This window comes from Pseudomonas koreensis (genome assembly GCF_036668835.1).
Taxonomy (GTDB): domain Bacteria; phylum Pseudomonadota; class Gammaproteobacteria; order Pseudomonadales; family Pseudomonadaceae; genus Aquipseudomonas; species Aquipseudomonas koreensis_I.
In genome coordinates this window covers 115,344-171,299 of the sequence record NZ_JAZEVW010000004.1, presented here as the reverse complement: position 1 = coordinate 171,299, position 55,956 = coordinate 115,344, and the positions used below count along the sequence as shown (strand labels likewise).

The 55,956-nt window shown below is 59.8% G+C and carries 54 protein-coding genes (2 of these 54 running past the window's edge); 23 read left to right on the top strand and 31 right to left on the bottom strand.

What is annotated here, in order from left to right:
* A protein-coding gene (locus tag V6F91_RS13570; protein ID WP_332765196.1) for a TIGR00730 family Rossman fold protein crosses the window boundary here: on the bottom strand, positions 1 to 469 show its 5' portion. It extends 119 nt beyond the left edge of the window; only the first 469 of its 588 coding nucleotides appear in the window; its start codon is at positions 467 to 469; the stop codon falls past the left edge of the window.
* Positions 470 to 808: 339 nt separating this feature from the next.
* Between V6F91_RS13570 and azu the strand changes: the two genes are divergently transcribed.
* Positions 809 to 1,252: an azurin gene (azu, locus tag V6F91_RS13565; RefSeq protein WP_332765194.1), complete on the top strand. Its 444-nt coding sequence runs from the start codon at positions 809 to 811 to the stop codon at positions 1,250 to 1,252.
* Between the two features lie 192 nt (positions 1,253 to 1,444).
* Here the strand turns inward: azu and nadE are convergent, their stop codons facing one another.
* Genes nadE through V6F91_RS13545 form a run of 4 tightly spaced genes read right to left on the bottom strand, consistent with a single transcriptional unit; the run spans position 1,445 to position 4,067 of the window.
* Entirely contained in the window at positions 1,445 to 2,272 is an 828-nt protein-coding gene (gene nadE, locus V6F91_RS13560; protein ID WP_332765192.1) for an ammonia-dependent NAD(+) synthetase, read from the bottom strand.
* A 4-nt stretch (positions 2,273 to 2,276) separates the two neighbouring features.
* Positions 2,277 to 3,500 carry a nicotinate phosphoribosyltransferase gene (gene pncB / locus V6F91_RS13555; protein WP_203420521.1) on the bottom strand — a complete coding sequence of 408 codons (1,224 nt, stop codon included), beginning with the start codon at positions 3,498 to 3,500 and terminating at the stop codon, positions 2,277 to 2,279.
* Positions 3,501 to 3,550: 50 nt separating this feature from the next.
* Positions 3,551 to 3,805 carry a hypothetical protein gene (locus tag V6F91_RS13550; RefSeq protein WP_332765189.1) on the bottom strand — a complete coding sequence of 85 codons (255 nt, stop codon included), beginning with the start codon at positions 3,803 to 3,805 and terminating at the stop codon, positions 3,551 to 3,553.
* Positions 3,798 to 4,067: a hypothetical protein gene (locus tag V6F91_RS13545; protein WP_332765187.1), complete on the bottom strand. Its 270-nt coding sequence runs from the start codon at positions 4,065 to 4,067 to the stop codon at positions 3,798 to 3,800. The genes V6F91_RS13550 and V6F91_RS13545 overlap by 8 nt, the downstream gene beginning before the upstream one ends.
* Before the next feature lie 27 nt (positions 4,068 to 4,094).
* Between V6F91_RS13545 and V6F91_RS13540 the strand changes: the two genes are divergently transcribed.
* Complete coding sequence (locus V6F91_RS13540; protein WP_332765185.1) at positions 4,095 to 4,253, top strand: hypothetical protein; 159 nt, start codon at positions 4,095 to 4,097, stop codon at positions 4,251 to 4,253.
* Here the strand turns inward: V6F91_RS13540 and V6F91_RS13535 are convergent, their stop codons facing one another.
* On the bottom strand, positions 4,254 to 5,660 hold the full coding sequence (locus V6F91_RS13535) for an alanine/glycine:cation symporter family protein (RefSeq protein WP_332765183.1): 1,407 nt from the start codon (positions 5,658 to 5,660) through the stop codon (positions 4,254 to 4,256).
* 360 nt (positions 5,661 to 6,020) lie between these two features.
* Here V6F91_RS13535 and V6F91_RS13530 point away from each other — a divergent pair, with 360 nt between their 5' ends.
* Positions 6,021 to 6,647, top strand: a complete 627-nt coding sequence (locus tag V6F91_RS13530; RefSeq protein ID WP_332765181.1) for an XRE family transcriptional regulator — start codon at positions 6,021 to 6,023, stop codon at positions 6,645 to 6,647.
* A 109-nt stretch (positions 6,648 to 6,756) separates the two neighbouring features.
* On the opposite strand, the gene V6F91_RS13525 is transcribed toward V6F91_RS13530, so the two are convergent.
* Positions 6,757 to 7,653, bottom strand: coding sequence for a LysR family transcriptional regulator (locus V6F91_RS13525; protein WP_332765179.1), 897 nt, complete (start codon positions 7,651 to 7,653; stop codon positions 6,757 to 6,759).
* Positions 7,654 to 7,818: 165 nt separating this feature from the next.
* Between V6F91_RS13525 and V6F91_RS13520 the strand changes: the two genes are divergently transcribed.
* The 8 genes from V6F91_RS13520 (at position 7,819) to V6F91_RS13485 (ending at position 17,742) form a co-directional block, all read left to right on the top strand.
* Positions 7,819 to 9,309 carry an aldehyde dehydrogenase family protein gene (locus V6F91_RS13520; RefSeq protein WP_332765177.1) on the top strand — a complete coding sequence of 497 codons (1,491 nt, stop codon included), beginning with the start codon at positions 7,819 to 7,821 and terminating at the stop codon, positions 9,307 to 9,309.
* Between the two features lie 90 nt (positions 9,310 to 9,399).
* Complete coding sequence (locus V6F91_RS13515; RefSeq protein WP_332765175.1) at positions 9,400 to 10,683, top strand: FAD-binding oxidoreductase; 1,284 nt, start codon at positions 9,400 to 9,402, stop codon at positions 10,681 to 10,683.
* Between the two features lie 368 nt (positions 10,684 to 11,051).
* Positions 11,052 to 12,185, top strand: a complete 1,134-nt coding sequence (locus V6F91_RS13510) for a branched-chain amino acid ABC transporter substrate-binding protein (protein WP_090280841.1) — start codon at positions 11,052 to 11,054, stop codon at positions 12,183 to 12,185.
* Between the two features lie 241 nt (positions 12,186 to 12,426).
* Complete coding sequence (locus V6F91_RS13505; protein ID WP_208938941.1) at positions 12,427 to 13,341, top strand: ABC transporter permease subunit; 915 nt, start codon at positions 12,427 to 12,429, stop codon at positions 13,339 to 13,341.
* 3 nt (positions 13,342 to 13,344) lie between these two features.
* The gene (gene livM, locus V6F91_RS13500) at positions 13,345 to 14,649 is read left to right on the top strand and encodes a high-affinity branched-chain amino acid ABC transporter permease LivM (protein ID WP_332765171.1); all 1,305 of its coding nucleotides are present in this window, start codon (positions 13,345 to 13,347) and stop codon (positions 14,647 to 14,649) included.
* Entirely contained in the window at positions 14,646 to 15,518 is an 873-nt protein-coding gene (locus V6F91_RS13495) for an ABC transporter ATP-binding protein (protein WP_208938939.1), read from the top strand. The genes livM and V6F91_RS13495 overlap by 4 nt, the downstream gene beginning before the upstream one ends.
* A complete protein-coding gene (locus V6F91_RS13490) occupies positions 15,515 to 16,231 on the top strand; it encodes an ABC transporter ATP-binding protein (RefSeq protein ID WP_332765167.1) in 717 nt (238 codons plus the stop codon). The genes V6F91_RS13495 and V6F91_RS13490 overlap by 4 nt, the downstream gene beginning before the upstream one ends.
* 746 nt (positions 16,232 to 16,977) lie before the next feature.
* Entirely contained in the window at positions 16,978 to 17,742 is a 765-nt protein-coding gene (locus V6F91_RS13485; RefSeq protein WP_332765165.1) for an SDR family oxidoreductase, read from the top strand.
* A gap of 93 nt (positions 17,743 to 17,835) precedes the next feature.
* Here V6F91_RS13485 and V6F91_RS13480 read toward each other — a convergent pair whose 3' ends face one another.
* From V6F91_RS13480 to V6F91_RS13450, 7 genes are all read right to left on the bottom strand, one after another.
* The gene (locus tag V6F91_RS13480) at positions 17,836 to 18,969 is read right to left on the bottom strand and encodes an AGE family epimerase/isomerase (protein ID WP_332765163.1); all 1,134 of its coding nucleotides are present in this window, start codon (positions 18,967 to 18,969) and stop codon (positions 17,836 to 17,838) included.
* A gap of 197 nt (positions 18,970 to 19,166) precedes the next feature.
* The gene (locus V6F91_RS13475) at positions 19,167 to 19,739 is read right to left on the bottom strand and encodes a HupE/UreJ family protein (protein ID WP_332765161.1); all 573 of its coding nucleotides are present in this window, start codon (positions 19,737 to 19,739) and stop codon (positions 19,167 to 19,169) included.
* 27 nt (positions 19,740 to 19,766) lie between these two features.
* Complete coding sequence (ureG, locus tag V6F91_RS13470) at positions 19,767 to 20,381, bottom strand: urease accessory protein UreG (protein ID WP_095188302.1); 615 nt, start codon at positions 20,379 to 20,381, stop codon at positions 19,767 to 19,769.
* Positions 20,382 to 20,393: 12 nt separating this feature from the next.
* A complete protein-coding gene (locus V6F91_RS13465) occupies positions 20,394 to 21,068 on the bottom strand; it encodes an urease accessory protein UreF (protein WP_332765158.1) in 675 nt (224 codons plus the stop codon).
* On the bottom strand, positions 21,065 to 21,565 hold the full coding sequence (gene ureE, locus V6F91_RS13460; protein ID WP_332765156.1) for an urease accessory protein UreE: 501 nt from the start codon (positions 21,563 to 21,565) through the stop codon (positions 21,065 to 21,067). Before ureE ends, V6F91_RS13465 begins: the two co-directional genes overlap by 4 nt.
* A gap of 289 nt (positions 21,566 to 21,854) precedes the next feature.
* On the bottom strand, positions 21,855 to 22,487 hold the full coding sequence (locus tag V6F91_RS13455; protein ID WP_332765154.1) for a TetR family transcriptional regulator: 633 nt from the start codon (positions 22,485 to 22,487) through the stop codon (positions 21,855 to 21,857).
* Between the two features lie 154 nt (positions 22,488 to 22,641).
* Positions 22,642 to 23,109 (bottom strand): hypothetical protein, encoded by a 468-nt coding sequence (locus V6F91_RS13450; protein WP_332765152.1) that lies wholly within the window; start codon positions 23,107 to 23,109, stop codon positions 22,642 to 22,644.
* A gap of 384 nt (positions 23,110 to 23,493) precedes the next feature.
* Here V6F91_RS13450 and V6F91_RS13445 point away from each other — a divergent pair, with 384 nt between their 5' ends.
* Entirely contained in the window at positions 23,494 to 25,569 is a 2,076-nt protein-coding gene (locus V6F91_RS13445; RefSeq protein ID WP_332765150.1) for an AsmA family protein, read from the top strand.
* 120 nt (positions 25,570 to 25,689) lie between these two features.
* Here the strand turns inward: V6F91_RS13445 and V6F91_RS13440 are convergent, their stop codons facing one another.
* Positions 25,690 to 26,223, bottom strand: a complete 534-nt coding sequence (locus tag V6F91_RS13440) for a ferritin-like domain-containing protein (protein ID WP_332765148.1) — start codon at positions 26,221 to 26,223, stop codon at positions 25,690 to 25,692.
* A gap of 92 nt (positions 26,224 to 26,315) precedes the next feature.
* Positions 26,316 to 27,245 carry a LysR substrate-binding domain-containing protein gene (locus tag V6F91_RS13435; RefSeq protein WP_332765146.1) on the bottom strand — a complete coding sequence of 310 codons (930 nt, stop codon included), beginning with the start codon at positions 27,243 to 27,245 and terminating at the stop codon, positions 26,316 to 26,318.
* A 108-nt stretch (positions 27,246 to 27,353) separates the two neighbouring features.
* On the opposite strand from V6F91_RS13435, the gene V6F91_RS13430 reads away from it, so the two are divergent.
* From V6F91_RS13430 to V6F91_RS13420, 3 genes are all read left to right on the top strand, one after another.
* Complete coding sequence (locus V6F91_RS13430; protein WP_332765144.1) at positions 27,354 to 27,992, top strand: FMN-dependent NADH-azoreductase; 639 nt, start codon at positions 27,354 to 27,356, stop codon at positions 27,990 to 27,992.
* Positions 27,992 to 28,297, top strand: a complete 306-nt coding sequence (locus tag V6F91_RS13425) for a multidrug efflux SMR transporter (RefSeq protein ID WP_332765142.1) — start codon at positions 27,992 to 27,994, stop codon at positions 28,295 to 28,297. The genes V6F91_RS13430 and V6F91_RS13425 overlap by 1 nt, the downstream gene beginning before the upstream one ends.
* A gap of 91 nt (positions 28,298 to 28,388) precedes the next feature.
* Positions 28,389 to 29,267, top strand: coding sequence for a triacylglycerol lipase (locus V6F91_RS13420; RefSeq protein WP_332765140.1), 879 nt, complete (start codon positions 28,389 to 28,391; stop codon positions 29,265 to 29,267).
* Between the two features lie 96 nt (positions 29,268 to 29,363).
* Here V6F91_RS13420 and V6F91_RS13415 read toward each other — a convergent pair whose 3' ends face one another.
* The gene (locus V6F91_RS13415; protein ID WP_332765138.1) at positions 29,364 to 30,251 is read right to left on the bottom strand and encodes a DMT family transporter; all 888 of its coding nucleotides are present in this window, start codon (positions 30,249 to 30,251) and stop codon (positions 29,364 to 29,366) included.
* A 96-nt stretch (positions 30,252 to 30,347) separates the two neighbouring features.
* Between V6F91_RS13415 and V6F91_RS13410 the strand changes: the two genes are divergently transcribed.
* The 3 genes from V6F91_RS13410 (at position 30,348) to V6F91_RS13400 (ending at position 32,722) form a co-directional block, all read left to right on the top strand.
* On the top strand, positions 30,348 to 31,142 hold the full coding sequence (locus V6F91_RS13410) for a helix-turn-helix transcriptional regulator (protein ID WP_332765136.1): 795 nt from the start codon (positions 30,348 to 30,350) through the stop codon (positions 31,140 to 31,142).
* Positions 31,143 to 31,205: 63 nt separating this feature from the next.
* Positions 31,206 to 31,511, top strand: coding sequence for a PsiF family protein (locus V6F91_RS13405; protein ID WP_332765134.1), 306 nt, complete (start codon positions 31,206 to 31,208; stop codon positions 31,509 to 31,511).
* A 197-nt stretch (positions 31,512 to 31,708) separates the two neighbouring features.
* Positions 31,709 to 32,722, top strand: coding sequence for a hypothetical protein (locus tag V6F91_RS13400; RefSeq protein ID WP_332765132.1), 1,014 nt, complete (start codon positions 31,709 to 31,711; stop codon positions 32,720 to 32,722).
* Between the two features lie 123 nt (positions 32,723 to 32,845).
* Here V6F91_RS13400 and V6F91_RS13395 read toward each other — a convergent pair whose 3' ends face one another.
* Positions 32,846 to 34,114, bottom strand: a complete 1,269-nt coding sequence (locus V6F91_RS13395; RefSeq protein WP_332765130.1) for an Hsp70 family protein — start codon at positions 34,112 to 34,114, stop codon at positions 32,846 to 32,848.
* 292 nt (positions 34,115 to 34,406) lie between these two features.
* Here V6F91_RS13395 and V6F91_RS13390 point away from each other — a divergent pair, with 292 nt between their 5' ends.
* From V6F91_RS13390 to V6F91_RS13380, 3 genes are all read left to right on the top strand, one after another.
* The gene (locus V6F91_RS13390) at positions 34,407 to 35,351 is read left to right on the top strand and encodes a DnaJ C-terminal domain-containing protein (RefSeq protein WP_093105259.1); all 945 of its coding nucleotides are present in this window, start codon (positions 34,407 to 34,409) and stop codon (positions 35,349 to 35,351) included.
* A gap of 20 nt (positions 35,352 to 35,371) precedes the next feature.
* A complete protein-coding gene (locus tag V6F91_RS13385; RefSeq protein WP_093105256.1) occupies positions 35,372 to 35,677 on the top strand; it encodes a chaperone modulator CbpM in 306 nt (101 codons plus the stop codon).
* Positions 35,678 to 35,831: 154 nt separating this feature from the next.
* The gene (locus V6F91_RS13380) at positions 35,832 to 37,241 is read left to right on the top strand and encodes a hypothetical protein (protein WP_332765126.1); all 1,410 of its coding nucleotides are present in this window, start codon (positions 35,832 to 35,834) and stop codon (positions 37,239 to 37,241) included.
* A 56-nt stretch (positions 37,242 to 37,297) separates the two neighbouring features.
* Here the strand turns inward: V6F91_RS13380 and ureC are convergent, their stop codons facing one another.
* The 11 genes from ureC to urtA all read right to left on the bottom strand — a co-directional run bounded on the left by ureC (position 37,298) and on the right by urtA (position 47,740).
* Entirely contained in the window at positions 37,298 to 38,998 is a 1,701-nt protein-coding gene (gene ureC, locus V6F91_RS13375) for an urease subunit alpha (protein ID WP_332765124.1), read from the bottom strand.
* 120 nt (positions 38,999 to 39,118) lie between these two features.
* Positions 39,119 to 39,424 (bottom strand): urease subunit beta, encoded by a 306-nt coding sequence (locus V6F91_RS13370; RefSeq protein ID WP_332765122.1) that lies wholly within the window; start codon positions 39,422 to 39,424, stop codon positions 39,119 to 39,121.
* Positions 39,424 to 39,957 (bottom strand): GNAT family N-acetyltransferase, encoded by a 534-nt coding sequence (locus V6F91_RS13365; protein ID WP_332765120.1) that lies wholly within the window; start codon positions 39,955 to 39,957, stop codon positions 39,424 to 39,426. Before V6F91_RS13365 ends, V6F91_RS13370 begins: the two co-directional genes overlap by 1 nt.
* 5 nt (positions 39,958 to 39,962) lie before the next feature.
* Entirely contained in the window at positions 39,963 to 40,496 is a 534-nt protein-coding gene (locus tag V6F91_RS13360; protein WP_332765118.1) for an N-acetyltransferase family protein, read from the bottom strand.
* 8 nt (positions 40,497 to 40,504) lie between these two features.
* Positions 40,505 to 40,807: an urease subunit gamma gene (gene ureA, locus V6F91_RS13355; RefSeq protein ID WP_042608931.1), complete on the bottom strand. Its 303-nt coding sequence runs from the start codon at positions 40,805 to 40,807 to the stop codon at positions 40,505 to 40,507.
* Positions 40,808 to 41,034: 227 nt separating this feature from the next.
* The gene (locus tag V6F91_RS13350) at positions 41,035 to 41,874 is read right to left on the bottom strand and encodes an urease accessory protein UreD (protein WP_332765114.1); all 840 of its coding nucleotides are present in this window, start codon (positions 41,872 to 41,874) and stop codon (positions 41,035 to 41,037) included.
* 43 nt (positions 41,875 to 41,917) lie between these two features.
* On the bottom strand, positions 41,918 to 42,616 hold the full coding sequence (urtE, locus tag V6F91_RS13345; protein ID WP_093105238.1) for an urea ABC transporter ATP-binding subunit UrtE: 699 nt from the start codon (positions 42,614 to 42,616) through the stop codon (positions 41,918 to 41,920).
* 155 nt (positions 42,617 to 42,771) lie between these two features.
* The gene (gene urtD / locus V6F91_RS13340; RefSeq protein WP_423815329.1) at positions 42,772 to 43,641 is read right to left on the bottom strand and encodes an urea ABC transporter ATP-binding protein UrtD; all 870 of its coding nucleotides are present in this window, start codon (positions 43,639 to 43,641) and stop codon (positions 42,772 to 42,774) included.
* Entirely contained in the window at positions 43,638 to 44,717 is a 1,080-nt protein-coding gene (gene urtC / locus V6F91_RS13335) for an urea ABC transporter permease subunit UrtC (protein WP_332765112.1), read from the bottom strand. The genes urtD and urtC overlap by 4 nt, the downstream gene beginning before the upstream one ends.
* A complete protein-coding gene (gene urtB, locus V6F91_RS13330; RefSeq protein ID WP_332765110.1) occupies positions 44,717 to 46,219 on the bottom strand; it encodes an urea ABC transporter permease subunit UrtB in 1,503 nt (500 codons plus the stop codon). Before urtB ends, urtC begins: the two co-directional genes overlap by 1 nt.
* A 255-nt stretch (positions 46,220 to 46,474) precedes the next feature.
* Complete coding sequence (urtA, locus tag V6F91_RS13325) at positions 46,475 to 47,740, bottom strand: urea ABC transporter substrate-binding protein (RefSeq protein ID WP_090280971.1); 1,266 nt, start codon at positions 47,738 to 47,740, stop codon at positions 46,475 to 46,477.
* A 366-nt stretch (positions 47,741 to 48,106) separates the two neighbouring features.
* On the opposite strand from urtA, the gene V6F91_RS13320 reads away from it, so the two are divergent.
* Together V6F91_RS13320 and V6F91_RS13315 are read left to right on the top strand one after the other, a co-directional pair.
* The gene (locus tag V6F91_RS13320) at positions 48,107 to 52,849 is read left to right on the top strand and encodes a DUF4329 domain-containing protein (protein WP_332765108.1); all 4,743 of its coding nucleotides are present in this window, start codon (positions 48,107 to 48,109) and stop codon (positions 52,847 to 52,849) included.
* Between the two features lie 163 nt (positions 52,850 to 53,012).
* Positions 53,013 to 53,336 carry a hypothetical protein gene (locus V6F91_RS13315; RefSeq protein ID WP_332765106.1) on the top strand — a complete coding sequence of 108 codons (324 nt, stop codon included), beginning with the start codon at positions 53,013 to 53,015 and terminating at the stop codon, positions 53,334 to 53,336.
* Positions 53,337 to 53,378: 42 nt separating this feature from the next.
* On the opposite strand, the gene V6F91_RS13310 is transcribed toward V6F91_RS13315, so the two are convergent.
* Positions 53,379 to 54,752 carry a PepSY domain-containing protein gene (locus V6F91_RS13310; RefSeq protein ID WP_332765104.1) on the bottom strand — a complete coding sequence of 458 codons (1,374 nt, stop codon included), beginning with the start codon at positions 54,750 to 54,752 and terminating at the stop codon, positions 53,379 to 53,381.
* 171 nt (positions 54,753 to 54,923) lie between these two features.
* A protein-coding gene (locus V6F91_RS13305; RefSeq protein ID WP_332765102.1) for a TonB-dependent copper receptor crosses the window boundary here: on the bottom strand, positions 54,924 to 55,956 show its 3' end. It continues 1,088 nt past the right edge of the window; the window shows 1,033 of its 2,121 coding nt (coding positions 1,089-2,121); the start codon falls outside the window, past its right edge — the gene reads right to left on this strand; its stop codon occupies positions 54,924 to 54,926.

Genomic DNA, 55,956 nt, shown 5'->3' with positions numbered 1-55,956 from the left:
CGAAGCCTTCGCCGACGATATGGTCGAGAAAATCGGTAAGTTTGCTGTAGAAAGCGTTCACTTCCAGCAGGCCGAGCGGCTTGGGATGGTAGCCGAGCTGGCCCCAGGTCCAGACTTCGAACAGCTCTTCGAGCGTGCCGAGGCCACCGGGCAGGGCGATAAAGGCATCGCTGAGTTCGGCCATCCGGGCCTTTCGCGCATGCATGCCGTCGACGACTTCCAGACGCGTCAGGCCTTTGTGGCCGATTTCCTTGTCCATCAGGCTTTGCGGAATGATCCCGATCACTTCACCGCCAGCGGCCAGCGCGGCGTCGGCGACAATGCCCATCAAACCGACGGCACCGCCGCCGTAAACCAGCGTCAGCTGACGTTCGGCCAGTGCCCGGCCGAGGGCCACGGCCGCTTCGCTGTAAGCCGGATCAGCGCCCGCATTGGCACCGCAAAACACACAAACGGATTTCAGAGACATGCCTTACTCCTGAGTCGATCCGTCACAGGGTAATGGCTGGCACGCCTTGATCCAAGGGCTAGACTTCGCGCTCAGGTGATTCGAACGTACCGCTGGCGCCACAGGCGTAGGCGGCGAGCAAACTGCGTAACAGACCGTTGATGAACATGATCGTACTCCGTCTCGGTTGATGGGCCGATCATAAGTGCGGCCGCCTGAATTGGCCGTTAGATTGTTTCCATGAGTGTCATAGCCTGAAAGTTGTATACAATTTTTGACACAAGTCATAGGAACTTGCGAAGATTTCAGGCAGTCTTTCCACCACTAGTGCTTTTGTTAACCCTGCCTTGGAGATTCACCATGTTTTCCAAAGTTGTTGCGGTATCCGTGCTGGCGCTGGCCAGCAGCCAATTAATGGCCGCCGAGTGCAAAACCACCGTTGACTCCACCGATCAGATGTCCTTCAACACCAAGGAAATCGTGATCGACAAGAGCTGCAAGACGTTCATCGTCGAACTGACCCACTCCGGCAGTCTGCCGAAAAACGTCATGGGCCATAACCTGGTGATCAGCAAAGAAGCCGACATGCAGCCGATCGCGACCGACGGCCTGGCAGCCGGTATCGACAAAAACTACTTGAAGGAAGGCGATGCGCGCATCATCGCGCACACCAAGATCATCGGCGCCAAGGAAACCGACTCGCTGACTTTCGACGTATCGAAAGTGGCTGATGGCGGCTACGGTTTCTTCTGCTCGTTCCCGGGCCACATCTCGATGATGAAAGGCACCATCGTCGTCAAGTAATCCGAGTCATCGTTCTTCGCGAGCAAGCTCGCTCCCACAGGATGCTGTGTCGGTCACGCATTTTGTGAACAAACGGGTCATTGTGGGAGCGAGCTCGCTCGCGAAGGGGCCATCAGCATCGATAGATGATCTGGCCAAAAAAAAGCCCGCTGAGGATCACTCCCCAGCGGGCTTTTTCATGCCTTTGTAAAATCAAGGCGCAAACGGCATGACCCGTTTGTGATGGGTCTTGTTGTACGTATCGACAATGATTTTCGCCGCTTGGTCACGCACGGTTTTACCGTGCAGAAACGCATCGATCTCGGCGTAGGTCACGCCATGCGCCGCCTCGTCCGGTTTGCCCGGCGATAGATCTTCCAGATCCGCCGTCGGCACTTTTTCGACCAGCGACTCCGGTGCACCAAAGCTACGGGCAATTGCGCGAACCTGATTTTTCACCAGACCGCTGAGCGGGGCGAGGTCACAAGCGCCATCACCGAACTTGGTGAAAAAGCCCATCACTGCTTCCGCCGCGTGGTCGGTACCAATCACCAGACCGCCCGCCACGCCGGCAATCGTGTACTGCGCAACCATGCGCATGCGTGCCTTGGTGTTGCCCAGCACAAAATCCACCGACGCCGCCGGCTTGCCTTCAAACGCACCCACCTGCGCGGCCAGCGCCTTGACGGCCGGGCCGATGTTGACGGTGTGGATTTCGTCCGGGGCGATGCAATCGAGCGAAGCCTGAGCGTCGTGCTCGTCGAACTGGGTTTCGTACGGCAGGCGCACGGCGATGAATTTGTAGCCAGCGTCGCCGGTCTTTTCGCGTAACTCACGCATGGCGCGCTGCGCCAGCAGGCCGGCAGTCAGCGAGTCGACGCCACCGCTGATACCGAGTACCAGAGTCTTGAGCCCGGAATTGACCAGGCAATCCTGAATGAACGTCAGACGCCGGGCGACTTCGGCCTGCAGGGCCTGGTCGTCGGCGAATGGCGGTTGCACCTTGAGCTGCTCAGCAATCTCACGCTGTACGGCTTGCATGAATTCACTCCTTGCTAGATAGACTGGAATCGGCAGGAACCTGGAACACATGTCGCAAATAGGCGACGAAATTCGGGTCTTTGCAGTGGGTCTTGCCTGGCTCGTCGGAGATCTTCGCCACCGGCTGGCCGTTGCAGGCGGTCATTTTAAGCACGATGCTCATCGGTTCGACACCCGGAATGTCGCAGGTGAAGTTGGTCCCGATGCCGAAGCTCACATTAATGCGACCGTGTAACGCGCGGAAAATCTCCAGCGATTTTGGCAGCGTCAGACTGTCGGAAAACACCAGGGTCTTGCTCATCGGGTCGATGCCGAGTTTGTGGTAGTGGGCGATGCATTTTTCGCCCCAAGCCACCGGGTCACCGGAATCATGGCGCAAGCCGTCGAACAGCTTGGCGAAAAACAGATCGAAATCACCGAGGAAGGCATCGGTGGTGATGCAGTCGGTGAGGGCGATGCCAAGCAGACCGCGGTACTCGCGGACCCAGCAATCGAGCGCGGCAATCTGGCTGTCGATCAGGCGCGGACCGAGTTGCTGGTGGGCCATGATCCACTCATGGGCCATGGTGCCCAGCGGTTTCATGTCGAGTTCGCGCGACAGATGCACGTTGCTGGTGCCGACAAAACGGCCGGGGAAGTCGTGCTTGAGCACGTTGACCACTTCGGCCTGCACACCATAGGAGAAGCGCCGGCGCGTGCCGAAATCAGCGACTTGCAGCTGCGACAGTTCATCGGCTGAAGCGTTGGCGCTCAGCCAGTCGAATTTGCGGTACAGCTGCTCGCGCGCGCGTTCCAGCGACATATCGTGATAGCGATGGCGGTTGCGCACCTCGCTGACAATCGCCAACAGCGGCACTTCATACAGGATCACATGCAGCCACGGCCCGCGCAGGCGGATGAACAGCTCGCCGTTCTCGATGCCGGTTTGCACGTAGCGCAGGTTGAAGCGAAACAGCCCGAGAAAACGCAGAAAGTCCGGTTTGAGGAAACTGATGCGTTCAAGGAAATTCAGTTGATCGCCGCTCAGGCTGGTTTCGGCCAGGCGCTCGATCTGAAAGCGGATCTCGGCCAGATACGGGCGCAGGTCCTCGCTGTTACGGCAACGGAACTCCCATTCGACCTCGACGTTGGGGTAGTTGTGCAGCACCGCCTGCATCATCGTCAGTTTGTAGAAGTCGGTGTCGAGCAGGTTCTGCACGATGCGATCGGCAAACACACTCTCGCTCATAACGGGGTCTCCATGTGCGCCGCGCCGTTGCGCGGTCTATATCGATGGCGCTAGTGGCGCATATCGGCGGTGGAGATTGCCAGCGCTTTTTTGCTTTCAGGCGATAGATCCTCTGAGGCCATACATCTCAAGCCGCAAAAATTGTTCATTTTCGGTTGTACCTCAAGCGCAGCGTGAAGCACTTGCTCGATGCACTCCCAGCTTTTCAAATACTCGGCGAGTAACGAGTGCCTTGGTATCAAGCTTGTTTCCACCGCCTTGAACATCGCTGCTCTGATCATCTCATCGGTCGCTATCTTAGGCATGTAGACCGTCTCCCTTGAAAGAAATCTGTTCCAACGTATCTACGCCGTCCTGAAGCAACAAATAGGCAGGAAGTATGAGGCGGTAAAAGTCGGTGTCATCGGTGCCTTTGATAGCGACCGATGTGAACGTCTCCAGAAGGCCTGTCGCGGCGCGGATTCTGAAGCATGCATCTTCAAATAACTGATCACGTGCTGCATATGAGTCTATGAAGAACGTTGGAATGTTGGTTGCGTTTGCTTTCAGCGGATAAAAACGATTCATGCCATTGAGTCCGTAAAGGTGGCTTGGATGCAAGAGATAGAAGAGTTCAATGCTCTTGATGCTGGAATTTTGAGAATATTGATTGTTTGCAAGGTGATTGCTTCAGCTAATTACTCTGTAGCGCTGATTTGGCTTGGATTGGCAGCCAACCGACTTTCGATTGGAAAGCCGGATCGCTACGTTTAGTTATTCTTTATGCGCTGGTGTTGGTGGCCATGCAATTGGGTCCAGGTCTAAGTCAAGAAACAATTTCGAATCAAAAACGGGTGTCTTGATTCCATCGCGACGTTGGAGTTCATAATCATGCAAGACACGCAGGCAAATCTTGAAAAGGAGGGCCATCGCCGTCAGGTTTACGAGCGCGAGTAAAGTCATGGTGATATCGGCAAAAGCCAAAACTGTGGATAAATCTTCGTTGGCCCCCCAGAACACCAATACCAATACCAGGAGTCGATAGATGATCAGCGATTTCGTAGGGTCACCGAACATGAACCGCAAGCTGTTTTCTCCTAAATAGTAGTTATAGAGCATTGCCGTGAATACGAACAATGCCAGTACCATACTTATAAACATTCTTCCCCATTCACCTACCACGGCTGCCAAGGAGTTTTGGGCCAGGGCAATACCGTCACCTTCAAATCCCGGATTGTAAAAGCCGGATAACAAGATCATCAGCGCAGTGCAGGTGCAGACCACGAACGTATCGATGAAAACGCTCAATGCCTGAACAGCACCTTGTGCAACGGGATGGCTGACTTTCGCCACCGACGCAACATTGGGAGCGCTGCCCAGCCCGGCTTCGTTGGAAAATACTCCACGTCTGACTCCCATGATGATTGCGCTGCCAACCAGACCGCCGAACGCCTGATCCAGACCAAATGCGCTTTTGATAATGGTCATCAGCATTATCGGTACTTGTCCAAACTGCAGAACCAGCACATACGCCGTCACGCCGATGTAGGCGAGAACCTTAAGAGGGACCAACAGATCGGCTACTGCTGCGATGCGCGTTATACCACCGATGAATACGATGCCCAGCATCAGGGAAAGCGCGAGTCCTGACCACATGGGCGACAAGTCAAATGCGTCTTTCAGGGAGTGCGATACCGCATGGGATTCGAGACCATTGATGGCAAATCCGAATGTCACCAGCATCAGCATGGCCACGATCAACCCCAGCCAGCGCTTGTTCAGACCATGCTGTATGTACCAGGACGGGCCACCTCTATAGAGACCCTTGCTATCGCTGCGTTTGTAGAGTTGGCCCAGCGTGCATTCAAAGAAGCTGCTGGACATGCCCAGAAGTGCAGTCATCCACATCCAGAACACGGCGCCGGGCCCACCCATACTCACTGCTATCCCGACCCCGACGATATTTCCGGTACCTACGCGCCCGGCAAGGCTGAGTGTCAGCGCCTGGAGTGAGCTCAAATGGTGGCCGTCTGCGCGCCAGCTACCGTGTAAAACACCGAACATATGAGGGAAGTATCTGAGTTGAACAAACCTCGATCGAATCGTGAAATAACCCCCTAGACCAAGAACAAAAGGTATTAATACCCTGCTGGAAAGAAAGTCGTTGATGACATCTAGCATTCAAAGCTCCTTGCTATTTAGAGTGCTGGCAAATCAGTGGTGTGGTCAGTCCTGAAGTCATTCAGGCGTCGTAATATCCCGCCATATTTGATTTGATGCAATTTCGCAAGTTGCTTAAATGTGATGCGAGTTGCTGCTATGGTTGCGCCTTTCTCGTCTGTATTAGGTTGTTGTATGAGCGGATTTCTTCCGGCTAACTTAAAGCTGCTATGTAGTCATTACAGATCTGTCGCGGAGGTCTGTAGGAAAATTCGCATCAATCGTGGGCAATTCAATAAATATCTATGTGGGAAAAGTTTCCCTACGCCTTTTAATCTAAAGCGCATCTGTGATTTTTTTGGGGTCGAAGAGTGCGAAATCATGCTGCCGGCCGAACAATTCATTGCATTGACCGGCCTGAAGGCCGGTAAGAATAAATCTTCAGGGGAAATGGCTGCTTCACAAATGATGCATGAACATCTACGCAAGCAGTCTTCGTCGGAGTTAAAGGCGCATATTGGTTATTACTACGAGTATTACCACGCGATGACTGAGCCCGGCTCTATTTTGTGCTCTCTGGTACATGTGCGGGCAGAGGGCGATGAAATCGTATATGAGCGAAACGAGCGCTTGCAGATTTCTGAAACAGCAGAAGGCTTCGAACGCTACCAATATCTGGGTATTGCCTATCACCTTCGGGATCGTTTGTTTTTTATAGATTATGAATCGCTTACCTCTAACGAAATTTGCCAGACCATTCTTATTCCAAGCTTCAAGAGCTGCATCACGCGGCTCAATGGGTTGAAGATGGGCGTTTCCGCTGCGGATCATCGCGCTCCCGCGTGCTCCAGGGTTGTGTGGGAATATCTGGGGCAGGAAATCAATCCCATCGACGCGTATCGCCGTGTTCGGTTATATGAGCCTGATGATTGCGCCATTGATGATGATCTGCGCGCGCGTCTGGCCCAATCCAGGATTGTGGAAGGCCTGTTCGTTATTGCTGGATAACCATCCTGTAAAAAACTCCGAGTGGAGCGGGGCTTCGATTTTCCGATGTTGTTTTCAAGATCAAAAGATCGCAGCCTCGTTGCACTCGACAGCTTTAACAGGGAGGTGTTCAGGGGCTATCAATCTGCTCCAGCATCCACGTCACAAAATCCCGCACCTTGGGTACTTCCGCCGCGTGTTCCGGATATGCCAGGTAATAGGCATCCGTGCTGGGCATTGCATGCGCCCAGGGAATGACCAGTTTGCCGTCGGCCAATTCCTCTTCCACCAGAAACCGTGGCAACAACGCCACGCCGCAGCCCACCTGGGCTGCGCGAATGCACATATAGAAAGTCTCGAAACGCGGCCCGTGATAGCTGTGTTCGGTCTGGTAACCCTGGCTGTCGAACCAGTCGTGCCACGCCTGCGGACGTGAAGCATTTTGCAGCAGGACCAGATCGGTCAGTTGCGTCGGATCAGTAAACGGCGTGTCCGGCAGGCTGCCCGGTGCGCAGACCGGCACCAGCTCTTCGCCGAACAGTTTCAGGCACTCAGTTCCCGGTCGCGCGCCCTGACCGAAATAGAACGCCAGGTCGCTGCGCCCTTGCAGCAGATCGTCCGCCTCCTGCTCGTTGCACAGGTCCAGATGGATCGATGGATGCCGCAGGCGCCAGCCTTTCAGGCGCGGCACCAGCCAGCGCGCGCCGAAGGTCGACGGCGTGGAGACGCGCAGGACTTCGGTTTCGCCGCCGTAGGAACGCAGGTAATGCGTCGACATCTCAACCTGGGTGAGGATTTTCCTCACCTCCACCAAGTACAAATCCCCAGCCGGGGTCATCTGCAAGCGCCGGCGTACGCGGCGGAACAGCAAGTGCTGCAGCAATTCTTCAAGCTGCGCGACCTGTTTGCTCACGGCGCTCTGGGTCAGGTTCAGCTCTTGCGCTGCGCGGGTGAAGCTCAGGTGCCGGGTCACAGCCTCGAAGCATTGCAATGCGGTGATCGAGGGCAAGTGGCGTTTGTTCAGCATGGCCAGTCCTTTTTCTTGTCTTTCTATGCTCAGCATGAATAAACGGAATGATATCTGGCGTAAAGGTCGTTTGTTGCCTTCGCCATTGAACGCTACAACTAAAGGCCTGCCCCGGTCGCAAAAGGCGACCGCACACATTCAGTTTTTTCGCTTGAGGAGTGACCCATGGTTGCCGCATTGCTTGATCGTCTCGGAGTGAACCCGGCCCTGCACCAGAACGGCAAAGTGCCGGTGCATTCGCCGATCGACGGCAGCCGGATTGCCGCCGTGAACTGGGAAGGCGCGGCGGAAGTCGAGCAGCACATCAGTCGCGCCGATCATGCATTCGAGCAATGGCGCAAGGTACCGGCCCCGCGTCGCGGCGAGCTGGTGCGCCAATTTGGTGAAGTGTTGCGCGAATACAAGGCCGATCTCGGTGAGCTGGTCTCGTGGGAGGCGGGCAAGATCACCCAGGAGGGTCTGGGCGAAGTGCAGGAGATGATCGACATCTGCGATTTCGCTGTCGGCCTGTCGCGTCAGTTGTACGGTTTGACCATCGCTTCCGAGCGTCCGGGCCACCACATGCGTGAAACCTGGCATCCGTTGGGCGTGGTCGGGGTGATCAGTGCGTTCAACTTTCCCGTCGCGGTGTGGGCGTGGAACACCACGCTGGCGCTGGTCTGCGGCAACCCGGTGGTGTGGAAACCGTCGGAGAAAACCCCGCTGACCGCGCTGGCCTGTCAGGCGCTGTTTGATCGCGTGGTGAAGAATTTCAGCGATGCGCCGGCGAGCCTTTGCCAGGTCATCATCGGTGGTCGCGATGCCGGTGAAGCGCTGGTCGATGATCCGCGTGTCGCCCTGATCAGCGCCACCGGCAGCACGCGCATGGGCCGCGAAGTGGCGCCAAAAGTCGCCGCGCGTTTTGCCCGCAGCATTCTGGAACTGGGTGGCAACAACGCGATGATCCTCGGGCCGAGCGCCGATCTTGACATGGCCGTGCGTGCCATCCTGTTCAGCGCCGTCGGCACTGCCGGGCAGCGTTGCACCACGTTGCGCCGATTGATCGCCCATGAGTCGGTGAAAGAAGAAATCGTCACTCGCCTCAAAGCCGCGTATTCGAAAGTGCGTATCGGCCATCCGTTGCAAGGCAATCTGGTCGGCCCGCTGATCGACAAGCACAGCTTCGAAAACATGCAGGATGCGCTGGAGCAGGCGTTGAGCGAGGGCGGTCGGGTGTTCGGCGGCCAGCGTCAACTTGAAGATCGGTTCCCTAACGCCTACTACGTGTCGCCGGCCATCGTCGAAATGCCCGAGCAGAGCGACGTGGTTTGCAGCGAAACCTTCGCGCCGATTCTCTACGTGGTTGGCTACAGCGATTTCGAGGAAGCACTGCGCCTGAACAATGCCGTGCCGCAAGGCTTGTCGTCGTGCATCTTCACCACCGATGTGCGCGAGGCCGAGCGCTTCATGTCGGCGGTCGGCAGCGACTGTGGCATCGCCAACGTCAACATCGGCCCGAGCGGCGCGGAAATCGGCGGCGCGTTCGGTGGCGAAAAGGAAACCGGTGGCGGCCGCGAATCCGGCTCCGACGCCTGGCGCGCGTACATGCGCCGGCAGACCAACACCGTCAACTATTCGCTTGAGCTGCCGTTGGCCCAGGGCATCACATTCGATTAAGCAGCGGCAAGCCTCAAGCCCCAAGCGACAGGCTGATCGGCTTGCTGCTTGGGGCTTGAAGCTTGCAGCTGCTCCGACAGGAGCTTGGCAATGCCGTTACGCGAAGAATGTCTGTGGGAAAAGCTCACGCCACAACGCCCGGAACACACCGCGCTCAAGGGTGAGGTCAAGGTTGATGTCTGCGTGATCGGCGCCGGGTTCACCGGGTTGTCGGCGGCGCTGCACTTGCTGGAAAAAGGCAAAAGCGTCTGCATTGTCGAGGCCCATCGCGCCGGGCAGGGCGGTTCCGGGCGCAATGTCGGGCTGGTCAACGCCGGCCTCTGGATCCCGCCTGACGAGATCGAAGCCGGTTTCGGCGAGGCGGTCGGCAGTCAGCTCAACCGCATGCTCGGTGCGGCGCCGGCGCTGGTGTTCAGCCTGGTGGACAAATACAACATCGATTGCCAACTGCGCCGCGAAGGCACCTTGCACATGGCTCATAACGCCAAGGGCGAGGCCGACCTGCGCAGTCGCGAGCAACAATGGCAGCGCCGTGGCGCGCCGGTCGAACTGCTGACCGGCAAGGCCTGTGAACAAGCCACCGGCACGCAGAAAATCGCCGCCGCGCTTCTCGACCGTCGCGCTGGCACGCTCAACCCGATGGCGTATGTGACCGGGCTGGCCAACGCCGTACTCGGGCTCGGCGGGCAGATGTTCGATCATTCGCCGGTCACCCGCCTCGAACGCGTCGGCCAGCAATGGTCGGTGCAGACCGGGCAAGGCTCGGTGCTTGCCGAGCAAGTGGTGATCGCCTCCAATGCCTACACCGAAGGCGACTGGACCGAACTCAAGCGCAATTTTTTTCCCGGTTACTACTATCAGGTCGCCTCCGTCCCGCTGAGCGAAGACGCCGCACAGGAAATTCTTCCCGGCGGGCAGGGGTCGTGGGACACCCGTCAGGTCCTGAGCAGCATCCGCCGTGACAAGGACGGGCGCCTGTTGCTGGGCAGCCTCGGCAATGGCAATCAGAAACCGACCTGGTTTCTCAAGGCCTGGGCCGACCGGGTGCAGCAGCATTATTTCCCCAATCTGAAGCCGGTCGAATGGGAATGCACCTGGACCGGGCGCATTGCTTTTACGCCCGATCACCTGATGCGTCTGTTCGAACCGGCACCGGGACTGGTGGCCGTCACTGGCTATAACGGCCGCGGTGTCACCACCGGCACCGTGGTCGGCAAAGCCTTCGCCGACTATTTGTGCAACGGCGACGCTCAGGCGCTGCCGATTCCCTTTGCACCGATGCAGCCCCTGGCCGGCGTTGGCTTGCGCAGTTGCCTGTACGAAGCCGGTTTTTCGCTGTATCACGCGGGCCAGTGCCTGCGCATCGTCATTTGAGTGTTGAAATTTGTTGCCGGAAGCGGCGCTTTTCAATCGAGCGACTAGCCTGTAATGGTGCGGGTTGTAGCAGTCCCGCACCAGCAGTGTGCAGTTCGGTGACGCGGGCTGTTACAGGCTGGTTGCACGTCGTTTGCCGCTGCGGTTGCAATGATGGCGCACGCAGGTTGCGCCTGAAAAAAACAATGGTTTCACCTTCCGCGGTTTAGACGGTTGCACGCCCAATGAAAATGGGAACGAAACAGTCGAAATAACAAGAAAGCAGCGACTTTTTGAAGAATAAAAAACCGCTGGCACGGGCCTTGCTCTGAGCTTTGAGTGAAGTGAAGTCGCAGTGCCAACTAAAAAAAACCTTGGAGCACCACCTCATGTCCCAGACGTTTTACAAGAAAGGCTTTCTGGCCCTCGCAGTAGCTGCTGCGCTGGGTGTTTCTGCGTTTGCTCAAGCTGATATCAAGATCGGTGTAGCAGGTCCAATGACGGGCGCCAACGCGGCGTTTGGCGAGCAGTACATGAAAGGGGCACAGGCGGCGGCCGACGCAGTCAACGCGGCGGGCGGCGTCAACGGGGAGAAAATCGTTCTGGTCAAGGGCGATGACGCCTGCGAGCCGAAGCAGGCCGTAACGGTCGCCAAGGACCTCACCAACCAGAAAGTCGCCGGCGTGGTCGGTCACTTCTGCTCTTCTTCGACCATTCCAGCCTCGGAAATCTACGACGAAGCCGGGATCATCGCGATTACTCCAGGCTCGACCAACCCGCAAGTCACCGAGCGCGGTCTGAGCGCCATGTTTCGCATGTGCGGGCGTGATGACCAGCAGGGCATCGTCGCCGGCGACTACATCGTCGACATGCTCAAAGGCAAGAAAGTCGTCGTGCTGCACGACAAGGACACCTACGGCCAAGGCCTGGCAGACGCCACCAAGGCTCAGCTGGAAAAACGCGGCGTCAAACCGGTGCTGTACGAAGGCCTGACCCGTGGCGAGAAAGACTTCAGCACCATCGTCACCAAAATCCGTGGTGCCGGCGCCGACGTCGTCTACTTCGGCGGCCTGCACCCGGAAGCCGGTCCACTGGTTCGCCAGCTGCGTGAACAAGGCCTGAAAGACGTCAAGTTCATGTCCGATGACGGCATTGTGACCGACGAACTGGTGACCACCGCTGGTGGCCCGCAATTCACCGACGGCGTGCTGATGACCTTCGGCGCCGATCCGCGCCTGCTGCCTGACAGCAAAACCGTAGTGGATGCTTTCCGCAAGGCTGGCACCGAGCCTGAAGGCTACACCCTGTACGCCTACGCCTCGGTCCAGACCCTGGCCGCTGCGTTCAACGGCGCAAAGAAAAACGACGGCGAAGCGGCGGCGAAGTGGCTGAAAGCCAACCCGGTGAAAACCGTCATGGGCGAGAAGACCTGGGATGCCAAGGGCGACCTGAAAGTCTCCGACTACGTGGTTTACCAGTGGGACAAGGACGGCAAATACCACCAGCTGGAAAAACAGAAGTAAGGGCTGAGGTGATCATCTGATCATGCAAATCCCTGTGGGAGCGTGCCTGCTCGCGAAGACGCACTGACATGCAACCTCTGTGTTGAATGTTCAACCGCTTTCGCGAGCAGGCTCGCTCCCACAAGGGGCCTGCGTGGGGCGGGCTGATCACTCTCCGACATTGCTCCGACGTAAATCTGTAATTTTCCTAGAAGAACCGCGCGCCCAGTGTGCGCAGGTTCTCACTGCGTGAGATTGCGTTATGGATGGTATTTTCCTGCAGCAACTGGTCAACGGTCTGACCCTCGGGTCGGTCTATGGCCTGATCGCCATCGGCTACACAATGGTCTACGGCATCATCGGCATGATCAACTTCGCCCACGGCGAGGTTTACATGATTTCCGCTTACCTGGCGGCAATCAGTCTGGCTCTGCTGGCTTACTTCGGTATCGAATCCTTCCCGCTGCTGATGCTCGGCACCCTGATCTTCACCATCGTGGTGACGGCGGTGTATGGCTGGGTCATCGAGCGCGTCGCTTACAAGCCCCTGCGCAACTCGACCCGACTGGCACCGCTGATCAGCGCCATCGGTATCTCGCTGATCCTGCAAAACTATGCACAGATCGCCCAGGGCGCCAAACAACAGGGCGTGCCTACCCTGCTGACCGGTGCCTGGCGTGTCGAAGTCGGTAGCGGCTTCGTGCAACTGACCTACACCAAAGTCTTCATCCTGATCGCCGCTTTCGTCGGCATGGGGTTGCTGACCTACATCATCAAATACACCAAGCTGGGGCGCATGTGCCGCGCCACCCAGCAAGACCGCAAGATGGCCTCGATCCTCGGGATCAACACCGACCGAGTGATTTCCTACGTGTTCATCATCGGTGCAGCCATGGCCGCACTGGCCGGCGTGCTGATCACCATGAACTACGGCACCTTCGACTTCTATGCCGGCTTCATCATCGGCATCAAGGCGTTCACCGCCGCGGTACTCGGCGGCATCGGTTCGCTGCCTGGCGCCATGCTCGGCGGGATCATCCTCGGCATCTCCGAGTCATTGTTCTCCGGCCTGGTCAACTCCGACTACAAAGACGTGTTCAGCTTCTCGCTGCTCGTACTTGTTCTGGTCTTCCGACCGCAAGGTCTGTTGGGCCGTCCTCTTGTGTCGAAGGTGTAAACGATGTCTTCAACAACCACTGAAAAATCCATCGATATCAAAAAAAGCCTGGTTGAGGCGATTCTCGCCGGCCTGATTGCCCTGATCGTGTTCGGACCGATTGTCGGCGTGGTGCTCGACGGCTACAGCTTCAATCTGGAATCGACCCGCGTGGCCTGGATCATCGCCATCGTCATGGCCGGGCGCTTTGCCCTCAGCCTGTTCCTGCAAACGCCAAAAGGCCTGAAGATCCTCGACAGCTTCGAAAGCAGCGGCTCCGGCGTGCATGTGCTACCGCCGGATTACAAATCGCGGCTGCGCTGGATCATCCCGCTGATGATTGTGCTGGCGATCATTGTTCCGTTTGTTTCCAACTCCTATTTGCTGGGGGTGGTCATTCTCGGATTGATCTACGTGCTGCTGGGGCTGGGCCTGAACATCGTGGTCGGTCTGGCTGGTCTGCTTGATCTGGGTTACGTGGCGTTCTACGCCATTGGCGCCTATGGCCTGGCGCTGGGGTACCAGTATCTCGGTCTGGGTTTCTGGACGGTGCTGCCACTGGCGGCAATCACCGCCGGCCTTGCCGGTTGCATCCTCGGTTTCCCGGTGCTGCGTCTGCACGGCGACTACCTGGCGATCGTGACCCTGGGCTTCGGTGAAATCATTCGCCTGATCCTCAATAACTGGTTGTCGCTGACTGGCGGCCCGAACGGCATGCCGGCGCCACTGCCGACGTTCTTCGGTCTGGAGTTCGGCAAGCGCGCAAAGGATGGCGGGGTACCGTTTCACGAGTTCTTCGGCATCGCCTACAACCCTGATGTGAAGTACTACTTCATCTACGCGGTGTTGTTCCTCGTGGTATTGGCCGTGCTGTACATCAAGCATCGTCTGGTGAAGATGCCGGTCGGCCGCGCCTGGGAAGCGTTGCGCGAAGATGAGATTGCCTGCCGCTCGATGGGCCTCAATCACGTACTGGTCAAGCTTTCGGCGTTCACCATCGGTGCGTCGACGGCGGGTCTGGCCGGGGTGTTCTTCGCCACCTATCAAGGCTTCGTCAACCCAACCTCGTTCACCTTCTTCGAATCGGCGCTGATCCTCGCCATCGTCGTGCTTGGCGGCATGGGCTCGACCATCGGCGTGGTGATCGCTGCGTTCGTGCTCACCGTCGCCCCGGAACTGTTGCGTGGCTTCGCTGAATATCGTGTGCTGCTGTTCGGCATCCTGATGGTGCTGATGATGATCTGGCGACCACGCGGGCTGATCCGCATCAGCCGCTCCGGGGTCAAACCACGCAAAGGTGCCATTCACTACGAGAGGGCTGCGCCATGAGTGAAGTCGTACTCTCCGTTGAAAAACTGATGATGCATTTCGGTGGCATCAAGGCCTTGAGCGATGTCAGCCTGAAGGTCAAACGCAACTCGATCTTCGCCCTGATCGGCCCGAACGGTGCCGGCAAGACCACGGTGTTCAACTGCCTGACCGGTTTCTACAAGGCTTCAGGCGGCAAGATCGAACTCAACGTGCGCGGCCAGCAGACCAACGTCATCCAGTTGTTGGGCGAGTCGTTCAAACCGACCGACTTCGTCTCGCCGAAATCCTTCCTCAGTCGCCTGTACTACAAGATGTTCGGCGGCACCCATCTGGTGAACCGTGCCGGTCTGGCGCGGACTTTCCAGAACATTCGCCTGTTCAAGGAAATGTCGGTGCTGGAAAACCTGCTGGTGGCCCAGCACATGTGGGTCAACCGCAACATGCTGGCTGGCATCCTCAACACCAAGGGCTACCGAAAAGCCGAGAGCGATGCGCTGGACTGCGCGTTCTACTGGCTGGAAGTGGTCGATCTGGTCGACTGCGCCAACCGCCTCGCCGGGGAATTGTCCTACGGTCAGCAACGTCGTCTGGAAATCGCCCGGGCCATGTGCACGCGGCCGCAGATCATTTGCCTCGACGAACCGGCCGCCGGCCTCAACCCTCAGGAAACCGAAGCGCTGAGCGCGATGATCCGGCTGCTGCGCGACGAGCATGATCTGACCGTGGTGCTGATCGAACACGACATGGGCATGGTGATGAGCATTTCCGACCACATCGTGGTACTGGACCACGGCATCGTGATTGCCGAAGGCGGGCCGGAAGCGATCCGCAACGACCCGAAAGTGATCGCGGCCTATCTGGGCGCCGACGAAGAGGAAGTGGCATGACCCAACCCATCCTCGAACTGAAAGACCTCGATGTGTTCTACGGCCCGATCCAGGCGCTCAAGGGTGTTTCGCTGCAGATCAACGAAGGCGAGACCGTCAGCCTGATCGGCTCCAACGGTGCCGGTAAATCAACCTTGCTGATGTCGATTTTCGGCCAGCCACGCGCAGCGGGTGGGCAGATTCTCTACCAGGGCGTCGACATCACCCACAAGTCATCGCACTACATCGCTTCCAACGGCATTGCGCAATCGCCGGAAGGGCGGCGGGTATTCCCCGACATGACCGTTGAGGAAAACCTGCTGATGGGCACTATCCCGATTGGCGACAAATACGCCAAAGAGGACATGCAGCGCATGTTCGAGCTGTTTCCCCGGCTCGAAGAGCGGCGCACCCAGCGGGCGATGACCATGTCCGGTGGTGAACAGCAGATGCTCGCCATCGCGCGGGCATTGATGAGCCGACCGAAGTTGTTGCTGCTCGATGAACCGAGCCTGGGGCTGGCGCCGATCGTGGTGAAGCAGATCTTCGCAACGCTGCGTGAGCTGGCGAAAACCGGCATGACGATTTTCCTCGTCGAGCAGAATGCCAATCATGCGCTGAAGCTGTCGGATCGCGCCTATGTCATGGTCAACGGCGAGATTCGCCTGTCCGGCACCGGTAAAGAGCTGCTGGTGAATGAGGAGGTGCGTAACGCCTATCTGGGCGGGCACTGATTAATCACAGATTGTCCGCAAACCCCGACACGCAAATGTCGGGGTTTTTTTATCTCTTGAATCCACCGCGACCCCTTGTAGGAGTGAATTCGGCAATTGTGGAAAACAAATCCACCAAGCTGCCAAAGCGCGACATATAGACGCTGCAAACAGCTGTTTTTCCACAGTTTTGACTTGTCCCCGTTTGCTGTGGAACTGGCTGTGAATAACGTGGGTGTATTCGGCTGAAGGCTATAATCTACGTGGCTTGCAGCGGCCTGATCATTTTTTGAACAGGCGATTTGCAGAGAGCGACACGCGCCATTGTCAACCCTTTTATCGTGCCGTGAGCACGTCTCATCTGCCGTACCCAGGCCTGTGGATAAGTCTGTGATTAAACTCTGGAAAGACCGCGCCAAGGGCCGTCAGCACTGGCCTTGCGCAATCACTGCGCTGAGCGCTTTATCGTGCACGATGCCCTGTCGTGCATAACTGCCGCTGCCGGGTCAAGCAAAAAACTTTCTGTTTCGCCCGCAAAGCCTTGCGTGGCGGGGCTTTGCGCATTTTCACTTGCCCCCGAAAACTGTGGAACGGACTGTGGATAACATGCGCGTACATGGCTACAGGCCACGGCGGCTATGGCGTTGGCACGCTTGATTGTTTTTTGTACAGCGCGTGGCAGTTGCCCGTAAAAGCGCGGGCGGGCATGCTGCCTGCTGATTTTCTATTCCAAGGGCTGCCGTGGTGGCCGAAGCAAGGAGAACACGATGTCCAACACCCTGTTTATCACCGGCGCGACCTCCGGTTTTGGTGAAGCCTGTGCCCGTCGTTTTGCCGAGGCTGGCTGGAAACTGGTGCTGACCGGCCGTCGTGAAGATCGCCTCAATGCGCTGTGCGCCGAACTGTCGAAGCAGACCGAAGTGCATGGTCTGGTGCTTGATGTGCGTGATCGCAAGGCGATGGAGGCGGCGATTGCCAATCTGCCGCCGTCGTTCGCCACCCTGCGCGGCCTGATCAACAACGCCGGCCTGGCGCTCGGCGTCGATCCGGCGCCGAAATGCGATCTGGATGACTGGGACACCATGGTCGACACCAACGTCAAGGGTCTGATGTACGCCACGCGTCTGTTGCTGCCGCGCCTGATCGGACATGGCCGCGGCGCCGGCATCATCAACCTTGGCTCCATCGCCGGTAATTACCCGTATCCGGGCAGCCACGTGTATGGCGCGACCAAGGCCTTCGTCAAACAGTTCTCGCTGAACCTGCGCTGCGACTTGCAGGGTACCGGCGTGCGGGTCAGCAACATCGAGCCGGGGCTGTGTGAAAGCGAGTTCTCGCTGGTGCGTTTCGCCGGTGATCAGGAGCGCTACAACGCGACCTACGCGGGCGCCGAGCCGATCCAGCCGCAAGACATCGCCGAAACAATTTTCTGGGTGATGAACACGCCAGCGCACATCAACATCAACAGCCTTGAGCTGATGCCGGTGAGCCAGACCTGGGCCGGGTTTGCCATTGAGCGGAACAAGGCCTGACACCGCGCTGAAGCCATTCGCGAGCAGGCTCGCTCCCACAGGGGAACGCAATCCAATGTGGGAGCGAGCCTGCTCGCGAAAGCGATCTATAGCTCAGCGCAAATATTCAGCCAGACCGCTGTAGCACGTCGCCAAGTGATATGGCGTAGTGGAAGGCATGTCCTTGCGACTGACTTCCCCCTGCTCATCCCGACACTCATACCAGCCGCTGGCATGCAGAAACCGCTGCTGCAACGCCTGCAATTGGCGCAGCACCGCCGCGTCACTGTCCGGGCGCAACGTCAGCGCGCGCAGGTATTCCGCCTGAGCCCAGATTCGCTGGGTCGAATCCCGTGGCCGGCCGTTGCTTTCCAGATCAAGCATGGCGCGCACCGCGCCGCAGGCTTCAAGCACGCCGTATTGCTCGGTAAAGGCAAATGCGCGATCCAGCGCCCGGTGCAATTTCGAATCGCGTAGCAGCGGCGAGGATTGCAGCAGGAAATACCATTCGAACTGATGGCCCGGTTCGTACCAGTTATCCACAGCGCCGAGCGGCTTCTCCATCAACACGCCATATTGCGGATCGACGAAGTGCTTGTGCATGGCTGTGCATAACTCGCGCAGGTCCATTTGCGTCTGCGGGTCTTCGCGCACGGCCAGCGTCGCGAGGAACGCTTCGGCCAGATGCATCAGCGGGTTTTGCAGCGGACCGGTTTGCAGCGTCATCCAGTCGCGATCCAGACACGCCTCATACAAACCATCGCCGGTGGCGAAGCGACGGCCGATGATTTCCAGCGCGGCATTCAAAGTCGACTGGGCCAGCGGATCAGCGGACTTCGCCCAGTAATGCGCGCAGGCGAACAGAATGAAGGCGTGGGTGTAGAGGTCTTTGCGCTGATCCAGCGGCTTGCCCTGGGCATCGATACTGTAGAACCAGCCGCCGTGCTCGGCGTCGTGAAAATGCCGTTGCAGCGAACGAAACAGCGCCGCCGCGCGAACTTCAGCGTTATCCACAACCCCGATCAGGCTGGAAAACAGGTACAGCTGCCGTGCGCAGGCCATGGCCCGATAGCGCTGCACGGGCAGCGGTTGCTGTGCGGCGTCCAACGCCTCGTACGGCAACGCCATGTCGGCATTCCAGCCCGGCCCTTGCCAAAGCGGCACGATGACGTGCAGAAAATGCTGCTGCACCTTGGCAAACAGGGCGGACAATTCGGGCAGGGCGGTGGAACGGCAAGCGTGGGGCATGGGCGGGCGTCACGGGCTGGGGCGATTGCGCGACATGGTAGCAGAGAGGCAGCCGTTAAAGGTTTGGTGTCTGATCGGCCGTCATCGCTGGCAAGCCAGCTCCCACAAGGATATTGGGTGCTCACCCAATGGTGGACTTACCCAATAACCTCTGGGAGCTGGCTTGCCAGCGATGAGGCCAGTTCAGACGATGGAAATTAGCCTGCCAGCAGCCACGCGCCTGTGATTGCTGAGGCAGCACCTGCAAGACGCACTAACGGTGCAGCAGCTTGAGGCAAGAAGCGCACCACGCCGTAACCGACGGCATGCAACGCTGCAGTCGCGGCAACGAAACCAGCCGCATACGCCCACGGGCTGCTCATCTCCGGCAGTTCCAGCCCGTGCGCCACGCCATGGAACAGCGCAAACAGGGCAGTCGCGGCCACCGCCATGACCAGCGGCGGACGGACCGCCAGGGCCACCGCCAGACCCAGCGCCAGCACCGACGCGGCAATCCCGCTTTCCAGCGCCGGCAATTGCAGCCCTTCAAAACCCAGCACGCCGCCAAGCAGCATGGTGCCGACAAACGTGCATGGCAGCGCCCAGCGTGCCGCGCCTTGCTGTTGCGCCGCCCACAAACCGACGGCGAGCATTGCCAGCAAATGGTCGAGGCCGCCGATCGGGTGGCTGATGCCGGCGATCAGGCCGCTGTCGCCATGGCCGGGATGAGCAAAGGCCAGCGCCGGGGTCAGCAGCAGCGCAACGGCGCCAAGAATGCGTTTGAGTGTCATGGATAAGCTTCCTTGTTGATAGGTGGATCAGGCTGCGCTCAGCAGGCCTTGGCGTTCGATGAAGGCGATGATCTGCTCAAGGCCCTGGCCGGTTTTCTGGTTGCTGAAAACGAACGGCTTGCCGTTGCGCATGCGCTTTGTGTCGCTGTCCATCATTTCCAGCGATGCACCCACGAGCGGCGCCAGGTCGATCTTGTTGATCACCAGCAGGTCGGACTTGCAGATACCCGGACCACCCTTGCGCGGCAGCTTGTCGCCGGCAGAAACGTCGATTACGTAAATGGTCAGGTCGGACAGTTCCGGGCTGAAGGTCGCCGAAAGATTGTCGCCACCGGACTCCACCAGAATCAGATCGAGGCCTGGAAAACGCCGGTTCAGTTGATCGACTGCTTCGAGGTTGATCGAGGCGTCTTCGCGGATCGCCGTGTGCGGGCAGCCGCCGGTTTCCACGCCGATGATCCGCTCCGGGGCGAGGGCTTCGTTGCGCACGAGAAAATCGGCGTCTTCGCGGGTGTAGATGTCGTTGGTCACCACAGCGAGGTTGTAGCGCTCGCGCAGGGCCAGGCACAGGGCCAGGGTCAATGCGGTTTTGCCGGAACCGACCGGGCCGCCGATGCCGACGCGCAGAGGTTGTGTATTCATCTGATGTTTCTCCTAAGAGCGGAAGAGGCGGCTGTACTGGCGCTCATGGGCCATGCACGCCAGGGACAGGCCGAATGCGGCGCTGCCGAGGTGATCGGGATCAATGCGGGTCGCGTCCTGCTGCGCTTGTTGCAGCAGCGGCAGCAGTTCGCTCGTCAGGCGCTGCGCGGCTTGCTGGCCCAGCGGCAGGGTTTTCATCAGCACCGCGAGCTGGTTTTCCAGCCAGCTCCACAGCCACGCGGCGAGGGCATCCTGCGGGCTGATTTGCCAGGCGCGCGCGGCCAGCGCCCAGCCAAGGGCCAGGTGCGGTTCGGCGCATTGCTCAAGAAAGGCACGCGCAGGCGCGTCGAGCTCCGGCAAGCCGTTGAGCAGTTGCTGCAACGAGTAGCCCATCTGTCGGCTTTCCAGATGCAGCTCGCGGGTTTCGCGACTGGTGCGATGGCGTTCGCAGATCTGCAGCAACTCGGCCCAGTTTTCCTCGGCGGCCGCCTGACAGTGCGCAAGCAGCAGCGGCGCCTCGAAGCGCGCGAGGTTGAGCAGCAACTGATCACTGATCCAGCGGCGTGCGCTGTCGGGGTTATTGACCCGGCCGTTGTCCACTGCCATCTCCAGGCCTTGGGAATAGCTGTAGCCACCAATCGGCAACTGCGGACTGGCCAGGCGCAGCAGCGCCCAGGCCGGATTCACAGGCGTACGCCGAACTGATGGAGTTTCGGCGCGTAGTTGAAGTCTTCGTCGCCATGGCGTGAATGATGATGGCCGCCGCCGTAGGCACCGTGTTCCGGCTGGAACGGCGCTTCGATGGCGGTGACCTGGGCCCCCAGTTGCTCAAGCATGGCTTTGAGCACGTAGTCATCAAGCAGGCGCAACCAGCCATCGCGGACTTGCAAGGCAACGTGACGATTGCCCAAGTGATAGGCGGCGCGGGTCAGTTCAAACGCGTTGGCGCAGGTGACGTGCAGCAGTTGCTCGGAACGGGCGCAGACGCGGACGATGCGGCCGTCCTCGGCTTGCAGGCATTCGCCGTCATACAGCGGTGGCTGGCCGCGCTCCAAAAACAACCCGACGTCTTCGCCCTCGGCACTGAAACAGCGCAAGCGGCTCTTGCTGCGCGCTTCGAAGGTCAGGTGCAACTCGGCGGCCCAGACGGGTTGAGGGTCGATTCTGCGGTGAATCACCAGCATCGGAAATCTTCCAGCTATGGACAATGATCAGGCTAGAGCAAGGGCCGCGCCAATCGGCCGATCCGTAGGAAATGGCTGTCGGCGCGAGGCCGATCTTTCAACAGGCGGGAGGTTTCTGGAAGCTTTTGGTGCGTGAAGAATTTGTCATGCACCAAATCAATGCGGCGGTGCTGCACCTTTGTAGGCGTGAGCCTGCTCGCGAAAGCGGTGTGTCAGATAGCGATGCTTCGCTTGGCGTACAGCTATCGCGAGCAGGCTCACTCCTACATAGAGATGGGGGTGGCTGCGGTTATTCGGTACTGCCCAACCCCTGCCAGTGCTTGAGCCCGATAAAGATGAAGCGCAGCTGCTGGGTGATCTTCGCTTGCGGGGTCAGATGCTCGGGCAAGGCTTCGGCCGGCGGGTCGATGATGTCTGGCAGGGTGGCGAATACGGATTTGACGATCAGGTCGGCCATCACGCTCAGACCGGAGATGTCCAGATGTTGCAGTTTGGGCATCAACGCCAGATCTGCGGCGAGGTCGGCGCTGATGTTCTCGCGCAAGCGGCCAATCGCCTGACGCACCGGCAGCGAGCCGCCATATTGTTCGCGGGCCAGAAACAGGAATTGCGAACGGTTGGCGCTGACTACATCAAGGAAGATCCGCACCGAAGCATCGATAATGCCGCCCATGACGAATTCGTTGTGGCGCACCAGGCGGATGGTTTCGCGGAAGGTCTGGCCGACTTCGCTGACCAGCACCAGGCCGAGTTCGTCCATGTCGGCAAAATGTCGATAGAAACCGGTGGGTACGATGCCGGCGGTTTTGCTGACTTCACGCAGGCTCAGGCTGCCAAAACCGCGGCCGCTTTCCATCAAGTGGCGGGCAGCGTCCATCAGAGCGTTGCGGGTCTGTTGTTTCTGTTCGGCGCGGGGCAGCATCGCAGGGCGTGTTCTTTGGCAGGACAAGCGTCGCACTCTAGCAAATCGGCTTTGCCGGCGTCGAACGGGAGAAGGCGGGGCAGGCGTTGCAGCGGGGCAGAAAAGTCAAAAGCCCAATCCGGGGATTGGGCTTTTTTTCGAGGCCACCATGGGCTTAGCTCAAGGCACTGTTGCGTTCGATCACACGTTCACCACCGCCTTCAGCGATTGCCTGACCCAGTGGGGTTTTATCGAAGCCATCGTCAGCCAGGGTCTGGCCTTGTGGGGTACGGTCGCTACCATCGGATGCCAGGGTCTGGCCCTGTGGAGTGCGGTCGCTACCGTCGGACGCCAGGGTCTGGCCTTGTGGAGTACGTTCGCTACCGTCGGACGCCAGGGCTTGGCCTTGTGGAGTGCGATCGGAGCCGTCCTGCACCAGACCTTTCTCTTCCAGACGATCACGGCCGCCTTCAGCCAGGGTCTGGCCTTGTGGAGTGCGGTCGGAACCATCGGCAGCTACGGTCTGGCTGAATACCGAGTAGCTGGATTTGACTTGCGGGGTCGCCTGATCGGCAGCGGGCAGGGCGAAAGCAGTGCTGGCTAGCATCGACAGGGTAAGGCTGAGCAGTAATTGGCGTTTCATGATGGGTTGCTCCTTGGGAGGGCGATAAAGTGGGTACGAGGGCAATGCTACTCTCGATAAGTCGATATAAAAGTTCATAAACGCAATGGTAATAATCAACAGAATTGATTGTTCGCTTCGAGGGCTCTAGATCGGGCCTTTGCGGCCGGCGGTTTTGCACCGCGGTGGGTATTTTCGACTCACTCGCGCCTCGCAAAAGTGCGGGTCGCGGTAACACTGCTCGACCGATTGGTCAGGTTTGCTGGCCTTTTTATGGCTTAAACTGCCTTTCAATTAAACCTGCGGGCCTTTCGCCAGTCACAGACTGCATGGGGCCGCTTCGGTCTGCCGTTTCAAACTGTGCGTCGGGATCCAGGCGTGCGGCCGTGATCAGGAGCTTTGTGCATGACGCGCACTGGAAAAATCTTCAGTTGGACCTTCGCCACCCTTGTATTGCTGCTCGCAGTACTGATTCTGATCATCGTGTTTTTCGACTGGAACCGGATCAAACCCACGATCAACAGCAAAGTCTCCGAAGAACTGCACCGCGCGTTTGCCATCAATGGCAATCTGGCCGTGATCTGGCAGCGCGAGCCTGAAGAAGGCGGCTGGCGCGCCTGGGTGCCGTGGCCGCATGTAGTCGCCGAAGACCTGAGCCTGGGTAACCCGGACTGGTCGAAACAGCCGCAGATGGTCACCCTGAAAAAGGTCGAGCTGCGCATTTCGCCGCTGGCTTTGCTGGCGCAGCGCGTGGTGATTCCGCGCATCGACTTGACCGAACCCAATGCCGAGCTGCAACGCCTGGCCGACGGTCGCGCCAACTGGGTGTTCAAGTTCGACCCGAAAGATCCCAACGCTGAACCGTCGAACTGGGTGGTCGACATCGGCGCCATCGGGTTCGACAAGGGCCACGTCACGCTCGATGACCAGACCCTCAAGACCCGTCTCGATGTGCTGATCGATCCGCTCGGCAAGCCGATTCCGTACAGCGACATCGTCGGCGCCAAAGCGGCGAAAACTGCGCAGGACAAGGGCGGCGCGCCGCAGGATTATGCGTTTGCGCTGAAGGTCAAAGGCCAGTATCACGGCCAGAATCTGACCGGCCAAGGCAAGATCGGCGGGCTGCTGGCATTGCAGGATGCGCGCAAGCCCTTCCCGTTGCAGGCGCAAGCGCAGATCGGCGATACCCGCATCGAACTGGCCGGCACCCTGACCGACCCGCGCAACCTCGGCGCTCTCGACCTGCGCCTGAAGCTGGCCGGCGCCAGCCTCGGCAATCTCTACCCGCTGACCGGCGTGACCCTGCCAGACACGCCGCCGTACTCCACCGACGGCCATCTGATCGCCAAGCTGCATGACGAGGCAGGGGCAAAGTTCACGTACGAGAAATTCAACGGCAAGATCGGCGACAGCGACATTCATGGCGACCTGACCTATGTTGCCAGCCAGCCTCGACCAAAACTCAGCGGCGCGTTGCTCTCCAATCAATTGCTGTTCGCCGATCTCGCGCCGCTGATTGGCGCCGATTCCAACACCGAGCAAAAGGCCCGTGGCGGCGCGAGCAAGCAACCGACCGACAAGGTGCTGCCGGTCGAAGAGTTCAAGACCGATCGCTGGCGCGCGATGGACGCCGATGTTGAATTCACCGGCAAGCGCATCGTCCACAGCGAAAAGCTGCCGTTCACCGACCTCTACACTCATCTGAAACTCGACGACGGCGAACTCAGCCTTGAGCCGCTGCGCTTTGGCGTGGCCGGCGGCAATCTGGATGCGCAGATTCGCCTCAACGGTCGCACCGAACCGCTGGAAGGCCGGGCCCGCTTGACCGCGCGCAAGTTCAAGCTCAAGGAATTGTTCCCAACCTTCGAACCGATGAAGACCAGTTTCGGCGAGCTCAACGGCGACGCCGATATCAGCGGCCGCGGCAACTCGGTGGCCAAGCTGCTGGGTGGTGCCAACGGCAAGTTGAAAATGTTGATCAACGACGGCGCGATCAGCCGCGAGTTGATGGAACTGGCCGGGCTTAACGTCGGCAATTATGTGGTCGGCAAGATCTTTGGCGACAAGGAAGTGAAGATCAATTGCGCTGCTGCCGACTTCGATATCAAGACCGGGCTGGCGACTACGCAGCTGTTTGTCTTCGATACCGAGAACGCAATCATCTACATCGATGGCACGGCAAACATGGCCACCGAGCAACTGGACCTGACGGTGACACCGCAATCCAAGGGCTGGCGTCTGATCTCCCTGCGCTCGCCGCTGTATGTGCGTGGCAAGTTCATCAAGCCGGATGCCGGGGTAAAGGCTGTGCCATTGATGTTGCGCGGCGCGGGCATGGTTGCGCTGGGTGTGATCGCCGCGCCGGCGGCCGGGCTGTTGGCGCTGGTAGCGCCGAGTGGTGGCGAACCGAACCAGTGCGCGCCGTTGCTGGAACAGATGAAGCAGGGCAAGGCGCCGGTCACGGTCAAACCCACCCGGTAACCGGTTGCCTTTGACGGCCCCTTCGCGAGCAGGCTCGCTCCCACACTTGAACGCATTTCAACTGAAGTAACGCGTTCGAATGTGGGAGCGAGCCTGCTCGCGATGGCGGTTTCGAATGGATCAGAGGTCTTTCAGAATGTCCGCCATGTCATCGGCGTGTTCTTCTTCCTGGGCCAGAATGTCTTCGAAAATGCGCCGGGTGGTCGGGTCCTTGTCGCCGAGGTACTGGATGATCTCGCGGTAGCTGTCGATGGCGATCCGCTCGGCCACCAGGTCCTCGTAAACCATTTCCTTGAGCGTATTGCCCGCGACGTATTGCGCGTGAGACAGCCGCGACAGTACGTCCGGATTGAACTCCGGCTCACCGCCCAGTTGCACGATGCGCTCGGCCAGGCGGTCGGCGTGCTCGGCTTCCTGCACTGCATGCTCGAGAAATTCATCGGCGGCGGCTTTGGCGTTCAGGCCGGTGGCCATGAAGTAATGCCGTTTATAGCGCAAGGTGCACACCAGCTCGGTGGCCAGCGATTCGTTGAGCAAGCGCAGCACCTCTTCGCGGTTGGCGCTGTAGCTCTCGGTGACGGCGCCGTTTTCGACGTGTTGGCGCGCACGTTCGCGCAGGCTTTGTACATCTGACAAATGCAGGTCGTCGCTCATGTGAGTCTCTCCAGGAGGCTAATCCGATGGGCGCCACGTTCTGCTGACGCGGTCGCTACCCATGCTGTGAGTGATGCGCGCGGCGAAAAGTTTTATGCGATTTGCACCGACCGGGGCGTCAACCCGCAGCGCTGCGCTTCTTCACGCAGCCAGGCGAAAAAGGCCCGCACCGGCGGATGCCGCTCGCGGCCCGGCACGCACAAGGCGCTGTAGCCGGCGCCATCGACTTGAATCTCGCCGCGGTACGGCACCAGCACACCGCTGGCGAGGCTTTGCGACACCAGAATATTGCTCGCCAGCACCAGACCTTGCCCGGCGATCGCCGCTTGCAGGGCGTAATGTTCTTCGTCGTATTCGCGGATGGCCGGTGTAGGACTCAGCCAATTCTCGCCAGACTTTGCGCACCACGCTTGCCAGCCGTGCGCATAAAGTTTCGAGTTATACCAGTGCACGCTGATCAGCGTTGGCGTGCGTCGCGCGGCCAGCGCCACTTGTTCGGGCGAGCCATAAACGCCGAACGATTCATCGAACAGGCACAGGCCATAAAGATTCGGGTAGTCGTCGAGACTGTAGCGCAGCACCAGATCGACGCTGGCGTCCTGATGCAGATCGATAACTTCGCAATGGGTGTCGAGGCGCACGTTGATGTCCGGATGCTGCGCATAAAAACGGCCGAGCCGCGGCACCAGCCACAGCGCGGCGAACGCGGCCGTGGTCGACAGCGTCAGGCTGCTGCCGCTGCGTTGCGGGCGCAGGGTATCGACGCTTTGCGCCACCTCCAGCAGCGCGCCATGCAGGCTGCGAAACAGGCGTTCGCCACCCTCGGTCAGGCGCACCTGGCGCGGCAGACGCTCGAACAGCGCGACGCCGAGCCAGTCCTCCAGCGCGCGGACCTGATGAGAAATCGCAGTAGGCGTGACGGAAAGCTCTTCGGCAGCAGCCTTGAAACTCAGCAGCCGCGAAGCTGATTCAAAAGCACGCAGGGCGGTCAGCGGCAACGAAGCGAACATGCGCAACTCCATGGATGAAATAAATTCATCCCGACTGATTTTTGCTCATTTGAAATGAAGCAGCGGCCAGCTTCAAGCTGCAAGCGTCAAGTGGTTAGATTCTAGTCAGGAGATTTATAGATGAGCAGGATTCTTGTGGTGCATGGCAGCCCGCGGGGTGAACGGTCGACTTCGCGGCGGTTGGCTGAAGGGTTTTTGAGTGCCTGGCAGGCGCGTCATTCGGGGGCGCAGGTGGTTCGCCGTGAGGTCGGGCGCGCGTTGATTCCTGCGGTCAACGAAGCCTTTGTGGCGGCAGCGTTTTACCCCGAGCCTGAAGCGCGACCATTGGTGATGCAAGCGGATCTGGCGTTGAGCGATCAACTGGTCGGCGAGTTGTTCGATCACGATCTGCTGCTGATTTCCACGCCGATGTACAACTTCAACGTGCCCAGCGGTCTCAAGGCCTGGGTCGATCAGATTGTCCGTCTTGGGCTCACCTTCGATCACACGCTGGACAACGGTGTCGCCCAGTACACGCCATTGTTGCAGGGCAAGAAAGCCCTGATCGTCACCAGTCGCGGTGGCTTTGGCTTCGGTCCGGGCGGCGAGCTGGAGGCCTTGAACCATGCCGATCCGTGGTTGCGCACGGCGCTGGGTTTCATCGGCATCAACGACGTCACGGTCGTCGCCGCCGAGGGTGAGGAGTCTGCCGAGCGCACCTTTGCGGTGTCGGTGGCCGAGGCCGAGCAACGCCTGCTCGACCTCGCCCGGACCTTCTGATGGCCTGGCTGTTCTTGCTGATCGCCGCCGGGTTTGAGGTGACGTTTGCCATGGGCATGAAGTACGCCGATGGCTTCACTCGCCCATGGCCGTCGTTGATCACCGTGATTGCTGCGGTTGGCGGGATTTATTTTCTGACCCTGGCGATGCGCGACTTGCCGGTGAGCATCGCTTACCCGATCTGGACTGCAATCGGCTCGCTGGGCACGGTGTTTCTCGGTTTCGCCCTGCTGGGCGAGAGCCTGACCCTGGTCAAACTGCTCTCGGTGGGGCTGATTGTGGCGGGGGTAGTGGGCCTGAAGTAGGCTGGTGGTGCAGTTGTCATGATCCGCGTGGATGCTTGGCGGGCGTTTTGCACACCTTGCATCCACTCACCGACCACAAGGATGTCCACCGATGTCGACACGTTATCCACTGGTGCTGGTGCCGGGCATGCTCGGGTTTGTCCGGCTGCTGCTCTACCCGTACTGGTTCGGCGTCATCAAGGCGTTGCGCCGCACAGGGGCGACAGTGATTGCCGTGCAGGTCTCGCCGCTCAATTCGACGGAGGTGCGTGGCGAGCAGTTGCTGGTGCGAATCGATGAAATCCTGCGCGAGACCGGTGCGTCGAAGGTCAACCTGTTCGGCCACAGCCAGGGCGCGCTGACCGCGCGTTATGTGGCCGCGAAACGCCCGGATCTGGTCGCCTCGGTGACGTCCGTGGCCGGGCCGAATCACGGTTCGGAACTGGCTGACCATCTGGAAAAACATTATCCCGCCGACAGCGCCAGGGGCCGTCTCCTCGAAGCTCTGCTGCGCTGGGTCGGCTGGCTCATGGCGTTGCTCGACACCGGTTACCACGGGCCGAAACTGCCGGTCGATATTCACGCCTCGCACCATTCGCTGACCACGGCGGGTGTGGCGCTGTTCAATCAGCGTTATCCACAGGGCTTGCCGCAAACCTGGGGCGGGCACGGGCCGGAAGAGGTCAACGGCGTACGCTATTACTCCTGGTCGGGCACGTTGCAGCCGGGCAAGACTGATCGGGGCGGCAACCTGTTCGACGGGACCAATCGCAGCTGCCGCTTGTTTGCGAAAACCTTCGTGCGCGAGCCGGGGCAGTGCGACGGCATGGTCGGGCGCTACAGCTCGCATCTGGGCACGGTGATTGGCGATGACTATCCGCTGGACCACTTCGACATCGTCAACCAGTCGCTGGGGCTGGTCGGCAAGGGCGCGGATCCGGTGCGGCTGTTTGTCGAGCATGCGGCGCGGCTGGAGGCGGCCGGCTGTTAGCAGGCAGACCGCGTTATCGTTCATCGCTGGCAAGCCAGCTCCCACATTGAAATGCGTCTCCCCTGTGGGAGCGAGCCTGCTCGCGAATAGGGCGGATCAGGCGACACTGATTTTGCGCCCCAACACCGTGGTCCAGCGCTCCGACAACACCACCCCTCCCAAAGTCAGCAACCCGCCGACCAAGTGATACATCGCCAACTGCTCCTTCAACACCACTGCCGCAATCAACGCGGTGATCAACGGCAGCAAATTGAAGAACAGCGTCGTGCGGCTCGGCCCCAGACGCTGCACCGCCTGCATCCATGCCAGCGGCGCGAGCATTGATGCCAGAAGGCAGGCATACAGCACCAGCGGAATGTTCTGCACGGTCAATCCGGTTTTCGGCGAAGCGGCGTACAGCGGAAACAACACGACGATCGCCACCAGCACCTGTAAATACAACAGCACCAGCGGTGGCAAACGCAGCTGCCATTTTTTCAGCAGCGTGCTGTAGATCGCGTAGGCCAGCGTGGCGATCAGCATCATCGCATCGCCCAGATTCACCCCGTGTTGCAGCAGGGCACCCAAGCTGCCGGACGACACCACCACCAGAACCCCGGCGAACGACAGCACCGCGCCAACCAGCGCCCCGGCGGTCAGGCGTTGCCCGAGGCTGATGATCGCCATGGCCAGCGACATCAACGGCATCAGCGAGAGGATGATGCCCATGTTGGTCGCAGTGGTCAGGGTCGCCGCGAAGTAGGCGAGGCTCTGATACACCGCCATGCCCAATACGCCGAGGACGAAAATTTTGCCCAGGTTCGGGCGAATCTGCGGCCAGTGCGCGATCAACGCTCTGAGCATGAACGGGGTGAACAGCAGACCCGCCAGCAGCCAGCGGTAAAAACCTATCTCGGCGGGGAAAATCGCCCCGACCGCCAGTTTGTTGATCACGGTATTGCCGGCCCAGATAAAAATCGCCAGCAGTGGAAACGCGTATTGCATGAGTTGAAACCAGTACGTTGATGAACGGCGATTATCCCTTGTCTGGATGCAGCCCTATACTGCGAACCGGACAACCTGCCTCTGCAACCGGACAGCATGAACAGCAAACATATCGATCTGCTGGATTTCAGCGAGCTGCCGTCGGCGGTGTACTTTCGCTACGCCGATTTCAACGCTCACGAATTTGCCGCGCCGCATCGACACCCGTGGGGCACGCTGGAATACGCGGCGCACGGTGTGCTGCACATGGATGTCGATGGCAGCCGCTTCATGTCACCGCCGCAATACGCCGTGTGGGTGCCGCCGCAGGTCGAGCACAGTTTCTATAGCCATCAACCGGTCAACTACCGCGCGGTGTGCCTCGATCCCAAGGTCTGCGCGGACCTGCCGACGCGAGCCTGTACTCTGGCGATCAGCGACATTCTCAAGGCGATCCTCAAGGACTTCGCCGCCCGCGACGTGAAGATCCCGCAACTCGATGCCGATCAGCGCCTGGCCCAGGTGCTGGTCGATCAACTGCAACAGGCACCGGTGCACGAGTGCTACCTGCCATACGCCAGCAGCCCCGGATTGCTGACGATTCTCGACATGCTGCAAGCTGAGCCGGGCAATAATCAGCCGTTGGCACACTGGGCGCTGCAGGTGCATGTCAGCGAGCGCACGCTGGCCCGGCAGTTTGTTCGCGAGCTGGGGATGAGTTTCGGTGAGTGGCGCCAGCGTCTGCGCTATCTGGCTGCGATCGAGGCCCTGGAGACGTCACGCTCAGTGCAGGAAATCGCTTTTGATCTCGGTTACAGCAGTGGCTCGGCGTTCATCGCCATGTTCGCCCGTCAGGCCGGGTGTACGCCGGAGCAATATCGCCGCAGTCACCTGGACGGCAGGAAGATGTAACAGGATTTGGCTACACTTGTGCCGAGGCCGCATCCATCGGTGCGGCAACCAGGAGAAAACTCCATGAAGATGTTGCGTGTGCCGTTGTTGATGATCGGTCTGCTCCTGTGTTCCCAGGGTTTCGCCGCCACGGCGCAACAGAACAAGATGACCACCTGCAATGCCGATGCGACCGCCAAGAGTCTGAAAGGCGACGAGCGCAAAACCTTCATGAGCACTTGCCTCAAAGCCGCCCCGGCAGCCAACGACGGCAAGGTCCTGACTCCGCAGCAGCAGAAAATGAGCACCTGCAATGCCGACGCGAAAACCAAAGCGCTGACCGGCGATGCGCGCAAGGCGTTCATGAGTGATTGTCTGAAGAAGAAATAAGCGGTGCGATGGTGCGCCCAATAATGTGATCGTCTCCAGATTGACCCTCACCCTGGCCTCTCCCAAAGGGAGAGGGCCAGGGTGAGGGAAAAATTCGCAAGCCATGCGCGAAAATCCGAAACCCCGCATATCCCTAGTGCTCTCCCCGGATCGCTGGCAGACTGCCCATCCTTTTACGCCGTTCGTTTTGAGGCTGTATGCCAACGTTTTCTCAGCGTCATGTCGTGTTCTGGGTCAGTTGCATCATCATTTTCGGCGGTTTGCTGCTGGTGCTGCCGCTGCGTTTGTTGCCGAGTCTGCTGGCCGGGTTGCTGGTATTCGAGCTGGTCAACATGCTGACCCCGCAGTTGCAGCGCTTGATCGAAGGTCGGCGCGCGCGTTGGCTGGCGGTGGCATTGCTGGGCACGCTGGTGGTGAGTGTACTGGCGCTGATCTTCGCCGGCGCGATCAGTTTTCTGTTGCACGAAGCGGAAAATCCCGGCGCTTCCCTCGATAAGTTCATGGGCGTGGTCGATCGTGCGCGCGGGCAATTGCCGCCGTTCATCGACGCCTATCTGCCGGCCAGTGCGGCGGAGTTTCGCGTAGCGATTGGCGAATGGATGGGCAAGCACCTGTCCGACCTGCAACTGGTCGGCAAGGACGCCGCGCACATGTTCGTCACACTGCTGATCGGCATGGTGCTCGGCGCGATCATTGCGCTGCAACGCATCCCCGACGTGACCAAACGCAAGCCACTGGCTGCGGCACTGTTTGATCGTCTGCATCTGTTGGTGCAGGCGTTTCGCAACATTGTCTTCGCCCAGATCAAGATTTCCCTGCTCAACACCTTCTTCACCGGGATCTTCCTTGCGGTGGTCTTGCCGATGTTCGGCATCAAGCTACCGCTGACCAAGACCCTTATCGTGCTGACCTTCCTGCTCGGCCTGCTGCCGGTGATCGGCAACCTGATTTCCAACACGCTGATCACCATCGTCGGCCTGTCGCTGTCGATCTGGGTAGCGATTGCAGCGCTGGGCTACCTGATTTTTATCCACAAGCTTGAATACTTTCTTAATGCGCGCATCGTCGGCGGTCAGATCAGTGCCAAGTCGTGGGAGTTGCTGCTGGCGATGTTGGTGTTCGAAGCCGCGTTCGGTTTGCCGGGGGTGGTGGCGGGACCGATTTATTATGCGTACCTGAAGAGCGAATTGAAGCTGGGAGGAATGGTTTAGAAAAGCAGCTTCAAGCTTCAAGCTTCAAGCTTCAAGCTGCAAGTAAAAAGCAGAAGCAAGAGCCGCAGTGGCTTTTGCTTTTGCTCTTACTTGCAGCTTGCAGCTTAAAACTTGTAGCTGCCCCTAAACGCCATAGCGTTTCATGGCTTCAATCGCCAGGCCGCTGCCGATGCTGCCGAAGATATTGCCTTCGACATGCCGGGCCTGCGGCAGCATGGCCGAGACGCTGTTGCGCAGGGCCGGAATGCCGCTGGAGCCCCCAGTGAAGAACACCGTATCAACCTGATCGACCGCGACGCCGGCGTCATTCAACAGCTGCGTAACGCTGCCGCGCACGCGCTCAAGCAAGGCTTCGATCGCGGATTCGAACAGCGTGCGGCTTAGCTCGACGCTCAGCCCCGCTTCGATGCGATCCAGCGGCACATGGCGGCTGTCGGTGTGGGTCAGCTGAATCTTGGTTTCTTCGACTTCCATCGCCAGCCAGTGCCCGGCGCGCTGCTCGATCAGCTTGAACAGCCGGTCGATGCCGCCGGTGTCTTCGATGTCGTAGCGCATGCTGCCCAGGGCCAGCGTGGATTTCTGCGAGTACACCGAGTTGATGGTGTGCCAGGTCGCCAGGTTCATGTGATGGCTGGTCGGCATGTACGCGCCGCTCTTCATGCGGCTGCCGTAGCCGAACAGCGGCATCAGACCTTGCAGGCTCAGCTGTTTGTCGAAGTCGGTACCGCCGATGTGCACGCCGCCGGTGGCGAGGATGTCGTCGTGACGGTTATCCATCGCGCGACGCTCGGGCGACAGGCGCACCAGCGAGAAGTCCGACGTACCGCCGCCGATGTCGACAATCAACACCAGTTCTTCTTTCTCGATGGTCGACTCGTAGTCGAACGCTGCGGCGATCGGTTCGTACTGGAACGACACCTCTTTGAAACCGATCTTGCGAGCGACTTCGATCAGGGTGTCTTCGGCTTCCTGGTCGGCCAGCGGGTCGTCATCGACGAAGAACACCGGGCGACCCAGCACCACTTGCTCGAACTCACGACCGGCGGCGGTTTCGGCGCGGCTCTTGAGTTGGCCGATGAACAGCCCGAGCAGGTCCTTGAACGGCATCGCCGTGCCGAGCACGCTGGTGTCGTGCTTGATCAGCTTGGAACCGAGCAGGCTTTTCAGCGAGCGCATCAGGCGGCCTTCGTAGCCTTCCAGATACTCGTGCAGCGCCAGACGTCCATAGACCGGGCGTCGTTCCTCGATATTGAAGAAGACCACCGAGGGCAGGGTGATCTTGTCGTCTTCCAGCGCGATCATGGTGTCCATGCCGGGGCGCAGCCAGCCGACGGTGGAGTTGGACGTGCCGAAGTCGATGCCGCAGGCACGGGCTGGAGAGGCGTCTTTCATGTCTTTCGGTTCCGGTCAAAAAAACGGCCGCGCAGTGTATGTCAGTGCGCGCCAGATTCGAAGGCCGGTCATCTGCTATTTCGCATCCCGGTTGCCTTGAAACCCTGCGGTTCGCCCCAAACTTGCTGGCATGGGCCGGCAGATACACCGGCGGTCAGCAGAACCGCCGTCCACTGCCGATAAACTTCTGCGGCGCCACCCGGTCACAATCTTGAGATCGGTCAACCCGGCACGTGCCAATCGGGCGCAGGCTGGCAACGGCGCGAAATCGATAACGGATGGTGATCCTTCAATGGACTTCAAAGACTATTACAAGATACTCGGCGTGGAGCCGACAGCGGACGACAAGGCGATCAAGGCGGCCTATCGCAAGCTGGCGCGCAAATACCACCCCGATGTCAGCAAGGAAAAGGACGCCGAGGCCAAATTCAAGGACGCCTCGGAAGCCTATGAAGCGCTGAAAAGCGCCGACAAGCGCGCCGAATACGACGAATTGCGCCGTTATGGTCAGCACGGTCAGCCCTTCCAGGGGCCACCGGGCTGGCAGAGCCGTGGCGGCTTCGGTGGCGGCGGTGCCGATACTGGCGACTTCTCGGACTTCTTCAGTTCGATCTTCGGCAATCGCGGCCCCGGTTTCGGTGGCGGCGAAGGCCGGCAATCCCGTGGGCGGCGAGGGCAGGACGTGGAAATGGAATTGCCGGTGTTTCTTGAGGAAACCCTGTCGGACGAGTCGAAGAAGGTCACCTTCCAGGTGCCGCAATACAACGCGCATGGCCAGCACGTCAGCAACACCAGCAAGAGCCTCAACGTGAAGATTCCGGCGGGCGTTGCCGATGGCGAGCGCATTCGCTTGAAGGGCCAGGGCGCGCCGGGTGTCGGCGGCGGGGCCAACGGTGATCTGTACCTGACCATCCGCTTTGCGCCGCACCCCAAATTCGATGTCGAAGGCGACAACCTGATCATCACCTTGCCGCTGGCACCGTGGGAGCTGGCGCTGGGCACCGAGGTGGCGGTACCGACGCTGACCGGCAAGATCAACCTCAAGGTGCCGGCCGGCAGCCAGAACGGCCAGCGCATGCGCGCCAAGGGCCACGGCTTGAAGAGCAAGAGCGGCGAGCGCGGTTATCTGTTTGTGCAACTCAAGGCAGTGATGCCGAAAGCGGCCGATGATGAGGTCAAGGCGCTGTGGCAGGAACTGGCGAAAAAAGCCGCGTTCAACCCGCGAGAGAACTTCTGAATTCGACGGAGTAGCCCATCATGAGCACCCCCCTGAGCGTTCAACTGGACATGGCAGAATTCTGTGAGGCGGCCGATCTGTCGGACGTCTACGTGATCGAGATCGTCGAACACGGCATCCTCGAACCTCAGGGCGGGCCGCCGCGTGAATGGCGCTTCACCGATTACGAACTGGCCTTGGCCAAACGCGCCGCCAAGCTGCGGCGCGACCTGGAGCTGGAATGGGAAGGCGTCGCCCTGGCGCTGGACCTGCTCGAAGAAGTGCGTGAATTGCGCGCGGAAAACCGCATGTTGCGCCAGCGTCTGGGGCGCTTGCTGGTCGAGTAGCCCCGCCATCCACGGTTATTGTTTGCACATGTTTTTCTGTTTTGAACGGGCGGATCGGTCTGCTAGTTTGCGCTGAGGATCGGCAAAGGACGCCGATTCACGCAGCGCCACTTGATGCCGTGGCGCTGCGCCGTTCTTACAAGGAAACGTACTCATGCCAGTCAAACCCAAACCGCCGACGCCCGGCACGACCAACGTCGATGTGCCTCAACGCCCACGTACGCCCACCGATTCGACCTCGCCCGGAGCGCAGACGACCCGCTTCACGCCCGACCCCGTTAGTCGCAGAATTCCAGGCGATACGCCTGAAGCTGCCGGCAACACCATCGACTCTTCGCACACGGCTACGACCTCAAGGGTGCAGGTGCATGCATCGACGTCCGCTGCCGGTGACACCGTCAACGCCGACGTCCCTGTGCTGCAGCACTATCTGATTCCCGTTTCAATCGCGTTGCCGCAGGCCGATGCGCAGGGCGTGCGGGTGTTCAAGGGGCGGCAATACGCCGATGTTCAAGGGGGCGGCACGGTGTTGCTCGCTGTCGATGCGCAAACCGGGCTGCACCGGGCCCGCCTGGCGAGCGAACTGCAACCCTCGGGGCCAGTGCTGGCGCACGATCCAGCGAGCAACCATTGGTATCCGCTGGAGGATTTCGCCGTTTCCGCGCCGCACACGGTCATGCCGCGCAAGAGTCGCCGCTCGCCTCGACGCAGTGACGATGAGTTCGAAATGGCCCTGGAGGAGTTGCCGCGCAATGACGATGGGGCCTCGGAGCAGTTTTACCTGGCTTCCGAATCGATGCCGATCAAGCCTTACACGGCCGACGAACTGAGGGCGATGCGCAGCGAAACGCGTTACTCATTCCTCGGGAATCAGCTCGGCACTTACAACCGCGCGAACAATGGCAAGTACCCGCTGCGAGACGTTGCCGGCAGACCCATTCGCATTCGCAAACTGGAAACCAAAGTACGTCTGGCCGATGGTGAGCTTTATGCCTCGGAACAGATCAAGCCCTACATCAAGTTTGAAGGGCATGAAGATGTCGCGCTGCTCTATGAACAGAAACTGCAATGGCGGGTATTCACCGAGGCCGATGTAAAAGTCCCCGGCGAAAAGGCGTTGATCGGCCAGTCGATGGTGGTGGCCAACCGGCGCCTCGCCAAAGGCGAGGCAATCGGCGTTTACGGTGGCGTCATCACGCCGGCAAGGTTCGTACGACCTTATGAACAAACGTTCAGCATGCTCGCCGGAATGCGCCTGCAATATGGTCCGGGCCAGATGCTGCCCGACCCGCTGGCGATACTGGGCGACAACATCATTTCCCGGATCAACTCCAATTTCGAATACAACGAAGCGGGCAAGCCGATTCGTCAGGCACGGGATGGCTACAACGTTGTCGCGGTGCCTTTCGATATCGAGGCGCAACAATGGGTGGGCGATAAGCAGGTGACCCGCGACTTTATCCTCAACACGGTATTCGCGTCGCAGGATATCCCGGCAGGCGCCGAGCTGCGTCTGGACTACAACTACAACGAGCAGCAGATGTCGTGGGCATTTCCTGACTGATCAACTTACGCTGCCGGGGACGGCCAACGTGACCGTTCCCGACAGCGCAACGGCCATCAGAACAGGAAATAACGCTGCGCCATCGGCAAGGTTTCCGCAGGCTCACACCACAGCAGCACGCCGTCGGCCTTGACCTGATAGGTCTGCGGGTCGACGTCGATGTGCGGCAGATAATCGTTGTGGATCAGGTCGGTTTTCTGCACGTCACGGCAACCTTTCACCACGGCGATTTTCTTCTTCAAGCCCAATGCTTTTGGCAATCCGGCGTCCTGCGCCGCCTGACTGATGAAGGTCAGGCTGGTGGCGTGCAGCGAGCCACCGTAACTGGCGAACATCGGGCGGTAATGCACCGGTTGCGGGGTCGGAATCGAAGCATTGGCGTCGCCCATCAGGCTCGCGGCAATCGCTCCGCCCTTGAGAATCAGCGTTGGCTTCACCCCGAAAAACGCCGGACGCCACAGCACCAGGTCGGCCCATTTGCCGACTTCCACCGAACCGACTTCATGGCTGATGCCATGGGTGATCGCCGGGTTGATGGTGTACTTGGCGATGTAGCGTTTGGCGCGGAAGTTGTCGTTGCCTTCGCCGTCTTGTGGTAGCGGGCCGCGCTGTTTTTTCATCTTGTCGGCGGTCTGCCAGGTGCGCGTGATGACTTCGCCGACACGGCCCATGGCCTGGCTGTCGGAGCTGATCATCGAGAACGCGCCGAGATCATGAAGAATGTCTTCGGCGGCAATCGTTTCGCGGCGGATGCGGCTTTCGGCAAACGCGACGTCTTCGGCGATGCTCGGGTCGAGGTGGTGGCAGACCATCAGCATGTCGAGGTGTTCGTCGATGGTGTTGCGGGTGAACGGCCGGGTCGGGTTGGTCGAGCTCGGCAATACGTTAGGGAAACCGCAGGCCTTGATGATGTCCGGCGCATGCCCGCCGCCGGCACCTTCGGTGTGATAGGTGTGGATGGTGCGGCCCTTGAACGCGCCGAGGGTGGTTTCGACAAAGCCGGATTCGTTGAGGGTGTCGGTGTGGATCGCCACCTGCACGTCGAACTGATCGGCAACGCTCAGGCAGTTGTCGATGCTCGCCGGGGTGGTGCCCCAGTCTTCGTGCAACTTCAAACCGATGGCGCCGGCCTTGACCTGTTCGATCAGCGGCTCGGGCAGGCTGGCGTTGCCTTTGCCGGTGAGGCCGATGTTCATCGGGAAGGCATCGGCCGCCTGGAGCATGCGCGCCAGGTGCCAGGGGCCGGACGTGCAAGTGGTGGCATTGGTGCCGGTGGCAGGTCCCGTGCCGCCGCCGATCATGGTGGTGACGCCGCTCATCAGCGCCTCTTCGATCTGCTGTGGGCAGATGAAGTGGATGTGGGTGTCTATGCCGCCAGCGGTGAGGATCATGCCCTCGCCGGCAATCACTTCGGTGCCGGCGCCGATGGCGATGGTCACGTCGGGCTGCACGTCGGGGTTGCCGGCCTTGCCGATTGCCGCAATGCGTCCGTCCTTGAGGCCGACGTCGGCCTTGACGATGCCCCAGTGGTCGATGATCAGGGCGTTGGTGATCAGCGTGTCGACCACTTCAGCGGCGAGCAACTGGCTCTGACCCTGACCGTCGCGGATGACTTTGCCACCACCGAATTTCACTTCTTCGCCGTAGGTGGTGAAGTCTTTCTCGACTTCGATCCACAGCTCGGTGTCGGCCAGGCGCACCTTGTCGCCGACGGTGGGGCCGAACATGTCGGCGTAGGCTTGACGGGAGATCTTCATTTCCTCGTTCCTCGGAACTGAGCTGCAAGCTTCAAGCTGCAAGCCTCAAGTAAAAGCAAAAGTGTCAGCACCACAACCTGCCTTTTCTTGCAGCTTGTGGCTTGCAGCTTAAAGCTGCTTTTAAAGATCCCCCATGATGCGTCCGGCAAAGCCGAACACCCGCCGATGTCCGGCGTAATCCACCAGCTCGACTTCACGGTTCTGCCCCGGCTCGAAACGCACCGCCGTGCCGGCCGGAATGTTCAGGCGCATGCCGCGGCTAGCGGCGCGGTCGAACAGCAGGGCGTCGTTGGTTTCGAAAAAGTGATAGTGCGAGCCGACCTGGATCGGCCGGTCGCCGCTGTTGGCGACTTTCATGTTGACGGTGCGGCGACCGACGTTGAGTTCGATGTCGCCGGGCTGGATCTGGTATTGGCCAGGAATCATCACTGGGCTCCTTGCAGAATCTTGTAATAGAGAGCGGTCGGGCGATACATGCCGTGGGGGTCGCAGGCGTAGTCGGGGATTTCCCCGGCGCGCGTGTAGCCCAGGGCTTTATAGAAATCTTCCGCCGGCGAGCCGGCTTCTGTGTCGAGGTAGAGCAGGCCGCGCTGGTGCTTGTGCGCTTCGAGCTCCAGCGCCTGCATCAGCTGCTGGCCGAGGCCGCGCCGCCGCGCGTGTTCGCGCACCAGCAGTTTCTGCACTTCGGCGCGATTGCGGCCGTTGGCTTTCTGGCACAAACCCAATTGCACGCTGGCCAGCACTTGCTCGTCCTTGACCACCACCCAGAGCAGCACGCTGCCCTTGTTGACACTGTCCTGAACTTCGTCGAAATAGACGCGCGCCTGCGCTGCATCCAGGTCAGCCATGAAGCCGACGCTGGCGCCATAACCGACGGCGTCGAGTAACAGATCGATCAGGCCCTGGCGGTAATGCGCAAAGCTTTCAGCGTTGACGCGGCGCAACTGGGCAGCGTTCATCGGTGTCACTCCTTGTCGGCGTCAGGTGGCTGCGCGCCAGGGTTGAGGGTCAGTTGCATGAAAGTCAGGTCGAGCCAGCGGCCGAACTTGGTACCGACCTGTGGCATCTGCCCGGTGATGCTGAAACCGGCGCGCTCGTGCAGACGAATCGAGGCGGCGTTACCGCTCTCGATGGCGGCCACCATTACATGCTTGCCACAGGTTTTCGCGCGTTCGATCAGGGCCGTCATCAGTTGCGGGCCGAGACCGTTGCCGCGCTGATCGCTACGCACATAAACCGAATGTTCGACGGTGTGGCGGAAGCCGTCGAATGGGCGCCAGTCACCGAACGAAGCGTAGCCGAGCACGGCGTCGTCGCTGTCGACGATCACCAGAACCGGGTAAGCCTGAGCCTGTCGCGCGCTGAACCACGCCTGGCGGTTGCCGAGGTCGACGGCTTGCTCGTTCCAGATCGCCGTGGTGTTGAGCACGGCGTCGTTGTAGATCTCGCGGATCGCCGGCAGGTCGGTGTGGACGGCATCGCGAATGGAATAGGTCATGGCGCGCCTCAGACGATCGGTTGGTGAACGGTGACCAGTTTGGTGCCGTCGGGGAACGTTGCTTCGACCTGGATTTCCGGGATCATTTCCGCGATGCCCTCCATCACTTGCTCGCGGCTGAGCAGGGTGGTGCCGTAATGCATCAACTCGGCGACGGTCTGGCCGTCACGCGCACCTTCGAGCAGCGCGGCGGAGATATAGGCCATGGCTTCCGGGTAATTGAGTTTCACGCCACGGGCCAGACGCCGCTCGGCAACGAGGCCGGCGGTGAAGATCAGCAGCTTGTCTTTTTCGCGTGGAGTCAGGTCCATGGTTCGGGTTCCATCAGGGCAGATTTGAGTAGTGTTCGCACAGGGCGGGGTGCCAGTCAGAGCGGCCCCTCACCCTAGCCCTCTCCCGAGGGAGAGGGAACTGATCTCGATTGTTTTCAATGGCCAGTTCAGTCAGCAGTACTTTTCAGGCAGATGAATTCATTTCAGACGACTCGGTCAGGCTCCCTCTCCCTCCGAGAGAGGGCGGGGGGTGAGGGTCTGGATTTTCAGGTGCTCCATATTCTTGGCGCGACAGCCTCGCGTCCGAGCAACGCAGGTCTGAGCAATCGCCATAAATCAACCAGCCAAGCACGGGCGAGCAACGCTTCGCTCGCCAGACACCGCGCCACCAGCAACCCCGGCAACTGCGTCAGATCCCCACGCACTGCATGGCCCAGCGAGCGACAGCGCTGCATTAGTTCAGCATCAATCTCGCCGGTTACCAGCAACGCCGCAAACACCGGCTGGCCATCCAGACCGATAGGAGAATCGAGCAAGCCATCGGCGCCGACAATGCGCTGGCGCTCATGCCAGAGCAAGCGGCCGTCACGACGAATATCCAGGTGCGCCTGAAAGTACCCGAGGTCGAAACGCTCGCCGCTGGCCGGCCTTCCCAGCGCCACGACATCCCAGTAGAACAGCCGCGCATCGCCTTCAAGGTCTATGTTCGTGCTCAGTTCAGCCTGCGCGGCGCTGTAGACGATGGTTTCCTGCGGCAGCCATTCCAGGGTCGCTCCGGCTGCCACATGCAGATCGAGTTGCTGATAAGCCGACCCGCCGGCTCGGTACCACTTGGCGGCGCCGGGGCTGGTGATCTGCGCCCAGGCGTTGGCTTCGACGCGGGCACTGATGTCGAGGCGATCACCGCCGGCAATCCCGCCCGGCGGATGGACGATGATGTGCTGACAGACCTCCGGGCCTTCGGCGTACAGGTGCTTTTGCACACGCAGCGGGCCGAGGTGCCGGCGCATGACCGGCCGGGTGCAATCGCCGAAACGCGTATAGGCCAGCTCCAGCTCGGCGTGCCAGCTCGGGGTAAACAGGGCAGGTGCAACAGTCGAATTCATGATGTGTGATTATCGTTAGGAAGCTACAGGTTAGTTCGTTGTACTAGATCGTTACCAGCCCGCGAACACCTTCGGCCTCCATATTTTCACCGCGACCCTGCTGGACGATCTCGCCGCGCGACATCACCAGGTACTGATCGGCCAGTTCGGCGGCGAAATCGTAGAACTGCTCGACCAGCAAAATCGCCATGTCGCCGCGTTCCGCGAGTTTCTTGATCACTGCGCCGATCTCTTTGATCACCGAAGGCTGGATGCCTTCGGTGGGCTCGTCGAGAATCAGCAAACGCGGACGACTGGCCAGCGCGCGACCAATCGCCAACTGCTGTTGCTGACCACCGGACAGGTCACCGCCGCGACGCTGTTTCATTTGTAGCAGCACCGGGAACAACTCGTAGATGAAACCTGGCACTTCTTTGGCTTCGCTGCCGGGAAACCGTGATAGGCCCATCAGCAGATTTTCTTCAACGGTCAGGCGCCCGAAGATTTCTCGACCCTGTGGCACATAGGCGATTCCGGCATGCACGCGTTGATGCGGCTTGAGCGTGGTGATCGGTTTGCCTTCCCAATTCACCGCGCCTTCTTTGGCGGGCAGCAGGCCCATCAGGCATTTGAGCAGGGTGGTCTTGCCTACGCCGTTACGCCCGAGCAGGCAGGTGACTTCGCCGACTTTCACGTCAAAGCTCAGGCCGCGCAGGATGTGGCTACCGCCGTAGTACTGATGAAGTTGTTGGACCTGTAGCATCTGAACTCCGTTAGTTGGGCTTCAAGCTTCAAGCTTCAAGCTTCAAGCTTCAAGCTTCAAGCTTCAAGCTTCAAGCTTCCAGCCGAAAGCAAGGGCAGGGCGGTATGGCAGGCTTTTACTTGCTGCTTGAAGCTTGCCGCTAGCAGCTGGCCGATTCATCGCCCCAAATAAACCTCGATTACGCGCTCATCGGCCTGCACCTGCTCCAGCGAGCCTTCCGCCAGAACGCTGCCCTGATGCAACACGGTGACGTGGTCGGCAATCGAGCCGACAAAGCCCATGTCATGCTCGACCACCATCAGCGAATGCTTGCCCGCCAGCGACTTGAACAGCTCGGCAGTGAACTCGGTTTCGGCGTCGGTCATGCCCGCCACCGGCTCATCGAGCAGGAGCAATTGCGGGTCCTGCATGAGCAGCATGCCGATCTCGAGGAACTGCTTCTGGCCGTGGGACAACAGGCCCGCCGGGCGATTGACCGAGGTGGTCAGGCGAATGGTTTCCAGCACTTCGCTGATGCGATCCTTTTGCTCGCCACTGAGGCGCGCACGCAAACTGGCCCACACCGACTTGTCGGTTTTCTGCGCCAGCTCGAGGTTCTCGAACACGCTCAAGGCTTCGAACACCGTCGGTTTCTGAAACTTGCGGCCAATGCCGGACTGGGCGATCTGCACTTCGCTCATTTGCGTCAAATCCAGCGTTTCGCCGAACCAGGCCTTGCCGTGGCTAGGGCGGGTCTTGCCGGTGATCACGTCCATCAGTGTAGTTTTGCCTGCGCCGTTGGGGCCGATGATGCAGCGCAGTTCGCCGACGCCGATGTACAGGTTGAGATTGTTCAGCGCACGGAAGCCGTCGAAGCTGACGCTGATGTCTTCCAGGGTCAGGATTGTGCCGTGACGGGTGTCGAGGCCGGGGCCGACGCGCTGGCCGAGGCCGATCGAGTCGCGGCTGGTGCCCTCGTCCTTGTTCGGCTCGACCGGGAAGAACGCCGGTTCGAGCATGAATTCAGCACTGGCGGTTACTCTCATTGTTCACCTCGTTTCTTCAGCAGACCGATCACGCCTTTGGGCAGGTACAGCGTCACCACGATGAACAGCGCGCCGAGGAAAAACAGCCAGTACTCCGGGAAAGCCACGGTGAACCAGCTCTTCATGCCGTTGACCACACCGGCGCCGAGCAGCGGCCCGATCAGCGTGCCGCGCCCGCCGAGGGCCACCCATACTGCCGCTTCGATCGAGTTGGTCGGCGACATTTCGCTCGGGTTGATGATGCCCACTTGCGGCACATACAAAGCCCCGGCCAGACCGCACAACACCGCGCTCAACACCCAGACGAACAGCTTGAAACCGCGCGGGTCGTAGCCACAGAACATCAGGCGGTTTTCCGCATCGCGCAGCGCCGTCAGCACCCGGCCGAACTTGCTTTGCGCCAGACGCCAGCCGATGAACAGACTGGCCACCAGCAGCAACACGGTGGCCAGAAACAGCACCGCACGGGTACCCGGTTCGGTGATGCCGAAACCGAGGATCGTGCGGAAATTGGTAAAACCGTTATTGCCGCCGAACCCGGTTTCGTTGCGAAAGAACAACAGCATGCCGGCGAAGGTCAGGGCCTGGGTCATGATCGAGAAATACACGCCTTTGATCCGCGAGCGGAAGGCGAAGAAACCGAACACCAGCGCCAGCAGACCCGGCGCCAACACCACCAGACACAGCGCCCAGACAAAGCTGCTGGTGCCGGCCCAGTACCACGGCAATTCGCTCCACGACAGGAAGGTCATGAACGCCGGCAATCCATCACCCGCGGCCTGGCGCATCAGGTACATGCCCATCGCGTAACCGCCGATGGCAAAGAACAAACCGTGGCCCAGAGACAGCAACCCGGCGTAGCCCCAGACCAGGTCCAGCGCCAGGGCGACGATGGCGTAGCAGAGGATTTTGCCGACCAGCGTCAGGGTGTACGCCGAGACCGACAGGGCATTTTCCGCCGGCAACAACGACAGCAGTGGCAGGGCGACCAGCAAGGCGAGAACCACCGCGCCGACCGCGATCGTGACTTTCGGTCCGGCCTTTTGTGTGGCCGTGACTAACAGAGGCTGGTTCATCAGTCGATCACCCGTCCTTTCAGTGCGAAGAGGCCTTGCGGACGTTTCTGAATGAACAGAATGATCAGCGCGAGGATCAGGATCTTGCCGAGCACCGCACCGATCTGCGGTTCGAGAATCTTGTTGGCGATCCCTAAGCCAAATGCCGCGAGCACGCTACCGGCGAGTTGCCCGACGCCGCCGAGCACCACCACCAGAAACGAGTCGATGATGTAGCTCTGGCCGAGATCGGGTCCGACGTTGCCGATCTGGCTCAGCGCCACGCCACCGAGACCGGCGATGCCGGAACCGAGGCCGAACGCGAGCATGTCGACGCGTCCGGTCGGCACGCCGCAGCAAGCGGCCATGTTGCGGTTCTGAGTGACGGCGCGCACGTTCAGGCCCAGGCGGGTCTTGTTCAGCAGCAGCCAGGTCAGCACCACCACGAACAGCGCGAACGCGATGATCACGATGCGGTTGTACGGCAGCACCAGGTTCGGCAGCACTTGGATGCCGCCCGAAAGCCACGCCGGGTTGGCGACTTCAACGTTCTGCGCACCAAATACCAGACGCACCAGTTGGATGAGCATCAGGCTGATGCCCCAGGTCGCGAGCAGGGTTTCCAGCGGGCGACCGTAGAGGTGACGAATCACCGTGCACTCCAGCGCCATGCCGATCGCCGCCGTGACGAAAAACGCCACCGGCAATGCGATCAACGGATAGAACTCGATGGCCTGCGGTGCGTAGCGCTGGAACATCAATTGCACTACGTAGGTCGAGTAGGCGCCGAGCATCAGCATTTCGCCGTGGGCCATGTTGATCACCCCGAGCAGGCCGAAGGTGATCGCCAGACCGAGCGCCGCGAGCAACAGAATTGAGCCGAGGGACATGCCGCTGAAGGCCTGACCAAGGACTTCGCCGATCAGCAGTTTGCGTTTGACCTGAGCGAGGCTGGTTTCAGCAGCAGTACGCACGCCGGCATCGCTTTCCACACCTGGCTCGAGCAGGCCTTCGAGGCGTGTGCGCGCCAGCGGATCGCCGGTTTCGCCGAGCAGGCGCACGGCGGCGAGGCGCACAGCCGGATCGGCGTCGACCAGTTGCAGATTGGCCAGCGCCAGGCTCAGGGCCGCGTGGACGGTTTCATCTTTCTCGCCAGCGAGTTGCTGGTCGAGGAATTTCAGCTGCGCGGGTTTCGCGCTTTTCTGCAATTGCTGCGCGGCGCCCAGACGGATTTTGCCGTCGGCGGCGAGCAATTGATGGCTGGCCATCGCGGTGTCGATCAGACCCCGCAGGCGATTGTTCAGGCGCAGGGTTTTGGTTTGGCCATCGATGCTCAGCTCGCCTTGTTGCAAGGCACCGAGCAGTTCGATGCGCGCCGGATCGGGCTGCGCCGCCCAGGCTTCCAGCAGTCTGGCCTGTTGCGTCGGGTTGGCCGCGACGAAGTCTTCGGCGTCGCCGGCGTGGGCCAGTAGCGGCAGAAAGACTGCGATGGCAAGAAGCAAACGGTGTATGGCAGTGGGCATTAGTGGTGTGTCCTTTCTTGCGGTGGCCGATGGAGCGGTGTCCGGCTTTGAGTCCGCCCCTCACCCTAACCCTCTCCCAGAGGGAGAGGGGACTGACCGAGTTGTCAGGTCATCCAGCGTCGACCTGACATTCCTGCGCCGAACTCAGGTTCTGAAAGCGATAGCGATCAGCTCCCTTCCCCTTCGCCCCCTTGGGGGAGAGGGTTGGGGTGAGGGGGAAAAGATCTCCGCCTCACCACAAAACCCAAGTCAGACTCAGTTGCTCTTCACCGCATAATCGGGCTTCTTGTCGTTGCCCTGAATGAACGGGCTCCACGGTTGCGCGCGCACCGGGCCTTCGGTTTGCCAGACGACGTTGAACTGACCGTCGCTCTGGATCTCGCCGATCATCACTGGTTTGTGCAGGTGGTGGTTGGTCTTGTCCATGGTCAGCGTGTAGCCCGATGGTGCGGCGAAAGTCTGCCCGGCGAGGGCTTCGCGGACCTTGTCGACGTCGGTGGATTTGGCTTTTTCAACGGCCTGCGCCCACATATGAATGCCGACATAAGTGGCTTCCATCGGGTCGTTGGTCACCGCTTTGTCGGCGCCCGGCAAGTTGTGTTTCTTCGCGTAGGCTTTCCAGTCCGCGACGAACTTCTGGTTCACCGGGTTCTCGACCGACTCGAAGTAGTTCCACGCTGCGAGGTTGCCCACCAGCGGTTTGGTGTCGATGCCGCGCAGCTCTTCTTCACCCACCGAGAACGCTACAACCGGTACGTCGGTGGCCTTCAGACCCTGGTTGGCCAGTTCTTTATAAAACGGCACGTTGGAGTCGCCATTGACTGTCGAAATGACCGCAGTCTTGCCACCGGCCGAGAACTTTTTGATGTTGGCAACAATGGTCTGATAGTCGCTGTGACCGAACGGCGTGTAGACCTCTTCGATGTCCTTGTCGGCCACGCCTTTGGAATGCAGAAACGCGCGCAGGATTTTGTTAGTGGTGCGCGGGTAGACGTAGTCGGTGCCGAGCAGGAAGTAGCGCTTGGCGCTGCCGCCTTCTTCGCTCATCAAATATTCCACCGCAGGAATCGCCTGCTGGTTCGGCGCTGCGCCGGTGTAGAACACGTTCGGCGACATCTCTTCGCCTTCGTATTGCACCGGGTAGAACAGCAGGCCATTGAGTTCTTCGAACACCGGCAGCACCGATTTGCGCGACACCGAGGTCCAGCAACCAAACACTACGGCGACCTTGTCCTGGGTCAGCAACTGCCGGCCCTTTTCGGCGAACAGCGGCCAGTTCGACGCCGGGTCGACCACCACCGGTTCTAGCATCTTGCCGTTCACACCGCCCTTGGCGTTGATCTCGTCGATGGTCATCAGCGCCATGTCCTTGAGCGACGTTTCGGAGATCGCCATGGTCCCGGACAACGAATGCAGAATCCCGACCTTGATGGTCTCGGCGGCCTGGACAGTCCAGGTCATGCCCATCGCGGCAATGCTTGCCGTGAGTGTGAAAGCCTTGATCAAACTGCGACGCTTCATTGTGCGATCTCCATGAACATTGAGTTTTTATGGTTGGCAGATGCGGACGAATGAAGGATGTTTTGCAAGGGCTGTGCCCGGTCGGGTTTCAGCAAGAAAATGTCGTATCAGAGCGCTTGGTCGCAGTAACCGTGCACCAGAAGGGGAACGCATTCGGTCGGTGGTGCGCGCGGGTGCGCCAGATTGGGGCGTGGGGGCGGGGCTCAAATGCGGATACACAAACGATAGATATACACCGCAACCCGACTCAGCCGGCGACCCACACTCCCTGGCTCATCCCGATTCTCTGCGCAGGTTTTTATGAATAATGTGTCTGGCCGGTCCGGCCGCACCGCGAGTGCTTCCGCAACATTCAGGCTGCCCCCATTGAGCCCGGCATTTCTGACTGAAGAAGACGCCGCCTATTGGGTTCACACACGGATTGCGCTCAACGCGGACAAGGAATATGGCAGCGTGATCCTGCTGCGTCCGGACGGGAAGTTCGTGGCCACCTCGCCGATAGCGGGTGAATCGACCAGCTTCGACTTTGGCTCAATTCTGCAAACCGATTCCACTGGCGCGATGCTTCATCCTCTGGGCTACCGATGCATCGCCAGCGTACACAGTCATCCATCGATCCATGATCAGGTGCGCGAGGCCAACCCGAATCAGCATGAGAGGCTGGTCAGGCTGTTCATCAGTTTCTTTTCGCGGCGCGACTTCAGCGGCGATGTGCAAGCGCGAGATTTTTTCCGCAGCGCTTATCTGTCGGGGCCCGACGGTACATTGCTCAAATATGTATCGAGCGGCTCTTCCGAGGAACGCGACTTCTACCTCTCGCTTGACGCTCACGCGCCCTCTGACGATCCCTGGCCGGCTTCTGAAGTTCTGTGGCTGATTCATGGACTGGCGACGGTGGGGGAGCTCAAAGTCATAGTTTCGAATGCCGATTGGGGCTACTCCGTCGGCCAGGTACCCAGGGACTGGAAGCCGGGCGAGCCGTTCTCCACGGGTGTGCCGACCGAGCTGCCACTGCTCACCCGTGTCTGCGTCAACGCCGAGCGCGCCGTGCTCGCGGCATTGAAATCCAGAGGGGCACAGACCGCTGGGCTGCTGTTGAAAAAACTCAGCGGTGAAGAGTATGTCGCGACCCATGCGCGTCCGACCGGGCTGTCGGCGTGGGATCCCGAGCAGTTTTTTCCGGTCGACCCTCGAGGGCAATTGCAACTGCCCAAGGGCTATTTGCTGGAGGGTTTCTACTTTGCCTCACGCCCCGACCCTGCGCAGTTTCCGCCTGCCCAGCCGTGGCTGTACGAAAATTTTTTCACCCCGCATGAAATCGCCCAGGCCATCGAAGCCCACGGCCGCAGCAAACATCTGGCGAAGGTCGGGCGGACCTTGTCGGTGTACATGCAAGCCAGCGATCACGCCATGTTGAGGTACAGCTTCAGCGACCATCCGATCGAGGCGGCATTGAGCGTTGTGCACCCCGACGCAACGATCGGCGACAACGGTGTGCAAGCCAGGATGCTGGCCGGCACGCTGAGTCCGCGTGAATTCGTCTCGATGCTGCTATTGGCCGGCAGGCTGGAAGTGGTGCGTGGCAGCGCGCTCTGGGCGAACCTGGGGGCAGTCGATCTTGAGTGGCAACCGTTTGCCAACTTCCGCTGGCCGCAGCTGAGTCGGGATTTTCTGTCCGCCGATGACGCCGCCCACTACGCCCACGAGCAAGTCGGTATTCGTCGCGACCGGCAGTACGTCGGTTATGTTTTCCAGCGCAGCGATCAACGCTTTGTCGTGACCGAACCATTGCCCGGGGATATTGATACGCTCAGTCACGGGCGGCTGTTTCCCAAGGACAATCATGGACGAGCGGTGTTTCCCGACGACCACCTCGTGCACGCGCGCTATGTCTGCCACGTGGCGCTGTCGCAACTTGATCCGGTGCATGTTCAGTCTCTGCACTGGACAGGGAATGAAGCCCTGCTGAATCAGCAGATGCTGAGTGTCGACGAAGTGCGCCAGACGTTGCTCGACGGTGGCGTGCTGTATTGCTCCGGTGCCGGCAACAGCCTGATCGGATTCGCACCCTACTCAACTGTGGCGGCCAAAGATCTGTCCAATCGCCTCGGTACGCGTCAGCAGCCGGGCTGGTTGGCCCTTGAGCTGGAAAGCGGCAGCAAACGGGCGCAGGACTTTGTGCGTGAACAAGCGCAGGCCGGGAAACTGTCGAACCTGATCGATCACCCACTGTGGGGCTACCGAGGCCAGCTTCACTCCGGCTGGAGCCTGCCAATGTCTTCCCTGCCGGGACCAACCGAGCCTGCGCCGACCCGGACCACGCTGCCGTCGCCGTCATTACCTGAACCCTCTTTGCCGCCGTCTCCGTCACCGGGAGTGCATCTGTCTGCCGTCACGGCGTTGCCTTGGAAGCGTCCTGAAAAGGTGCTTTTCAGTGCGGTTTTCCCCTCGGCTGACGGTGTGGCGCTAAGTCAATACGCGGCTGACAGGCGTTTGCACGAGGAAAACAAAACGTGGTTCGGATTCATCCTCAAACACCGGGATCGAGAGGAGTACATCGGCACCGAGTTGATACCTGTCAGTGATTCAGGCGACAACCTGTTTCGCCTGGCATCGGTGTTTGGCGCTCGGCTAACGGTTCCCTGGTTTGAATATCCGGATGGCTTCGACCTGCATGCCGTTTTTTATATGCACAAGCATGTCGAAAATCCCTCGCGCCATCCTGCGGACTGGCTGGGGCATTTTTTCATTTCCCCTGATACCTTGGCCGTTGCGATGTATTCATCGGCCCGGCGGCCGGTCGTTGCCTCTGACCTGCACAAAACGCTGTTCATCGCGACGGGCGACGGTGCTCTGCTGAAGTACGTGCGCAACAGCACCAGCAAATTGTTCCACGACAACAGCTCGAAAATGACCCTCGAAACCCTTGATAACGATCTCGCTGCGCATCGATTGTTACCGTCGGATTTCGTCCACATTGTCGCCGACAGTGGTCAATTGATGGTGCTGCGAACGAGCCAGTGCTGGGGCCGGTCGGGTATCGTCAACATAACCTGGCAGCCCTTCGCAGATCTGCAACGACGCGCCCTCGGCCCGGTTTTCCACAGCGCCGACGATGCGACGATTCACGCCCGATCACTTTTGCCCAATCTCATGGAAAAACCCTGGGGTGGCGTGATTCTGAAACGGCCTGATGGTCTTTTCCTCGCCACTTCGCCGATCGAAGTCACGCGAGAAAATTTCGACAGCACGGAGATCCTTGCCGATGAAAGCCGCTCCGCTGGACTGTTTCCCGAAGGTTGTCGGATCGTCGCGCGGTACCGTTCCAGAGTCGCGCGGGAACTTTCGGCTGCGTTCTCGCCAATCGAAAAGCAGATCTACTTGAACATGCTGTCAGTCGACACGTTGTATTCGGCATTCACGCGCAAACTCGTCGTATGGGATGAATACCTGTTTGCGCCGGACGGTGCGACGATTCGCTATCAGCCTGGGTTGTGGGAGCGCTTGCGCGCCGATCTGTCGATTGCGTTGACGGCAAGCAATACGCTGCCCGCATCGCTGGACGGCGAGACGATCAAGCAGCGCCTGTACCGCGGGGAATTGAAACCGATTGACTGGATCGACTCGCTGGCCAGAACTGGCTACTTGCAAGTCGTCACGGGCAGCGATCTTTGGGGGCTGCCTCGGCAAGTCGCTCGCTGGGTGCCGTTCGCGGCTGATCTGCAGGCCATTGACGATTACACCAAAGCTGCCGGCGCGGCGGTATGCAGCCCTTTATTCCTTCAGGCAGATGCGGCCGCCCGATACGTGCATGAACTGGCGGTGAGCAGAGATACCCAGACCTTTGGCGTCATTCTTCACACTGCCGATGAGCTGTTTCTTGCCAGTCTGCCGCTGACGACACAACGCTCGGCACTCGCGCTGGACCGGATCTTCGAACAAGGGCGGTTGCCTTCGGACTGTCTGCTGGATTCGATTTACGTGCGCGCCGCTCTGCCACCAGTGGGCGTACGGTTGGGTGATATCCGACATGTGCTGATCTCGCCCGTCGACGTTCAGCAGGCGTGCCGGCAGGCGTCGACGCCACAGGGCTACAAGCCGATCTACTTCTCCTGCGCCGACGGAGCACTGTTGAAACTGCAGCTGCACGCCTTTGAGTCTGGCACTTTCTACGATCGCTTCGGGCAGGTCGAATTGCGCCCCAATGCCTTTGTCTCGATGGAACAGGCGGCGGGCGATGAACGCGACATTGCCCAAGGGACTTTCGGTCTCGTCGATTACATCGGGCGCATGGCTCGGGCCGGGGATCTTGAAGTGATCGAAACCAGTGCTTACTGGTCGCGTAATGGTCGGGTGGATGAACGTTGGAAACCGGGGCTCGCTGACGCGTCCCGAATGCTTCGTTGGCAACAACATCCGGTTCCGGCACTGGGGCCGATTTTCCAGCATCCCGACGATGCGGCTCGCTATGCCCAGCAACGCACAGACCGCGAAACGCTTACTCGGTCGGGTTATGAAGGTGCGATTCTTGCTGAAAAGACGCAGCAGCGTTTTGTTCCAATGGAACCGATTGCGTGGTTCGTCAACGAGGAAAACCTCCTTTTGCGACTGTTCCGTACCGCCGAAGACCCTGCGACCGATTGGCGCCGACCGGCGCCGCGCTTCCCGGACGGTTATGCAATCGTGGCCAGCCATCAATTCAGTCTGTCGGGCAATAGCTCGCTGGTGGTCGATGATGAACAAGTCAGGGGTAATTTCGCCGCGCCCGCGCTGGTTTATGAACACACCCATGAACTGAAAGCCAAAGGGTTCGATATCCAGACGTATTACTACTCGACGCCCGATCAGGCGTTGCTCAAGTACACACCCGTTTATTCCGACGCCGAAAAGCAGTTGTTGTTGACCCGCCCTGTCATCTTCGAAAACGGGCGATGGGTCAGTCGCCTGAGTCCAGGACAATTTGTCTCCCGTCTCACGGGACTTGGCGAGTTGCAGGTGTTGGAGGCAGGCCAGTATTGGCGCCACGCCGGGCGCTTGAGCAGTGGCTGGCGAACTCGTCGCGATCAGCCAACAGCCAAGGGCACGGTGCGGGTCAGAGACGAGCTGTAACTGGAGCACCGTTGCTCGGTAGGTTGAATTTCGTATAACCAAACTGCCGAGATCGCTAAATACTCTTAAGAACTGTCATGTGTGACAGTGTCGGCAAGTTTGGTTTTGACGATAGGCTGACATCGCAGAGCTAATATTTTCACCACGAAAAAGGACATATGCGATGAACACAATTAGAGTTGGAGCTGGCGTCGCCATGATCTGCTCGCTGTTCGTTTTGCCGTTCAACGTCAGTGCTGGCTATACATTTCCGACCTGCCAGCAAGCCTGGGCAGATAGCGAAGCTCGTCATTCATGTGAGTCGATCAGAAGTGGTTCGGTTGTCATTCCTGAAGCTTCCGAATCAGGTCACCGTCAATGCGTTATCAAAGTTCGATGTAAACAAAGCAGCGGATATTTCGGCCCTCAGGATGACGTTACGGTTGACGTGACTCAGGTGCGTGATCTCAATAACTGTAATGGTCATCTGAAGGTCGGCAGTTGTTGAAGTGTAATAAGCGCGGGCGGCGGATACTGCCCGCGCGTTGGGTCAGTTTGTAGAATTCACGGTTCGCTGGACGCTTCGGGCGACAAAGAAACGGTCAAGCAACGACACCACCACCAGCGATGCCCCCACCAGCGGGAACACCACCGCCAGCGCCAGCATTATCGCCACGCCGGTTTTCCATTTCGGTAAATCATGACGCAGCGGCGGTACACCGAATTTGCCTTCGGGCCGACGCTTCCACCAGATCACCACGCCGCTGACGGCGCTGAGCAGAATCATCAGGCAAATCAGCAGCACGACGATCTGATTGAAAGTGCCGAACATCTTGCCTTCGTGGAGCATCACGCCGATTTCCGTGGCGCGGGCCACCGTGCCGTACTGCTCGAAACGCACATCGGCGAGGACCTTGCCGGTGTACTGATCGACGTGCAGAGTGGCGTCGTTGCGTGGGTCGTCGGCGAACACCGCGATGGTGAACACGCCGGTGGCGGTAGTCGGCAGGGTGATGCTGTAGCCCGGTTCGACTTTGCGCTCGGTGGCGATGTCCTGTACCGCTTGCAGGCTGATGGTCGGCGCGGCGGGGCCGGCATGGGCACCCGCGTGCGCCATGTGCTCGGCGTGGTCGCCGGACATTGGCATCGGCGTGTTTTCCATTGCCCACGGCACGGTCTGGCGCGTGGCGCTGTTGAGGCTGCGGGCTTCAATATCGGAGGTCGGCACGTTGTTCCACATTGCTGCCGGGAATACGTTCCATACCGCCGCATATTGTTTGCCCCAGAACCCGGTCCAGGTCATGCCGCTGAGCAGCATCACCAGCAGCAATGTTGCGCCCCAGAATCCGGTGACGGCGTGCAGGTCACGCCACAGTACGCGGCCGCGCGTGTTCAAACGCGGCCACAAAATGCCCGCCGCCTGACCGCGCGGCCACCACAGGAACAGCCCCGACACCACCAGCACCACGCCCCAGCCGGCGGCCATTTCGATCAGCCGGTCTCCGACGGTGCCGATCATCAACTCGCCGTGAATGGCGCGGGCGATGGCTTGCAGGTTTTGCTTGGCATCCTGCTCTCCGAGGATATCGCCGTGATACGGATCGACGAACACGTTGAGTTCGTGGCCGGCGTTGTTGACCACAAACTGTGCACTGCGCTCGGCGTTCAGCGGCGGCAGGTACTGGGTGACCTGGCCTTGCGGATAGGCGTTTTTTACCCGTTGCAGCAGGTCATCGGCCGGCACCGTGTGATGGCCGGCGGGGACGTTGAGCAGGCTGCTGTACATCAACGAATCGAGTTGCGGCTTGAACAGGTAAATGATCCCGGTCAGGGCCAGCATCACCATGAACGGGGCGACGAACAGACCGGCGTAAAAATGCCAACGCCAGGCCAGGTTGTAGAAATTCGGTTGGGGCTGTTTCATCAGGTTTGCTCCGCTTGGCTTGGTTCTTTTCGTTGTTCTGTATTTGATCAATCACTGCAGTCCCTGTGGGAGCGAGCTTGCTCGCGAAGGCGTCGTGCCAGACGACATCGATGTTGACTGTGCCGCCCTCTTCGCGAGCAAGCTCGCTCCCACATGGGATGGTGTTGACCGCTAGAAACTCATATCGACTTTGGTCCAGAGCGTGCGCCCCGGTTCATTAATCGCTTGCGGATCGTTGGCGGGGTAGCCGAATCCGGCGTTGCCCGCCAGGTTCAGATGTTCGGCGTACGCCTTGCCAAACAGGTTGTCGACGCCGCTGCTGACCTTCCAGTGCTTGTTGATCCGGTAGGCACCGTTGAGCGAAAACACGCCAAAACCTGCGCTCTGGTCGTAGTCCTTGCCCACCACGTTGCCCTTGTTTTCATCGATACGATGTTGCGCGCTCACAACCCGCCACAGGGCACCGGCGCTCCAGTCATCCTCGCTGTAAGTCAGGCCGAAACGTGCATCCAGCGGCGGCATTTGTGGCAGCGCCGTGCCGTCACTGCTGTTCTTGCCCCAGGCGTAGGCGAGGGTCGCGTCGGCTTTCCAGTGGTCGGTGAGTTTGTAGGCAGCACCGACTTCGCCGCCCATGATCCGCGCGTCGATGTTCTCGGCGCGCGAGGTGCTCATGCCCATCATCGCCGGGGTGTAATCGAAGAGGATGTAATCGCGCACCACGCCGACGTAACCGGACGCCCAGGCTTCGAGGTCGGCACGCTTGTAGTTCAGGCCGAAGTCGAACTGCGTGGTCTTTTCCGGTTTGATCGCATCGAAGGCATTGACCGAACCCACCGGGCCGTTGCTTGCGGAAAACAGTTCCCAGTAATCCGGGAAACGCTGGGCATGGCCCAACCCTGCGTAAAGCGTGGTCGGGCTGTCGGCGAGGTCATGCTCATAACGTATGAAACCGCTGGGCAGGGTGTCGGCGCGCGTATCGTCAGCGGTCGGGTTGGGCCGCGACAGCATTCCCGAGCCGGTGGTTTGCCGGTAATCCCTGGCCGAGGCGCGGTCGACCCGCGCGCCGCTGACCAGCCGATCACGCTCGGCGGTATACCAGGTCATTTCGCTGAACACGCCATAGTTATGGAAATCGGCGTCCTTGCTGTACGGCCGAGCCTTGTAAGTGTCGATACCCATCGCACTGCGCTGGCGGTGTTCGTTG

Coding starts and splice junctions, on each gene's coding strand:
- azu (WP_332765194.1), top strand. CDS start 809: ATGTTTTCCAAAGTTGTTGCGGTATCCGTGCTGGCGCTGGCCAGCAGC.
- nadE (WP_332765192.1), bottom strand. CDS start 2,272: ATGCAAGCCGTACAGCGTGAGATTGCTGAGCAGCTCAAGGTGCAACCG.
- pncB (WP_203420521.1), bottom strand. CDS start 3,500: ATGAGCGAGAGTGTGTTTGCCGATCGCATCGTGCAGAACCTGCTCGAC.
- V6F91_RS13550 (WP_332765189.1), bottom strand. CDS start 3,805: ATGCCTAAGATAGCGACCGATGAGATGATCAGAGCAGCGATGTTCAAG.
- V6F91_RS13545 (WP_332765187.1), bottom strand. CDS start 4,067: ATGAATCGTTTTTATCCGCTGAAAGCAAACGCAACCAACATTCCAACG.
- V6F91_RS13540 (WP_332765185.1), top strand. CDS start 4,095: ATGCAAGAGATAGAAGAGTTCAATGCTCTTGATGCTGGAATTTTGAGA.
- V6F91_RS13535 (WP_332765183.1), bottom strand. CDS start 5,660: ATGCTAGATGTCATCAACGACTTTCTTTCCAGCAGGGTATTAATACCT.
- V6F91_RS13530 (WP_332765181.1), top strand. CDS start 6,021: ATGCTGCCGGCCGAACAATTCATTGCATTGACCGGCCTGAAGGCCGGT.
- V6F91_RS13525 (WP_332765179.1), bottom strand. CDS start 7,653: ATGCTGAACAAACGCCACTTGCCCTCGATCACCGCATTGCAATGCTTC.
- V6F91_RS13520 (WP_332765177.1), top strand. CDS start 7,819: ATGGTTGCCGCATTGCTTGATCGTCTCGGAGTGAACCCGGCCCTGCAC.
- V6F91_RS13515 (WP_332765175.1), top strand. CDS start 9,400: ATGCCGTTACGCGAAGAATGTCTGTGGGAAAAGCTCACGCCACAACGC.
- V6F91_RS13510 (WP_090280841.1), top strand. CDS start 11,052: ATGTCCCAGACGTTTTACAAGAAAGGCTTTCTGGCCCTCGCAGTAGCT.
- V6F91_RS13505 (WP_208938941.1), top strand. CDS start 12,427: ATGGATGGTATTTTCCTGCAGCAACTGGTCAACGGTCTGACCCTCGGG.
- livM (WP_332765171.1), top strand. CDS start 13,345: ATGTCTTCAACAACCACTGAAAAATCCATCGATATCAAAAAAAGCCTG.
- V6F91_RS13495 (WP_208938939.1), top strand. CDS start 14,646: ATGAGTGAAGTCGTACTCTCCGTTGAAAAACTGATGATGCATTTCGGT.
- V6F91_RS13490 (WP_332765167.1), top strand. CDS start 15,515: ATGACCCAACCCATCCTCGAACTGAAAGACCTCGATGTGTTCTACGGC.
- V6F91_RS13485 (WP_332765165.1), top strand. CDS start 16,978: ATGTCCAACACCCTGTTTATCACCGGCGCGACCTCCGGTTTTGGTGAA.
- V6F91_RS13480 (WP_332765163.1), bottom strand. CDS start 18,969: ATGCCCCACGCTTGCCGTTCCACCGCCCTGCCCGAATTGTCCGCCCTG.
- V6F91_RS13475 (WP_332765161.1), bottom strand. CDS start 19,739: ATGACACTCAAACGCATTCTTGGCGCCGTTGCGCTGCTGCTGACCCCG.
- ureG (WP_095188302.1), bottom strand. CDS start 20,381: ATGAATACACAACCTCTGCGCGTCGGCATCGGCGGCCCGGTCGGTTCC.
- ureE (WP_332765156.1), bottom strand. CDS start 21,565: ATGCTGGTGATTCACCGCAGAATCGACCCTCAACCCGTCTGGGCCGCC.
- V6F91_RS13455 (WP_332765154.1), bottom strand. CDS start 22,487: ATGCTGCCCCGCGCCGAACAGAAACAACAGACCCGCAACGCTCTGATG.
- V6F91_RS13450 (WP_332765152.1), bottom strand. CDS start 23,109: ATGAAACGCCAATTACTGCTCAGCCTTACCCTGTCGATGCTAGCCAGC.
- V6F91_RS13445 (WP_332765150.1), top strand. CDS start 23,494: ATGACGCGCACTGGAAAAATCTTCAGTTGGACCTTCGCCACCCTTGTA.
- V6F91_RS13440 (WP_332765148.1), bottom strand. CDS start 26,223: ATGAGCGACGACCTGCATTTGTCAGATGTACAAAGCCTGCGCGAACGT.
- V6F91_RS13435 (WP_332765146.1), bottom strand. CDS start 27,245: ATGGAGTTGCGCATGTTCGCTTCGTTGCCGCTGACCGCCCTGCGTGCT.
- V6F91_RS13430 (WP_332765144.1), top strand. CDS start 27,354: ATGAGCAGGATTCTTGTGGTGCATGGCAGCCCGCGGGGTGAACGGTCG.
- V6F91_RS13425 (WP_332765142.1), top strand. CDS start 27,992: ATGGCCTGGCTGTTCTTGCTGATCGCCGCCGGGTTTGAGGTGACGTTT.
- V6F91_RS13420 (WP_332765140.1), top strand. CDS start 28,389: ATGTCGACACGTTATCCACTGGTGCTGGTGCCGGGCATGCTCGGGTTT.
- V6F91_RS13415 (WP_332765138.1), bottom strand. CDS start 30,251: ATGCAATACGCGTTTCCACTGCTGGCGATTTTTATCTGGGCCGGCAAT.
- V6F91_RS13410 (WP_332765136.1), top strand. CDS start 30,348: ATGAACAGCAAACATATCGATCTGCTGGATTTCAGCGAGCTGCCGTCG.
- V6F91_RS13405 (WP_332765134.1), top strand. CDS start 31,206: ATGAAGATGTTGCGTGTGCCGTTGTTGATGATCGGTCTGCTCCTGTGT.
- V6F91_RS13400 (WP_332765132.1), top strand. CDS start 31,709: ATGCCAACGTTTTCTCAGCGTCATGTCGTGTTCTGGGTCAGTTGCATC.
- V6F91_RS13395 (WP_332765130.1), bottom strand. CDS start 34,114: ATGAAAGACGCCTCTCCAGCCCGTGCCTGCGGCATCGACTTCGGCACG.
- V6F91_RS13390 (WP_093105259.1), top strand. CDS start 34,407: ATGGACTTCAAAGACTATTACAAGATACTCGGCGTGGAGCCGACAGCG.
- V6F91_RS13385 (WP_093105256.1), top strand. CDS start 35,372: ATGAGCACCCCCCTGAGCGTTCAACTGGACATGGCAGAATTCTGTGAG.
- V6F91_RS13380 (WP_332765126.1), top strand. CDS start 35,832: ATGCCAGTCAAACCCAAACCGCCGACGCCCGGCACGACCAACGTCGAT.
- ureC (WP_332765124.1), bottom strand. CDS start 38,998: ATGAAGATCTCCCGTCAAGCCTACGCCGACATGTTCGGCCCCACCGTC.
- V6F91_RS13370 (WP_332765122.1), bottom strand. CDS start 39,424: ATGATTCCTGGCCAATACCAGATCCAGCCCGGCGACATCGAACTCAAC.
- V6F91_RS13365 (WP_332765120.1), bottom strand. CDS start 39,957: ATGAACGCTGCCCAGTTGCGCCGCGTCAACGCTGAAAGCTTTGCGCAT.
- V6F91_RS13360 (WP_332765118.1), bottom strand. CDS start 40,496: ATGACCTATTCCATTCGCGATGCCGTCCACACCGACCTGCCGGCGATC.
- ureA (WP_042608931.1), bottom strand. CDS start 40,807: ATGGACCTGACTCCACGCGAAAAAGACAAGCTGCTGATCTTCACCGCC.
- V6F91_RS13350 (WP_332765114.1), bottom strand. CDS start 41,874: ATGAATTCGACTGTTGCACCTGCCCTGTTTACCCCGAGCTGGCACGCC.
- urtE (WP_093105238.1), bottom strand. CDS start 42,616: ATGCTACAGGTCCAACAACTTCATCAGTACTACGGCGGTAGCCACATC.
- urtD (WP_423815329.1), bottom strand. CDS start 43,641: ATGAGAGTAACCGCCAGTGCTGAATTCATGCTCGAACCGGCGTTCTTC.
- urtC (WP_332765112.1), bottom strand. CDS start 44,717: ATGAACCAGCCTCTGTTAGTCACGGCCACACAAAAGGCCGGACCGAAA.
- urtB (WP_332765110.1), bottom strand. CDS start 46,219: ATGCCCACTGCCATACACCGTTTGCTTCTTGCCATCGCAGTCTTTCTG.
- urtA (WP_090280971.1), bottom strand. CDS start 47,740: ATGAAGCGTCGCAGTTTGATCAAGGCTTTCACACTCACGGCAAGCATT.
- V6F91_RS13315 (WP_332765106.1), top strand. CDS start 53,013: ATGAACACAATTAGAGTTGGAGCTGGCGTCGCCATGATCTGCTCGCTG.
- V6F91_RS13310 (WP_332765104.1), bottom strand. CDS start 54,752: ATGAAACAGCCCCAACCGAATTTCTACAACCTGGCCTGGCGTTGGCAT.